Below are 57,459 nucleotides of genomic sequence, written 5' to 3'. Positions count from 1 at the left end.
CTGCATGAATGCGGAATGGGCGTCATCGCCGATGGCCCGTTGCTCGATTGCCTGCGCCGCGCGGTGACGTTCGGGCTGTTTCTGGTGCGCCTCGACGTGCGCCAGGACTCGTCTCGCCACACGGCGGCCATGACCGAAATCACCGATTACCTCGGCCTGGGCCGTTATGAGGACTGGAGCGAAGAGGAGCGCATCGCCTTCCTGATGCGTGAACTGAACAATCGTCGGCCATTGCTGCCGGCGTACTTCAAGCCGTCTGCCGACACCGCCGAAGTGCTGGCGACGTGCCGGGAAATCGCTGCGGCACCGGGGGCTTCCCTCGGTTCGTATGTGATTTCCATGGCCGGTGCCGCTTCCGATGTGCTGGCCGTGCAATTGCTGCTCAAAGAGTCCGGCGTATTGCGGCCGATGCGCGTGGTGCCGCTGTTCGAAACCCTCGCCGACCTCGACAACGCGGGCCCGGTGATCGAAAAACTCTTGCTGCTGCCGGGCTATCGCTCGCGCCTGCAAGGGCCGCAGGAAGTGATGATCGGGTATTCCGACTCGGCCAAGGACGCTGGCACCACCGCAGCGGCCTGGGCGCAGTATCGGGCGCAGGAGCGGCTGGTGGATATTTGCCGCGAGCAACAAGTGGAACTGCTGTTGTTCCACGGTCGCGGTGGCACCGTCGGCCGTGGTGGTGGTCCGGCGCACGCGGCGATTCTGTCGCAGCCGCCGGGCTCGGTGGCGGGGCGTTTCCGCACCACCGAGCAGGGGGAAATGATTCGTTTCAAATTCGGCCTACCGGACATCGCCGAGCAAAACCTCAATCTGTACCTGGCGGCGGTGCTGGAGGCGACCTTGTTGCCACCGCCACCCCCTGAGCCTGCCTGGCGTCATTTGATGGACGAATTGGCCGCCGACGGCGTCAAGGCTTACCGCGCCGTGGTGCGGGAGAATCCGCAGTTTGTCGAGTATTTCCGCCAGTCCACCCCGGAGCAGGAGTTGGGGCGTTTGCCTTTGGGCAGCCGCCCGGCCAAGCGCCGCGCGGGTGGCATCGAAAGCCTGCGCGCCATTCCATGGATCTTCGGCTGGACCCAGACGCGCCTGATGTTGCCGGCCTGGCTCGGCTGGGAAGCGGCATTGAGCAAGGCGTTGGAGCGCGGCGAGGGTGAGTTGCTGGGGCAGATGCGCGAGCAGTGGCCGTTCTTCCGTACCCGCATCGATATGCTGGAAATGGTGCTGGCCAAGGCCGACGCCGATATCGCCCAGTCTTACGATGAACGCCTGGTCGAGCCGGATCTGCTCCCTTTGGGTGCGCATTTACGCGACCTATTGTCGCAGGCCTGTGCGGTGGTCCTGGGGTTGACCGGTCAGTCGCAGCTACTGGCACATAGCCCAGCCACCCTTGAATTCATCCGTCTGCGAAACACTTACCTCGACCCGCTGCATCTATTGCAGGCCGAACTGTTGGCACGTTCGCGGCAACAGGATGTGGCCCAAGGCAGCCCGGTAGAACAGGCGTTACTGGTGTCTGTGGCGGGGATTGCCGCCGGTTTGCGAAATACCGGCTAAGGTTTTCGTCGGGGGGGGCAGGCACCCGGCGCGAGCGTCGAGTGCCTGCTGGCGAGCGGTCGAAAAGGTCTGTCACGCGACAGTTCATGATGGGGTTGCGACTTGGATCACCCCTTCGCAGGGTCTCATCAGGCGCGGGTTTCTCCGACTTTCGGCGGCTTGTGTGGGCCGGGCCTGCTGTGTATCTTGATCAGCCTTTGGCCGTTTGGGCGGTCACGACCCTATTTTTGAGATTGGCCCCACGAGGCGAATCCTTTGTTATTTAAATAAAAAATTGAGGAGCACATCGATGCGCGTCATTCTGCTGGGAGCTCCCGGGGCCGGTAAAGGTACTCAGGCTAAGTTCATCACCGAGAAATTCGGCATTCCGCAAATCTCTACCGGCGACATGCTGCGTGCTGCGGTAAAAGCCGGCACCGAGCTGGGCGTTAAAGCCAAAAGCATTATGGATGCCGGTGGTCTGGTCTCCGACGACCTGATCATCGCTCTGGTCAAGGACCGTATCGCGCAGCCTGACTGTGCCAACGGTTTCCTGTTCGACGGTTTCCCGCGCACCATTCCGCAAGCTGAAGCGCTGGTAGAAGCTGGCGTGGAACTGGACAACGTGGTCGAAATCGCCGTCGATGACGAAGAAATCGTTCAGCGTATCGCCGGTCGTCGCGTTCACGAGGCCAGCGGCCGCGTGTACCACACCGTCTACAACCCGCCAAAAATCGCCGGCAAAGACGACATCACCGGTGAAGAGCTGGTGCAGCGCAAGGACGACACCGAAGAAACCGTGCGTCATCGCCTGTCGGTCTACCACTCCCAGACCAAACCGCTGGTGGAGTTCTACCAGGGTCTGGCCTCGGCGCAGGGCAAGCCGAAATACAGCCATATTCCGGGTGTTGGCTCGGTTGAAGTGATCACTGGCAAGGTACTTGAAGCACTGAGCTGAAAAGTCTGATCGGCTTCATCTTCTACGGCCCGCTTGCGGGCCGTAGTTGTTTATACTGGCGCACTTTTTCTGACCTCTCTTACGGAAACATCGATGAGCACCTTGCTGGCCCTGGACACCGCGACTGAAGCTTGCTCCGTTGCCTTGCTGCATGACGGCAAAGTTACGAGTCATTACGAGGTGATCCCGCGCCTGCATGCGCAGAAGCTGCTGCCGATGATCCAGCAACTGCTGGCCGACGCCGGGACCACGCTGCAAGCGGTCGATGCCATTGCGTTCGGCCGTGGGCCGGGTGCGTTCACCGGTGTGCGAATCGCCATCGGCGTGGTGCAAGGTCTGGCGTTTGCGCTGGATCGCCCGGTGTTGCCGGTTTCCAATCTCGCCGTACTCGCCCAGCGGGCCTATCGCGAACACGGCGTCAGCCAGGTCGCGGCGGCCATCGATGCGCGCATGGATGAGGTGTATTGGGGTTGCTACCGCGAAACGGCGGGGGAGATGCGGTTGGTGGGCAACGAAGCGGTATTGCCACCGGAAGCCGCTGCATTGCCGGCCGATGCCAGCGGCGAGTGGTTCGGCGCTGGCACCGGTTGGGGGTATGCCGAACGCATTGCGGTCAACCTGAGCGGGCAGGACGCAGGTATGCTGCCCCACGCCGAAGACCTGCTGACCCTGGCACGCTTTGCCTGGGAACGCGGTGAAGCGATCGTGGCCGATGAGGCGCAGCCGGTGTATCTGCGCGATAAAGTCGCGACCCCCAAAGCGCGTTAAATTTCCCGGACTGAGCGGGTCCAATCGCGCAAGCCCGCTCCCACAGGGTTAGCGGAGCTTCTGTGAGGGCAGGCTTGCCCGCGATGGCAGTCTGACAGCCAGCGCAAATCGTCATTTTCTCTCCTGCGCTTTTAAACCTTTTGTCTTTTATGTGTTCTAGTTATCACTCGGCGGTTTGCGAAGTGGGCTGTGCGCCACTAAACTGCCATCACTGATACCGGACATGTACTCATGCGTATAGACGGCGTTTCCTCCCAGTCCTACCCCATCAAGCGCAAGCCCCGCAAAGGCCCTGTGGTGGAGGATGACTCCGTCGATATCGACGGCGAGCTGGAATTCCCAACCGAAGAGCAATTGGCCGCCCGCGCCGCCAAAGCCTCCGCGCAACGCCTGAGCAATCTTCCCGCTCGTCAACAAGACATGATCTATCACCGCGCCATGCGCAAAAGCGTGGCGATGGCACTGGCCAGTTACCTGAGCACCGCCACTTTTGTCGATTGGGATGCGGATGTACTGGGTCTCGACCTGTACATCTGATGTTGCTGCCTTACTACCTCGGCTGCCCGTCCTGGAGTGAAAACGCCTGGCGCGATTACTTGTATCCCCAAGACGCCAGGCCTGCCGAGTTTCTCAACCTTTATTCTCAAGTGTTCAACGCCGTAGAAGGCAATACGACCTTCTACGCGAGCCCCTCTGCCGCCACCGTGCAGCGTTGGGTCGAAACCATGCCTGAACACTTTCGCTTCACCGCCAAGTTCCCCGGCGACATCAGCCACAGCGGCGACCTGCGCGAGCAACTGACCGCTGCCGAAACCTTCCTGCAATTGCTCAGCCCTCTGGGTGAACGGGTTTCTCCCCTCTGGCTGCAATTGTCCAAAAGCTTCACCCCTCAACGCTTGTCCGAGCTGGCCGGTTTTATCGATGCGGTGGACCGGCCCTTGGCGGTCGAAGTGCGGCACGATGAGTTCTTCGCCAAGGGCGACGCCGAGCGGATGCTCAATCGTTTACTGCTGGACCGCGGTGTCGAGCGTATCTGCCTCGATCCGCGAGCGCTGTTCAGCTGCACCTCGACCGATCCTTCAGTGCTCCACGCCCAATCGAAAAAGCCCAGGGTGCCGCCTCGTCCTGCTGCGTTTACTCAATTCCCACAGGTGCGCTTCATCGGCCATCCTGTGCTTGAAGCCAACGATCCGTTCCTGGTGCCGTGGGTCGAGAAAATCGCTGTCTGGATCGAAGAGGGCCGCACGCCCTATATCTTCCTGCACACCGCCGATAACCTGCTGGCAGCGAAACTGGCACAACGTTTCCACGCACAACTGATGCTGCGTTTGCCTGGCTTGCCGCCGCTGCCTGAGCTATACAGAGAACCCGCCGCCGAGCAACTTGGCTTGCTCTGAAGCGGGCTTTTCCCCCTTTTCAGGAGCCTGCCAATGGATGCGCAAACCCTTCGAGCCCAGGCGTTCAAAGCACTGCACGAACGCGAGGGTACTTTTGTCATTCCCAACCCTTGGGACGCCGGCTCGGCGAAGATGCTCGCCAGCCTTGGCTTCGAGGCGCTGGCGACCACCAGTGCCGGTTACGCCTTTTCCCGGGGCCGTCCCGATGGCGGGCTGACGCTCGACGAGACCCTGGCGAACGTTGAAGCGATTGTCGCGGCCACTGATCTGCCGGTAGCGGTGGATCTCGAAAACGGTTTTGCCGACGCCCCAACGGACTGCGCCCAAAGTATTGTGCGGGCCGCCAAGGCTGGTGCCGTCGGTGGTTCGATCGAAGATGCAACGGGGCGTGAGGACGGTCCGATCTACTGCTTTGAGCATGCCGTGGCGCGTATCGAAGCGGCCGTCGCGGCGGCTCGCAGTTTGCCTTTTCCCTTCGTGCTGACGGCGCGCGCCGAGAACTTTCTGCACGGCAATCCTGACCTCGACGACACCATTCGCCGCTTGCAGGCATTCGCCGAGGCGGGGGCCGACGTACTTTATGCACCGGGCCTGCGCAGCGCTGAAGAAGTATTGGCAGTCGTGCGTGCCGTGGCGCCGAAACCAGTCAATGTGTTGATGTCCGGCGGGCTCAAACTGACGGTGGAGCAGTTGAGGGAAATCGGCGTCAAACGCGTCAGCGTCGGTTCGGCCCTGGCGCTGGCGGCGTATGGCGAGTTTTTCCGCGCTGCCGAGGAAATCCAGCAACACGGGACCTTCGGCTTCACCTCCCGGTCGATGCCGTTCCAGAAGGCCAATCAATTGTTCAAAGGCTGACGATGCGGTTTCGGTGGGGGTTGTTGCTGGTGCTGTTGATCATCGGCGCTGCCGGGTTGAGCGTCTGGCGCGGCTGGGTGTCCATTCCCCCGCAATGGAACCCGTGGGCGCCGCTGGACGTGAAGACCGAGCCGAACCTGCTGACCCGCTACAAACTGATGCGTCTGCGCGATGATCCGCAGTTATGCGACCAGGCCCTGAGCAGCTCCGGGTTACGTGTAAGCCATCAGGCCGACAGCCCGGACGCGGCTTGCCCGTTGACCAACACCTTGCGCGTGCAAGGTGGCGAGGCGGCGCTGAGCAGCAGTTTCCTCGCCAGTTGCAGCCTGGCGGTGGCGTTCGCCTTGTTCGAGCGCCACGCCCTGCAACCAGCGGCTCAGGCAGCTTACGGGCAGGCGGTGAAACGGGTCGACCATCTTGGCAGCTTCGCCTGTCGCAACGTCTACAACCGCGAAAACGGCAGACGCAGCCAGCATGCCACGGCCGATGCACTGGATATCAGCGGATTCCGGCTGGCGGACGGCCGATTCATCAGCGTGCTCAGGGATTGGCCGAAGGATAACCGGGACGCGCGATTTCTCCGTCAGGTCCGCGACGGCGCCTGCGATATGTTCAGTGTGGTGTTGAGCCCGGACTACAACGCCGCCCATCGCAATCACTTTCATGTGGATGTCGGGCCGTGGTGGCGGTGTCGCTGAGGGTTAGGCGGCGATGCGCAGGTTCTGCAGAACGATCGGGCGTGCCCAGCCGTTATCGAAATCGAATTGCTTCTGTTGCTCCACCAGCTCTTCGGGCGAGAACGGCGGGAATGGCTTGTCCAGCAGGTCGAGTTCGAACTCGGCGATCGGCAAGTGCAGCGGACGCGGTTGCGCTGCGGTGCCAGGCTCTGGCAGCGGTTGACCGGCGGTGAGCACGATCGGGCGAACCCAGCCGCTTTCGAAGTCCTGTTGTTTCTGTTGCGCGACGATTTCTTCCGGCGGGAACGGCGGGAACGGTTTGTCGGCCAAGTCCATTTCGAACTCGGCAATCGGCAGGAACAGGGGTTCTGGCGGACGGACTGGTGTTTCGATCACATCACATTCGCGCTGGGAAATGATGTGCGCCAGCAGCTCGCTGCCGACGGTCGGTTCGACCGGGCTGTCGAGATCGACCGGCGGAAAGTTGAGAGACTCCGGCACGACATCGCCCGACTGATCGGCCAGGGCCTGGGCAAAAAAATCCTGCCACAGGTGACTGACGCCGCTCAGTGCTTGGGAATTTCGCAGGCCAAAATCGCCGTGGGGCGAGAGGTAACCTATCGATGTGCGTTGAATGTCTGACATTTCTCTCGGTCGACGCTCAGCTCTGGCAAAATGCTCGATAGTTTGGTTATCGGCCGTTTTTGCCGATCATTAATTTTTTGAGCGTGTTTTCCCATGATTGAGCAACCTGCGGCCTGCCGCATCCATGTCGAGGCCTTGGGCACGACCTTTCAGCCACAGGCCGAGCAATGGGCCGAGCGCCTGGGGTTGCCGTTACAGGTGGATGACGGCGAGTTTGCCTTGCAGGTGGGCGAGCAGGGGTTGCAGCTGCAACAACTGGGGCCGGACGCACCGGGACCGGTGCGAGTGGATTTTGTCGAGGGCGGTGCGGCCCATCGTCGGTTGTACGGCGGCGGCAGCGGTCAGATGATCGCCAAGGCGGTCGGCATCGCCCAGGGCGTGCGCCCGCGCGTGCTGGACGCCACGGCGGGGCTCGGCAAGGACGCGTTCGTGCTGGCCAGCCTGGGCTGCGAGATGAGCCTGATCGAGCGCCAGCCGCTGATCGGTGCCTTGCTGGAAGATGGCCTGGCGCGTGGCGCGGAAGATTTCGACGTGGCGCCGATCGTGGCGCGGATGCGTTTGCTCAAGGGCAACTCGATCGAGGTAATGCGCAACTGGGAGGGCGAGCCGCCGCAGGTGATTTACCTCGACCCGATGTTTCCCCATCGCGAGAAGACCGCGTTGGTGAAGAAGGAAATGCGCCTGTTCCGGCCGCTGGTAGGCGATGACCCGGATGCGCCGGCCCTGCTCGAAGCGGCATTGGCCCTGGCCAGTCACCGGGTGGTGGTCAAGCGCCCACGCAAGGCACCATGCATCGAGGGGCCGAAGCCGAGTCATGCGCTGGACGGCAAGTCCAGCCGGTATGACATTTATCCGAAAAAAGCGCTCAAGCCCTGATTCGATACTGATCGTTCCCACGCTCTGCGTGGGAATGCCTCAATGGACGCTCTGCGTCCGCTTTGAAAGGGACGCGGAGCGTCCCGGGCTGCATTCCCACGCAGAGCGTGGGAACGATCATTTCTCAGGCTGACTCCGGCCGATAAGCCCGCATAAACAATCCCACCACTTCCCGCACATGAGCTTCAGCCGCATCCCCGGTTACCGGCTCGCCGCAGCCATACAGCAACCGGAAATTCCCTGCGCCCTTGAGCAGGCAAAAGAAGTGCTCGGCGGCATTGCGTGGTTTATCGATGCTCAACACGCCACTCTGATCGATCTTGCTCAGCAAGCGCTCCATGCCGTGCAACACGCGTTCCGGCCCGGCCTCGAAGAAAATCTGTGCGAGTTTCGGGTCCTGGCTGCCCAGCGTCATCATCAGCCGGTGCAGGTTCACCGATTCGTCGCTGTTGATCAGTTGATGAAAGCCGTGTGCGATGTTCAGCAGCACGGTTTCCACGGCGATGCCGTCCGGCAATTCAAAAACCAGCGGAGGCAATTGCTCCTCGCATTTTGCCACGACAGCGGAGGAGAACAGCGTCTCCTTGTCGTTGAAATGGCTGTAGACCGTCAGCTTCGACACGCCGGCCTCAGTCGCTACGGCATCCATGCTGGTGTTGGCGTATCCCTTACTCAGAAACAGGATTTTCGCCGCGTCGAGGATTGCCCGGCGTTTGGCCAGATCCTTGGGGCGGCCCGGACCGCTGGGTGGGGAAAGATTGTCTGACATTCTTCGCTTTTAATACTGGACTGGTGAGTTTGCTATTAATAACATACTGGTCAGTATAATTATTCCAAGCCCCATTAGCGAAAGGTCCTTCACCATGTTCCGCTATGCCTTGCCCCTCGCATTGCCGGTCAGTCTGGCTTTTTTATTGTCTGCGTGTGGCCATGAAGAGGCGCCTCAAGTCACCGTCCGTCCAGCCATGGTCGTACAGCCAGAGCCCTCAGCTCAGGCCATGGAAAGTTATCCCGGTGAAGTCCGTGCGCGCTATGAGCCAGATCTGGCCTTCCGCATTGGCGGCAAAGTCAGCCGACGACTGGTCGAAGAAGGGCAGCGGGTCAAGGCTGACCAGCCTCTGGCGGAGCTTGATCCTCAGGACGTGCGCCTGCAACTGGAAGCCACCCGTGCCCAGGTCGCGGCTGCCGAAGCCAATCTGAACCTGGTGCGCGCCGAGCGTGATCGCTACAAGACCTTGATGGAGCGGCAGATGGTCAGCCGTTCGCAGTACGACAACGCGGAAAACCTCTACCGCTCCGGCGAAGCACGCCTCAAGCAAATCAAAGCCGAATTCAACGTCTCGACCAATCAGGCCAGTTACGCGGTGCTGCGTGCGCCGCAGGATGGCGTGGTGGCCAAACGTGCGGTTGAAGTCGGGCAAGTGGTCGCGGCCGGGCAAACCGTGTTTACCCTCGCCACCGATGGCGAGCGCGAAGTGTTGATCAGCCTGCCGGAGCAGAGCTTCGGTCGCTTCAAGGTCGGCCAACCGGTCTCGGTGGAACTCTGGACCCAACCCGATCAACGTTTCCCCGGACGCATCCGTGAACTGTCACCTGCGGCCGATCCGAAATCCCGCACCTTCGCCGCCCGCATTGCATTTGCCGCCGGCAAGGTTCCCGCCGAACTCGGCCAGAGCGCCCGGGTGTTCATCCAGACCGCCGATGTGGTGTCGTTGTCGGTGCCGCTGTCGGCGGTCACCGCGGAAAACGGCGCCACTTATGTGTGGGTGGTCGGCGCCAACAACACCTTGAAGAAAGCCCCGGTGCGGGTCGGTGCATTCGGCGAGAAAACCGTGCCGGTACTTGAAGGCCTGAACGCCAGCGACTGGGTGGTGGCGGCCGGTGTTCATGTGCTTCACGACGGGCAGCAAGTACGCCCGGTGGATCGCTCCAACCGTGTGGTCAATCTGGCGCACAAGGAGTAATCCCCGATGGGTTTCAATCTTTCCGAATGGGCGCTGCGTAACCGCCAGATCGTACTTTTTCTGATGCTCTTGCTGGCCGTCGTCGGCGCGTTGTCCTACACCAAGCTCGGCCAAAGCGAAGACCCGCCGTTTACTTTCAAAGCCATGGTGATTCGCACCAACTGGCCGGGGGCCACGGCCGAGGAAGTGTCGCGCCAGGTTACCGAGCGTATTGAAAAGAAACTGATGGAAACCGGCGAGTACGAACGGATCGCTTCGTTCTCCCGGCCGGGCGAGTCCCAGGTGACGTTCATGGCTCGGGACTCCATGCATTCGGTCGAAATCCCGGAGCTCTGGTATCAGGTCCGCAAGAAGATCAGCGACATTCGCCACACCCTGCCACCGGGCATCCAGGGGCCCTTCTTCAACGATGAGTTCGGCACCACCTTCGGCAACATCTACGCCCTGACCGGCGAAGGTTTTGATTACGCGGTGCTCAAGGACTACGCCGACCGCATCCAGATTCAGCTGCAACGGGTCAAGGATGTGGGCAAGGTCGACCTGATCGGCCTGCAAGACGAGAAGATCTGGATCGAACTGTCCAACGTCAAACTGGCCACTCTCGGGTTGCCGTTGGCGGCGGTGCAGCAGGCGCTTGAAGAACAGAACGCGATGTCTACCGCAGGCTTCTTCGAAACCACCAGCGAGCGTTTGCAGCTACGGGTCTCGGGGAATTTTCAGACGGTCGACGAGATCAAGAACTTCCCGATCCGTGTCGCTGATCGCACGTTCCGCATCGGTGATGTGGCGAACGTTCGTCGTGGCTTCAACGATCCGCCGGCGCCGCGCATGCGCTTCATGGCTGAAGATGCCATCGGCCTGGCCGTGGCCATGAAGGGCGGTGGCGACATTCTGATTCTGGGCAAAGCGCTGGAAGTCGAATTCGCCCGGATCCAGAAAAACCTCCCGGCCGGCATGCAGTTGCGCAAGGTGTCCGATCAACCCGCCGCGGTGAAAACCGGTGTCGGCGAGTTTGTTCAGGTGCTGGTGGAGGCGCTGGCGATTGTGTTGCTGGTGAGCTTCTTCTCTCTCGGTGTGCGCACCGGCATGGTCGTAGCCCTGGCGATTCCGCTGGTGTTGGCGATGACCTTCGCCTGCATGTATTACTTAGGCATCGGCCTGCACAAGATTTCCCTCGGCGCGCTGGTACTGGCGCTGGGGTTGCTGGTGGACGACGCGATCATCGCCGTGGAAATGATGGCGATCAAAATGGAGCAGGGCTTCGACCGGGTCAAGGCCGCCAGCTATGCCTGGACCAGTACCGCGTTCCCGATGCTCACCGGTACGTTGATCACCGCTGCCGGTTTCCTGCCAATTGCCACCGCGCAATCGGGCACCGGCGAATACACCCGCTCGATTTTCCAGGTGGTGACCATTGCGCTGGTGGCGTCGTGGGTTGCCGCCGTAGTCTTTGTGCCTTATCTGGGGGAAAAACTCCTGCCGGACCTGGCGAAAATTCACGCCGCCAAACACGGCACCGGCGACGGCCAACCCGACCCTTATGGCACACCGTTCTATCAGCGTGTCAGACGGCTGGTGGAGTGGTGCGTGCGTCGGCGCAAAACGGTGATCGTCCTGACCATCGTGATGTTCGTCGCGTCAGTGGTGCTGTTCCGTTTCGTGCCTCAGCAGTTCTTCCCGGCTTCGGGGCGGCTGGAGTTGATGGTCGATCTGAAACTGGCCGAAGGCGCGTCTTTGAGCAACACCGCCGAGGAGGTCAAACGCCTCGAAGGCCTGCTCAAGGATCACGCCGGGATCGACAACTACGTGGCTTACGTCGGCACAGGTTCGCCGCGGTTCTACCTGCCGCTGGATCAGCAACTTCCGGCAGCGAGCTTCGCCCAGTTTGTCGTCCTGGCCAAAACCATCGAAGACCGCGAAACCCTGCGCACCTGGCTGATTGAAACCCTCAACGAACAATTCCCGGCCCTGCGCTCGCGGGTTACACGGCTGGAGAACGGCCCACCGGTTGGCTATCCGGTGCAGTTCCGGGTCACCGGTGAGCACATCGAGGAAGTCCGCGCATTGGCCCGTAAAGTCGCGGCCAAGGTTCGCGAGAACCCACACGTGGCCAACGTGCATCTGGACTGGGAAGAGCCGAGCAAAGTCGTTTACCTGAACGTCGATCAGGACCGCGCGCGAGCACTGGGCGTGAGCACGGCGAACCTCTCGACTTTCCTGCGAGGCTCGCTGACCGGTGCCAGTGTCAGCCAGTACCGCGAAGACAACGAATTGATCGAGATCCTGCTGCGCGGCACGGTGCATGAGCGCACCGAACTGGCGTTGCTACCAAGCCTGGCCGTGCCCACCGATAACAATCGCAGTGTGGCGCTGTCGCAGATTGCAACGCTGGAATATGGCTTCGAAGAAGGGGTCATCTGGCACCGTAACCGCCTGCCCAACGTGACGGTTCGCGCCGACATCTACGGCAAGGAACAACCGGCGACGCTGGTGCAGCAAATCATGCCGACCCTCGATCCGATTCGTGCCGAGCTGCCAGACGGCTATCTGCTGGACGTCGGCGGTACGGTAGAAGACTCGGCCCGCGGGCAGAACTCGGTGAAGGCCGGTGTGCCGTTGTTCATCGTGGTGGTGCTGACGTTGCTGATGCTGCAACTGCGCAGTTTCTCACGCACCGTCATGGTGTTTCTGACGGCGCCGTTGGGGTTGATCGGTGTCACACTGTTTCTGATGGTGTTCCGCCAGCCGTTCGGTTTTGTGGCGATGCTCGGGACCATCGCCTTGTCCGGGATGATCATGCGTAACTCGGTGATTCTGGTGGATCAGATCGAGCAGGATATCGCTGCCGGGCTTAAGCCTTGGCAGGCGATTATCGAGGCGACGGTGCGGCGGTTCCGACCGATTGTGCTGACGGCGCTGGCGGCGGTGCTGGCGATGATTCCATTGTCGCGCAGTGTGTTTTTCGGGCCGATGGCGGTGGCGATCATGGGCGGGCTGATTGTGGCGACGGCGTTGACATTGCTGTTTTTGCCGGCGTTGTATGCGGCTTGGTTCAGGGTCAAGAAAGAGGTTGTGTGATCCTTTGATCTTGGCGGCCTTCGGGCCGACCATGCTCTTGTTTGGTGGGGGGCATATCCGTTGCTGCGGTGATGGCGGCTAATGGTTTCGCCCTTACGGCGAGTCCCTTTTGGCAAACGCCCCAAAAGGAACCAAAAGGTCTCGCCCCAAGCGTCCGGCCCCTCGCTAAGGCTCGGCGTTCCTTCGCTCCGGTATTCATCTGGGGGCATTGCCCTACGGTCTGCTTCGCTACGACCTACATGCGATGGGTTCGACTGCGTCGAACGGCGCTGCGCGCCAATCCCCAGATGAACACCTCCACTCAGCCTCCCGAAGGGGCGGGCAGATCAAAAGCCAGATCAAAAGCGGCAGGCGAGCTAACGCTCGGCCTGTTGAGTGGTGAGGGGCGGGTGTAAGCCGCTCCACTGTGGGAACGGGCTTGCCCGCGATGGCGGCCTGACAGCCGACCAATTTCTCTCACATGTACGCTGACCCATTGTGGGAGCGAGCCTGCTCGCGATGGCGATCTGATAGACAGCGACGTTTATTGATCAGTAAAAACATCAGAACCTTCCCACAAGTTTTTCAGGTTGTCTGTCGGAAGCGCGACCTCTAGCCTTGGACTGTCGCTGCAAAAAGCAGCGACCGGGTTTCGCAGCCCGGTTAAACTTCAGACGCACAGCGTCCACCATCCGAAAAGCGGGCGCTTTTTATGCCTGTGTTATGGCGGCTGTGCGCGGGATACCTTCGGGTATGCCGGGTTCCTGAAGTCCCGGTCTGCGAACCTGCGTACAGCTGCCACCTTAAATTCGTTTCGCAGCGATCAGTGGCAGCTCCATTACTTCAGGAGCTACACAATGATTAAAGACAGTCCAAATCCCCCCAAAGCAGAACCAGAAATAGAAACAGAAACTGATCCCGTTTCTCCCTACGCTTTCCTCAATTCCAGGAAACTCCACGACGCGGCGATCCGCGCGCTCGATCATTATCTCGCCCCTGTGGCCGAAAAAAAGGCCAAAGCCGATCGTCGTCCCAGTACGATTTTCGTCATCGGTCCAAACGTCGATTCCGAAACTCTCTTGGCTCATGCCTGTGAAACTCTTGCCACGGCCAATGTCATGGCCAGTGAGTTAGCCTTCGACCTGACCGGCCCCACGTGCAACTTGGTGCTGGGGATTCAACAGATGATTTCACTGGCGGAGTTGTCGGTAAATCGCGTGCTGGATAATCTGGATCCGCAACAGTAGCGCAAAAGAAAAAGCCCGCTGAACCTTTAAAGGTCAGCGGGCTTTTCGTCATGAATTGCCCTTGGAAAATTACAACGTACCAAATACCTTCTTCGCCAAACTGGTCGCCGCCGCCGCAGGGTTCTGGCGAATGGTTTCTTCCTGCTTGCCAATCATCTCGAACAAACCGTTCAACGCCTGCTCTGTCACGTAGCTTTCGATGTTGGCATTTTTCGCATCCAGCGCGCCCAGGGTCGCGGCTTGCCCGGCGAATGCGTTGTACTGCTGGGCCAAACCCACTTGGTCCGTGGCTTGTTTGACGATCGGCAGGAACTTGGTGCGGATCTGCTCGCGGCTGGTTTTGCTCAGGTACTGAGTCGCCGAGTCCTTGCCGCCGCTGAGGATCCCCTTGGCATCTTCCACGGTCATCTTCTTCACCGCATCCACCAGAATCGGCTGAGCCTGCGTCACGGCCGTTTCAGCCGCTTTGTTCATGCTGGTTTCCAGTTGATCGACCTGATCACCCATGCCGAACTGTTTCATTTTCTTGGCGACTTTACCCAGCTTGCCCGGCAGTTCGATCTTCACGTCCGGGTTGTTGCTGAAGCCGCCGGGTGTGCCGAGTTGTTTAACGGCCAGTTGCGCGCCTTGGGTCAGGGCGTCCTTGAGACCGCCGGTGGCGTCTTGTTGCGACAGGTCACTGAGAGACACTGCCATGGCGTTGGCGCAGATCATCAAGCCTGCGCACAGGCCGGCGAAGCGAAGGGTAGGGCGGAGCATGGCGGCTTCCTTGTTCATAAAAGAGAGTTAGCGGGCTGCGTCGACGCGGATTTTCAGTGGCTGCGGATCTTTGCCGTCCAGTTGCACCGCGTGATTTTCAGTGGTGATGAACATCAGCTCGCCATTGACTTCGATGCGGGCGCTGACCGAGTAGCGATGGCCGGGTTTGACCTGCGCCGGATCGTAGCTCAAATGGAACGGCAACGGCACCTGGCCTTTGACCGGGCCTTTCTGCTCGGCGAGCACTACCGCCGGTGCGTCGGCCAAGGACACATCTTGTAAGCTGACGCTCAAGGTCGCGCTCGGTGGCAGAGCGATGCGTTGCAGGTAGAACACTTCGCCGTCGAGGCTGGCGTTGGCGGTCGGGTGTGTCGACTGGCAGGCACCGAGCAGGGTGGTCAGCAGGACGAGAGAGAGTTTTTTCATCGAAGATCTCCGTATCGAAGGCGCCAGAAGAAGCCTGGCGCCTGTAGGAATTTAGACGGTCTGCGCTGGAGCCGCGACTTGGTCCGCCGCGTCTTCACTGCGATGCAGCGCCACCTGACGGATCGACAAGCGAATCTCCGCCGGCAATACCCGTTTGGCGGCGCCTTCGGCCAGTTCGCCGAGTAGCTCGTGATAGCTCAACTTGCCAGCTTCGTCGCGGCGCAGCACGTCGAGGTCCAGCATCGTCTGGATGAAGTGACGGAACAGGCTCTTGTCGAAGAATTCCGGGGCGTTCAGGCCGTGGAGGATCGACAGGCGCTGGGCCATGACCGTGCACAGGTCTTCGAGCTCTTCGGCGCTGATGCTGTTCTGGCCGCTGTTGAGCAGCAAGGAAACGGTCATATAGAAGCGCTGCAAGGTCTGGGCGATGCTTTTTGACAGCAGCGTCAGCAGTACGAAATGTCGCGAACTCGGTACCGGACGCAGGTACACGTCTTTCTCGAAACGCAGCAGGCCTTGCTCGACGAAGGCTTCGAGCCATTGATCGACCACGCCATCGAGTTCATCCAGCGTCCAGCGAATGAACAGCTCTGATTGCAAGTACGGATACAGCGCGCGGGTGTAGCGCAGGATCTGCTCGCGGCTCATGCGCGAGGTGCTCTGGAAGAAGCTCGCCAGCAACGACGGCAACGCGAAGATGTGCAGCACGTTGTTGCGGTAGTAGGTCATCAGGACGGCGTTTTGTTCGTCCAGGTACAGAATTTTGCCCAGCGCATCGCTTTGTTCGGACAGCAGGTTCATGTCCTTCACGTGCTCGATCAGCGCCCGACCGTCGCCCTCCGGGAGGGTGGTGTGCGGCGAGTAGGGGACTTTGCGCAACAGCGCCAGGTACAAATCGAGCACCCGCGCCATGGCGCGATCGTCCAGGGCGAGACGGCTGGTGGACAGCAACGCCAGGGCTACCAGATTCACCGGATTGATCGCCGCCGCTTCATTCAAATGCTGTGCGACTTTCTCGCCGAGACGGTTGGTGGTTTCGTTGAGCCAGGTCGGTTTGAATTGCGGACCGAGTTCCTGTTGGCGCCAGTCTGGCTGCTCGCTGTCGAGGAATTCCGCCAGTTTGATCGGCTCACCGAAGTTGACCGCGACCTGACCGAAGCGCTGCTTGAGTGCGCCGATGACTTTGAAAATGTCGAAGATCGATTCTTTCTTCTTGCTCGCACCACGCAATTCGCCAAGGTAGGTGCGGCCTTCCAGCACGCGCTCGTAGCCGATGTACACCGGAATGAACACGATCGGCATCCGCGACGACCGCAGAAAGCTGCGCAGCGTGATCGCGAGCATCCCGGTTTTCGGTTGCAGCATGCGTCCGGTGCGCGAACGGCCGCCCTCGACGAAGTACTCGACCGGAAAGCCCTTGGTGAACAGGGTGTGCAGGTATTCGTTGAACACTGAGGTGTAGAGCGGGTTGCCCTTGAAGGTGCGGCGCATGAAGAACGCGCCGCCACGCCGTAGCAGGCTGCCGATCACCGGCATGTTGAGGTTGATCCCGGCGGCGATGTGCGGCGGGGTCAGGCCGTTGCGGAACAGCAGATACGAGAGCAGCAAATAGTCGATGTGGCTGCGGTGGCACGGCACGTAGATCACTTCGTGACCTTGGGCGACTTTCTGCACACCTTCGATGTGGTTGACCTTGATCCCGTCGTAGATCTTGTTCCAGAACCAGCTCAGTACCACTTCCAGAAAGCGGATCGCGGTGTAGGTGTAGTCCGAGGCGATCTCATTGCCGTAGCGCAGGGCTTGGGCCTTGGCTTTTTCCGGAGAAATGTTCTCGCGCTCTGCTTCGTCGAGGATTGCCTGTTTGACCAAGGGCTGATTGAGCAGGCCTTTGACCAGATTACGGCGGTGGGAAATGTCCGGGCCGATCACCGCGGCTTTCAGATTGCGAAAGTGCACCCGCAGAATCCGCTGGGCCATGCGCACAGTGCGCTCGTGGCCTTTATTGTGATCGATCAGTTCACGCAAATGAATCGGCGCCGAGAACTGCACCCGGGTCTTGCGCCCGAGCACGATGATGCTCAGCAGCCGACGTAAACGCCCGGTGACCGCCCAACTGTCGGCGAACAGCAGTTTCCACGGGCTCGATTCGCTGTCGGGCGACTGGCCCCAGAACACGCTGACCGGAATGATCTGCGCGTCTTCGGCGGCGTTCTGGCTCAGGGCGCTGACCAGACGGGTCAGGGTCGGTGGCGCACCGCGTTTGTCCTGACGGCCGAGCCAGTCGGGCTCCGGTGTCAGGTAAAAGAACGCCGCGGGTTCCACCAACGCACCCACCGATACCGGCAACACCGGGCGCGGCAGGCCGGCCTTGCTGCATTCGGTATCGACCACGGCGAGGTCGGTCAGTGAAGGATTTTGCAGGACGTAGAACACCGGCCGGCTGCGGTCGAGGTCAAGGGTGAACGACGACTGGTTAATCGTCTCCGAGCGAACCCAGAGGTACAGCAGTCGGCGCAGGGTGCCAAACACAAGACGGCGGAACGGGGAACGGGTCATACGGCTTCTGCGTGAATGAATAAAAAAACGAGCATTTGCTCGGGAGGCCGATAGTGTGCCGGATTCATCGAAAATCGGCAAAAAAGCGGCTAAGTAAACTTGAGTTGAGAGTTTTCGCGGCTGTCATATACTCGGCCGTTCAAAATAAAAACAAGGGGGTAACTAGATATGGCTACGCGCGAAACCGGCAATGTGAAGTGGTTCAACGACGCCAAGGGCTATGGCTTCATTCAGCGCGAGGACGGGGTCGACGTGTTCGTGCACTACCGCGCGATCCGCGGCGAAGGGCATCGCTCGCTGACTGAAGGTCAGCAGGTTGAGTACGCGGTGGTGACCGGGGAGAAGGGCTTGCAGGCTGAGGATGTTGTAGGCCTCTGAAGATCGTTCCCACGCTCTGCGTGGGAATGCCTCAACGGACGCTCTGCGTTCGGCTTTTGAAGGGACGCGGAGCGTCCCGGGCTGCATTCCCACGCAGAGCGTGGGAATGATCAGGGTCAGGCAGTTTTCCAGGTAATCTCTTCTTCACCATCGGCGCTGATGCGAATCCAGCGATCGGCCGTCTCTTCACCTTCTTCCTCGACCCAGCTGCCCGGCGCGCAACGCACTTCGACGTTCAGCGCGGCAAAGGCTGCGCGGGCGCAGGCGATGTCGTCTTCCCATGGGGTCTGGTCGCTTTCCAGGTACAGGCTGTTCCATTTGCCGACAGCTTTTGGCAGCCAGGTAACCGGCACGTTGCCGGCCTTGCACTTGTAGGTCTGGCCTTTCTGGACCCAATCGGTGCACGGGCCTAAAGCCGCGCCGAGCCAGGCCGCGATGGCCTTGTAGTCGACGTCGGCGTCTTTGAGGTAAATCTCGATATCGGGTTGGCGCATGGATGTCCTCACTGCGGGTCTGAAAAATCCATTCGCGGATTTAGCCGGCCTCGAGCCGTTGCTCAAGACCAAAAATTAAGAGTTATTGAAGTACGAAATAATCGTAGCGCATCGAAACAGTGACCTCGAACGGTTCGACTTGTTCGATGACCGCCGCCCGGCGTTCGGCACTGGCGCGCCAGCCGTGGGGTGTCATGGCCAACAGGTTCGCGCGATCCTGACCACTGACCAACGTCAGTTTGAACTCCAGGGTTTCGCTGTGCTGCAGCGCCATGCCTTCTGGCACCAATGCCAAGTGCTTGTCATCGGTGTACTCGCGCACTTCGTCGTACAGCCGCTCGCGCAATTCCATCAGATGGCCGCTGGTCGGCCCGACTTTCATCAAGCCGCCGCCGGGGCTGAGCAGGCGTTTGGCTTCCTCCCAGTCCAGCGGGCTGAAAACACTGGCGAGAAACTGGCAACTGCCGGAGGCCAATGGCACTCGGGCCATGCTGGCAATCAACCAGGTCAGCGCAGGGTTGCGTTTGCAGGCGCGTTTGACCGCTTCCCGGGAAATGTCCAGCGCATAGCCGTCGGCGTTGGGCAAGGCTTCGGCGATTTGCGCGGTGTAGTAACCCTCGCCACAACCGATGTCCAGCCAGCGCTGGGGCGCGTACTGCGCCGCCAGTTCCGCCAGACGCTTGGCCACCGGCGCGTAATGGCCGGCGTTCAAAAAGTCGCGACGGGCTTCGACCATCGCCAGGTTATCCCCAGGGTCGCGGCTGTTCTTGTGCTGCACCGGCAACAGGTTCAGGTAACCCTGCCGCGCACGGTCGAAACGATGCCCGGCGGGGCAAGCCACGCCGTTGTCCACCGCGTTCAGCGGTTCGCTGCAGATCGGACACGCAAGCATCAGGCGAGCAACTTGATCAGGGTCTGGTAGTAGATTTCGGTCAGCACATCGAGGTCGGCCGCCAGTACGCGCTCGTTGACCTGGTGGATCGTCGCGTTGACCGGGCCCAGTTCGACAACCTGAGTGCCCATGGTCGCGATGAAGCGCCCGTCGGAAGTACCGCCGCTGGTGGACGCCTTGGTCTCGCGACCGGTAACGTCCTTGATGCTCGCCGATACCGCGTCCAGCAGGGCGCCCGGTTCGGTGAGGAACGGCAGGCCGGACAGCGCCCAGTCGATATGCCAGTCCAGAGCATGTTTGTCGAGAATATCGGCGACGCGTTTTTGCAGGCCTTCGACGGTGGATTCGGTGGAGAAGCGGAAGTTGAACACCGCCACCAGATCACCCGGAATCACATTGGTCGCGCCGGTGCCGGAATTGACGTTGGAAATCTGGAAACTGGTTGGCGGGAAGAAATCGTTGCCGTGGTCCCAGTGCTCGGCGGCCAGTTCGGCCAGCGCCGGGGCAGCGAGATGGATCGGGTTCTTTGCCAGGTGCGGATAGGCCACATGACCCTGCACACCGCGCACGGTCAGTTTGGCGCCGAGGGAGCCGCGACGGCCATTCTTGACCACGTCACCCACCAGGGTCGTACTCGACGGTTCGCCGACGATGCACCAGTCCAGACGTTCCTTACGGGCGGCGAGGCGTTCAACCACAGCCTTGGTGCCGTGATGCGCCGGGCCTTCCTCATCGCTGGTGATCAGGAAAGCGACCTTGCCCTTGTGGTCCGGGTAGTCGGCGACGAAGCGCTCAGCGGCTACGGTCATGGCCGCGAGGCTGCCTTTCATGTCTGCTGCGCCACGACCGCAAAGCATGCCGTGCTCGTCGATCACCGCGTTGAACGGATCGATCTGCCAGGCGGTTACCGGACCGGTCGGGACCACGTCGGTGTGGCCGGCGAAGCACAGCACCGGGCCTTCGTGTTTACCGTGAGTCGCCCAGAAGTTATCCACATCTTCGATGCGCATCGGTTCCAGTTTGAAACCGGCATCGCCCAGGCGCTGCATCATCTGCTTCTGGCAATCGGCGTCGACCGGCGTCACGGACGGACGGCGGATCAGGTCGATGGCGAGTTGAAGGGTCGGCGAAAGGTCGGCGTGGGCCGTCATGTAAGACTCCGGAAGATCTTGTGTAGGGGCGAGGCAAGGCGCGCAAAATGGCGGTTATCTTAAAGCAAAACGGCGGCCATTGGCCGCCGTTTAGTGCATCTGTACTGATTTAGACAGCCGGTGCGGTCGTGGCTTCGGCTACCGGTTTGGGCAGCGAAGACAGGAACGCCATGATCAGCGCCGCCAGGTACGGCAGCGACTGCACCAGCAACATGGTCACCCAGAAGCGCATGTCGTTGCTCGGCAGGCCCTGCACCAGGAAGATCCCCAGCGCCGCGCCCCACAACAGCAGCATGATGAACACCTCTTCGCGGGCTTCCGAAATCGCCACCCAGAAGCCGTGGTTATCAGCATTTTTCGGGGTGCGGAAGAACGGAATGCTGCTGGTGAAGAAACCGTACAGCACCGCTTTGGCGATGGTGTGCGACAACGCCAGCCCTGCCAATGCTGCGCAGAACGCATCCTTGAGGTTGACCCCGACCGCGCGACGGTAGAGGAAGATGATCTTGCCGACCTTGAACACGAACAGCGCTAACGGCGGGATTGCGAAAATCAGCAGCGGTGGATCGACCCGTTGCGGCACGATGATCATCGCCGCCGACCACAACAATGCGCCGACGGTGAAGAAGATGTTCATGCCATCCGCCACCCACGGCAACCAGCCCGCGAGGAAGTGGTAACGCTGGCCACGGGTCAGTTCGGTGTCCTTGCCGCGCAGCAGGCTGGCGGTGTGACGCTTGATGATCTGAATCGCCCCGTAAGCCCAGCGGAAACGCTGTTTCTTGAAGTCGATAAAGGTATCGGGCATCAGGCCTTTGCCGTAGCTGGTGTGGTAATACGCCGCCGACAGACCTTTTTCGAACACGCGCAGACCCAACTCGGCGTCTTCACAGATGCACCAGTCGGCCCAGCCCAGTTCCTCGAGCACCGAGCGCCGGGTCATGGTCATGGTGCCGTGCTGGATGATCGCGTCACGGTCGTTGCGGGTGACCATGCCGATGTGGAAGAAGCCTTTGTATTCCGCGTAGCAGAGCTTCTTGAAGGTGCTTTCGTTCTGGTCGCGGTAATCCTGTGGCGACTGCACCACGGCGATTTTCGGGTCGGCGAAGTGCGGCACCATGTGCTTGAGCCAGTTCGGGTCGACACAGTAGTCCGAGTCGATCACCGCAATCACTTCGGCATCCTTGGCGGTGTGCGGAATCAGGTAATTCAGCGCGCCACCCTTGAAACCGGCCAACGGTGCCACGTGGAAGAACTTGAAGCGCGGGCCGAGGGTTTCGCAATAATCGCGCACCGGTTCCCAGACCGCCGGGTCCTTGGTGTTGTTGTCGATGATCAGGACTTCGAAGTCCGGATAGTCGAGGTTGGCCAAGGCGTTGAGGGTCTGTTTGACCATCTCCGGCGGCTCGTTGTAGCAAGGTACGTGAATAGACACTTTCGGTCGGTAGTGCGAATCGCCCACCACTGGCAGGAATTCACGCCGGCGTTTGTGGGTCCAGACCGCTTCGGCCAGTTCATGGGCCTCGGTCAGCAGAACGATAAACACCCCGAGTGCACCGAGGGCGAGCAGGAAGCCCACCGTCAGGCTGAACCAGGTGCTGTATTGCTGGCTGTAGTCGTAACCGATCCACACCAGCACCGAACCGCACAGGAACGCGATAAAGGTCAGGAAGGTGCGGCCACGTTGGCGCAGGGCCGAGCCGTCGATCATCAGCAGGGTCAGCGACAGCAGGGCCAGCACGACCGAGCCGATAGCCAACACGCGCCATTGCGGGATCGCGACGACCGGGCCTTCGAAGTTGAATTTCTGCTGACGCGCGGCGTTGAACACGCCCCAATACGCGCCCACCGAACCTTCGTCACTGGCTTTCCACGGTTGGTCAAACGCTTCGATCACGAAGTAGTTGAAGCCCTGGCGGTTGAGCTTGTTGACCAACGTGCGCAGGTAAATCGCCTGGTCCGCCGGCGACGCATCGGCGCCACCGCGCATGCGGCCGTTGCTCGGCCAGCCGACTTCGGAGAGCAGCAGCGGTTTTTTCGGGAACATCTTTTTCAGGTCACGGGCGCGGTCGAGGACGAACTGACCGGCCTTGTCCACCGGAACGAACTCCCAGTAGGGCAGAACGTGAGCGGCGATCAGGTCGACGTGCTTGGCCAGGCTCGGGTTTTCTTCCCAGACGTGCCACTGTTCAGAGGTGGTGACCGGAACCTTTACGGCCGCGCGGACGCGATCCAGGATCAGGCTCAGCTCTGCCGCGGTAATTTCCTTACGGAAGATCGCCTCGTTACCGACAATCACGCGAACCACGCTGCGCGAGGAATTGGCGATTTCGATGGCGCGGGTGATCTCGCGCTCGTTGCGCTCTTCGTCCGGGCTGATCCAGATCCCCAGGGTCACCCGCAGGCCGAATTCTTCCGCCAGTTTGGGAATGTTCTCCAGCGTGCCGTCGACCGAGTAGGTCCGGATGTTGTCCGTCAGCTTGCTCATGATCTCCAGGTCGCGACGCATTTCATCGTCGGTCGGGTACTGGGCTTTTTGCGGGTACTGGCCTTGCTGAAACGGCGAGTACGAAAAGCCGGAGATCTGTTCAGGCCAGTTGGGGGCGGTGACCGGGCGATTGACCAACGCCCAGAAACCGGTGAACAAGGCGGCGATTGCAAGAACCACGACCAGGTTGAGTCCAAATTTACGCGATGACATAGCTATTTCAGGTTCCAGGGGCTACTGAACGAAGTAACGGTCGGCGGCCGGCTGCCATGAGGCGGGGGCGCGCATCCTACACCGGGCGTTCACTGACCGTACAGCGGACAGGGAAATGCCGGACATTGGGCAATCCAGGTCGACTTAAGTTCTTTGACCGGGGCGCTATAGCCCAATTCCAATAATTTGTAGTCATTTGAAGTCGTCAAGACAGCCGTCCATAGCCCAAAGGTGCTCTTGACCGCCGACAGCCCTATAATGCGCGCCGGTTTTTGGGGTAATGGTCATGAGTACAGAAGATCCGCGGTTTGCTGGCATCGCCCGCTTGTATGGCATCGAAGGCCTTGAGCGCTTGCGCGCGGCCCATGTGGCGATCGTCGGCGTCGGTGGCGTCGGCTCCTGGGCGGCGGAAGCCGTTGCCCGGTGTGGCGTGGGCGAGATTTCGCTGTTCGACCTGGACGACGTCTGTGTCAGCAACGTCAACCGTCAACTGCATGCGCTGGACAGTACCGTCGGCAAGCCCAAGGTCGAGGTGATGGCCGAGCGCCTGCGCGGGATCAACCCGGACTGCACGGTGCACACAGTGGCGGACTTCGTCACCCGTGAAACCATGGCCGAGTACATCACGCCGGACATCGACTGCGTGATCGACTGCATCGACAGCGTCAACGCCAAAGCGGCGCTGATCGCCTGGTGCAAGCGACGCAAGATCCAGATCATCACCACTGGCGGCGCGGGGGGGCAGATCGACCCGACACTGATCCAGGTCTGCGACCTGAACCGCACGTTCAACGATCCGCTGGCGTCGAAAGTGCGCTCCACCTTGCGCCGCGACTACGGCTTCTCCCGTACCGTGACCCGTCACTACAGCGTGCCGTGCGTGTTTTCCACCGAGCAACTGCGCTACCCGAAACCGGATGGCAGTATTTGCTTGCAGAAGAGTTTCGTCGGTGACGGCGTGAAGCTCGACTGCGCCGGGGGCTTTGGCGCGGTGATGATGGTGACGGCGACGTTCGGCATGGTCGCGGCGACCAAGGCTGTGGATAAGATTGTGGCGGGGGTTCGGCGCCCGGCGGATCGAATCAAGCCTGACTGACACTGATCGTTCCCACGCTCTGCGTGGGAATGCAGCCCGGGACGCTCCGCGTCCCTTTCGAGAACTGGAACGCGGAGCGTCCCTTGAGGCATTCCCACGCAGAGCGTGGGAACGATCATTCAGGCGGCGAGTTCTCGCATTCGCTGGAGCACGGCATTGAGGCCATTACTGCGCGACGACGACAACTGCCGCGACAGGCCTAGCTGATTAAACCAATCCGGTAAATCCACCTGCTGCAGTTCAGCTGCCGACAACCCATTGACCCGTGCCAGCAGCAGCGCCACCAACCCGCGAATCAACCGCGCATCGCTGCTGGCGCTGAACTGCCAATGACCGTCCTGCAGCGCACCGACCAGCCACACCTGGCTTTCACAGCCATGCACGCGGTTAGCTTCGACTTTATCCGCATCGCTCAATGCAGGCAGGCGGTCGCCCCATTGCATCAGCAACCGTGCCCGCTGTTCCCAGCTCGCAGTCTTCTGAAAAGTGTCCAGCGCCGTGACGGCATCGGCGGGCAAGGTCATCGCAACAACTCCAGGGCCTGATCCAGCGCTTCAAAAAAGCGCTCAAGGTCTTCCGAATCGTTGTACAAGGCCAACGACACCCGAATCGCCCCGGCCAGTTCAAAGCTCTTGAGCAACGGCATGGCGCAATGATGACCGGCGCGAACGGCGATTCCCTGTTCGGTCAGCAAATGCGCCAGATCAGCGTTATGCACGCCCTCGACGACAAAACTGGCCAGTGCCAGTTGCGGCTTGCCCAGCAGGCGAATGCCGTTGCGCGCTTCAAGGCCTTTGAGCAAATAGTCATGCAGCGCGGCTTCGTGGGCGGACACGGCGTCCTGATCCAGCCCGGCCAGATAATCCAGGGTCGCCCCCAGGCCAATCACGCTGGAAATCGGCGGCGTACCCGCCTCGAACCCCAGCGGCGCGGGACGAAAGCGTGCGTCGTGGTAGTTGGCATCCAGCACCATTTCGCCGCCGAACTGCCATGGGCGCAGTTGCTCGAGCGCTTTATGACGACCGAACAGCGCCCCCAGGCCATCCGGGCCGTAGAGTTTGTGGCTGGAAAACACATAGAAGTCGCAACCCAGCGCCTGCACGTCATGCCGGCCATGGACCACGCCTTGAGCGCCGTCGACCACGGTCAGCGCGTTGTGCGCCTTGGCCATCGCCAGCAACGCGGGCAGCGGCTGCCAGGCACCGAGCACGTTGGACAGCTGACTGACCGCCAGCAGGCGTGTACTCGGGCCGATCAGGTGAGCGGCGGCTTCAAGGTCAATCAAACCGTCGGCATCCAGCGGCAGGATCACCAGCTTCAAGCCGCGACGGTGGGCCAGTTGCTGCCACGGCAACAGGTTGGCGTGATGCTCCAGGGCGCTGATGACAATTTCATCGCCCGGATTGAATACGTGTTCCAGGCCATAGGCCAGGAGGTTCAGCGCGGATGTTGCGCCGTGGGTAAAGATGATTTGCCCGCAATCGCCGGTATTGAGCCATTGCGCAACTTTGCTGCGGCTGTTCTCGAACGCCTGGGTGGCATGGGCGCCGGGCAAGTGTTGCGCCCGATGCACGTTGGCCGCGCCGTTGGCGTAGTAATGCGCCAGGGCATCCAGCAGGGCTTGAGGTTTTTGCGTGGTGGCGGCGTTGTCCAGATAAGTCTGGTCTTGCCGTTGCAGAGCGGCGATGGCCGGGAAATCGGCGCGCCAGGGAGAGGGAATCATCATGTTGTTCGGCCCTGGTGACATGGGCGGGGGGAACGCCTGACCTGTAGGGGCGAGGCTGCCCGCGAAGGCGTCATTACTGGCGCTAATAGCTTCGCGGGCAAGCCTCGCTCCTACAAGATCAGGTGATCGTTTGACGCTCTGATTAGTTGTGAGCGTGCAGCGCTTCGTTCAGTTCGATGGCCGATTTGTGGGTTTTGCACTCCACGGCACCGGTCTCCGAATTGCGGCGGAACAGCAGGTCAGGCTGACCGGCCAGTTCACGGGCTTTAACGACTTTGACCAGTTTGTTGTGCTCGTCCAACAGCGCCACCTTGGTGCCGGCGGTCACGTACAGGCCCGACTCGACAGTGTTGCGGTCGCCCAACGGGATACCGATACCGGCGTTGGCGCCGATCAGGCAGCCTTCACCGACCTTGATCACAATGTTGCCACCACCCGACAGGGTGCCCATGGTCGAGCAACCGCCGCCCAGGTCCGAACCCTTGCCGACAAACACGCCTGCCGACACACGGCCTTCGATCATGCCCGGGCCTTCGGTGCCGGCGTTGAAGTTGACGAAACCTTCGTGCATGACGGTGGTGCCTTCGCCCACGTAAGCGCCCAGACGAATACGGGCCGCATCAGCGATACGCACGCCGGCCGGTACCACGTAGTCGGTCATTTTCGGGAACTTGTCCACCGAGAACACTTCGAGCAGCTCGCCGCGCAGACGGGCTTCCAGTTGATGTTCGGCCAGTTCGGCCAGGTCGATCGCGCCCTGGCTGGTCCAGGCCACGTTCGGCAGCAACGGGAAGATCCCGGCAAGGTTCAGGCCGTGCGGCTTGACCAGACGATGGGACAGCAGGTGCAGCTTGAGGTAAGCCTCAGGCGTGGAGCTCAGCTGCGCGTCTTCGGCCAGAATGGTCGCGACCAGCGGCTTGTGGCTCTCGGCCAGACGGGTGAGCAGCGCAGCCTGGGCAGCGTCGACGCCTTTCAGCGCTTCGGCCAGTTGCGACGCCTGAGCGGTGCTGAAGGCGATGGCCTGATTGCCTTCGGTGTAGCCCAGAACCGGCGCAATGGCAGCGACCAGTTCGGCCGACGGGTTGAGCAGTGGCTGCGCGTAAAACACTTCCAGCCATGTGCCTTGACGGTTTTGAGTGCCGACACCAAAGGCCAGGCTGAACAGGGTAGTGGACATGTTGATACCTCTAACAAAATGGAACGGGCTGCCTTACTTGAGTGCGGCCGCGTAGATATCTGGCTTGAAGCCAATCAGGGTTCGGTCACCGAGATCGAGCACTGGGCGCTTGATCATCGAGGGTTGCGCGAGCATCAGTTCGATGGCTTTCGGCTGGTCGAGATCGGCTTTGCGTTCGTCGTCGAGCTTGCGAAAGGTCGTACCTGCACGGTTCAACACCACTTGCCAGCCGTGCTCGTCGCACCATTGGCTCAGGTGTTCACGGTCGATTCCGACTGCTTTGTAATCATGAAAGTCATAACTGACAGCGTGTTCATCGAGCCAGGTGCGCGCTTTTTTCATGGTGTCGCAGGCTTTGATGCCGAAAAGGTGCAACGTTTTGCTTGAAACGGTCAAGGAATTGCCCCCTTTGCAGGTGCTGAAAATAAAAGGTGACGGATTATGCCATGACCGGACGGTTTCGCGTCGGCTGTGGTCGGGTTTGTCTTTTTGACTTGGCCATCAGATGTTCCGTGCGGCATGGGTGCGACGGTCAGTCAGCAGTCTAGAGGGCTAATATGGCACTTCAATGCTGTCGATTGCATGGGAGCCGCTCTTTTATTTTTGCAAGTCCGGATGAATCAATAGCGCATAGGTGCCCAGCATTTTGCCCACAGCTTTGAGTAATTGACGAGCGAGCGCTTGCGTCGAGACCTGACGGTTGAAGCAGCATTGGCTGGGTTTTCATTGACGGCGACGTCCTACGACTCCTGATAGTCCGGCCATTGGATGAACGTGCAGTTTTCAAGGTTATTCATTTTTAACTTCTTCCGTGAAGTGTCATTTTGAGGAGGGCGTTGAGCGCTTAACGATGCGTCACAAAAAACAGCATAGGAAGGAATCTGTTCGTGGATAAAATGTAAGGCTCTATAATGTGTAACTTTATATTAACTGTCAGAGGCAGCTTGTCTACACCTGGCAGTATTTATGTTTATCGTCCGCTGTAAATGTCTGTCATCAGCTTTACGTCGTTTGCAGATAAGCGGTTGTTGCGCGCTATCGCTACACCGTCGAGAGTAAGTTCAGCCTGGATAGGGTAGTGCATGATTGAGGTGCGGTCATAAGGCAATGTTCTAGTGTTTGATTTTTCAAATTTTTTTAACATGTTGAAATGGATCTCCTCTCTTGACCATTTTTGTGTTCGACTCATGAATTCGTAAACGACAGTTTCGTTCCAGTTAATATTGGCATCTGGATGTTGATGCTCGTGTACAAGCCCAAGAGCGTGGCCAAACTCATGCAGCACGGTACCGAAGAAATCTTGATCTAGTCCTTGCCATTGCAAATTCATGGTCGGGCCATCTTTCGGTACAGTCAGTGCGTCAGTGCCAATACAGGACCAATTCCCTGAATGGAACTCGTCAGATATCGGGATATCACCCTCCGAACCTTTGACGAAAAGGATGCTAACGTCAAAGACGGCAGGTATCCATTGGTGGATTGCTCCTTTTGTGGCATCGATGAACCAAGGGTTTGTGCTCAGAAAAGCCACTTTTAGTGTCCGACCTTTTTTCCAGAATTTGGTGTGGTCGCCTACAGCGCGTTTTTGTCGACCTCCCGGTATTGCCTGGGGTGCGTTCGCTCGGTCTTCATTAATTGCCGCATCATAAGAAGCCTGAGTGTCATCGGGCTCAATGCACTTGCATAAGTTCATGCTCGTCATCCTTGTGAGAGTGTGTTGTTTGAAGTCTCTATTATTGGAGATTCATGGGTTTGTTTGGCTATGTGATTTTGTTTTGATCTGGTGTTCAGATGGGTTTTTATAGTGTGTATTGCTTGGTGTCGTCAATTGGTAGGCGAAAGAGATATGTAAGTTTGTTTTTTAGAAGAGGGTGTTGTTGTGTGTGTGCTGGGGTGTGGAAGTATTTTTAAATAAGTGGCTTGGTTAATAGTGTTCCGCACTACATTGCATAGTGCGGAGCTTTTATGAGTTATTTGTTACGTGTAATAAACGCGCGAATTCGCTCTGCGGCTTCAATGCATTCTGCCAGCGGTGCAACCAGCGCCATACGTACTCGGCCTGCGCCGGGGTTTGAACCGTTCACTTCGCGAGACAGGTAAGACCCTGGTACGACCGTCACATGCTCTTCGACAAACAGGTCACGGCAGAACGCTTCATCATCACCGGCAACGCTAGGCCACAAGTAGAAGCCGCCATCCGGGCGTTGCACGTCCATCACCGGGCTAAGGATTTCCAGCACCGCATCGTATTTCTCGCGATACAGCGCGCGGTTGGCGCGCACATGCACTTCATCATTCCATGCAGCAATGCTGGCCAGCTGGGTCTGAACCGGCATCGCGCAGCCGTGGTAGGTGCGATAGAGCAGGAAGCCCTTGAGGATGTCGGCATCACCAGCGACAAAACCTGAACGCAGGCCCGGCAGGTTGGAACGCTTGGACAGGCTGTGGAACACCACGCAACGTTTGAAGTCCTTGCGACCCAGTTCGACGCAGGCGCTGAGCAGGCCCGGTGGCGGGGTTTGTTCGTCGAAGTACAGCTCGCTGTAGCACTCGTCCGCGGCGATCACGAAGTCGTATTCGTCGGCCAGAGCAATCAGCTTCTTCAGGGTTTCGACCGGAATCAGCGCGCCGGTCGGGTTGCCCGGCGAGCACAGGAACAGGATTTGGCAGCGTTTCCAGATGTCTGGCGAAACAGCGTCAAAGTCTGGATTGAAGCCGTTTTCATCCAGGCACGGCAGGTAATGCGGCTTGGCCCCGGCCAGGAACGTGGCGCCTTCGTAGATCTGATAGAAAGGGTTCGGGCTGACCACCAAGGCATCGTCGCCACGGTTGACCACGGTTTGGGTGAAGGCGAACAGCGCTTCACGGGTGCCGTTGACCGGCAGTACGTTGCGCGCCGGGTCGAGCCAGCCGTTCGGGACGTTGAAGCGACGTTCGCACCAGGCGGCAATGGCTTCACGCAGCGCCGGGATGCCGAGGGTGGTGGGGTATACGGCCATCTGATCCAGATTGCTCGCCAGTGCTTCGGCGACGAAACTCGGCGAACGGTGTTTCGGCTCGCCGATGGATAGCGCAATGGCGCGTTTGTCCGGGTTTGGCGTGACGCTGCCGAGCAGGGCGCGGAGCTTTTCGAACGGGTAGGGCTGCAACTGGTTCAGAGCGTTGTTCATGGGGGCCTCTATAAATGTGGGAGCGGGCTTGCTCGCGAAAGCGGTGTGTTAGTCACCATCAATGTTGTTTGACAGGACGCTTTCGCGAGCAAGCCCGCTCCCACAGGGAAATTTGTTAATTCAGATGCTGATGCGCGAAAGTTTGATATCGGGTTCCTGGCTGACGCTCAGCTGTTCGACGATTGCATCCTGCAAACGGCTGCACAGCAACGGGTCGGATAGCGGCTGATTGTTGGCGTCGGTGATGAAGAACACGTCTTCCACGCGCTCGCCCAAGGTGGCGATCTTGGCGTTCTGCAGCGACAGATCGAACTCGAGGAAGATCGTGCCGATCCGCGCCAGCAGGCCGGGACGATCGGGCGCACTGAGCTCCAACACGGTCACCGGACGCTGGGCGTCGTTGTGGATCGTCACCTGTGGCGCAAACGCGAAATGCTTGAGCTGGCGCGGCACCCGACGCTGGATGATGGTCGGGTAGTTGTCCGGATTGCGCAGGGCTTCGGTCAGGCCTTCGCGGATCTGCTTGACCCGTGCCGGGTTGTCGCCGATCGAGTCGCCATCGGTGTCGAGCACGATATAGGTGTCGAGGGTGAACTGGCTGCTGGAAGTGATGACCCGGGCGTCGTGAATGTTCAGGTTGAGCTGGTCCATCGCGGCCACGGTCACGGCGAAGAAGTCGTGCTGGTCTGGAGCATAAATGAAGATCTGCGTACCGCCCTCGAACTCGCGCTGGGTGGTTTCCTTGATCAGCACCAGCGGGCCACCGTCAGCCGGTTGCTGCAGAATCGCGTCGGTGTGCCAGGCCACGTCGCCAGCGGTGTGGCGCAGGAAATAGTCATCACCCAATTGCGCCCAGAGCTGCTCGACATCGTCCGGATCGTTGCCGCCGCGTACCAGGATGTCCAGTGCCGCGCTCTGAGTCTGGCGGATCTGCTCTTCGCGATCTACCGGGTTCTCCAGGCCACGACGCAAGGCGCGCTTGGTCTCGGTGTAGAGCTGGCGCAACAGGCTCGCGCGCCAGGAGTTCCATAGCGTTGGGTTGGTTGCGTTGATGTCCGCAACGGTCAGCACATACAGATAATCAAGACGGGTTTCATCGCCGACGGTCTGCGCGAAATCGTGGATCACGTGCGGGTCGGACAGATCCTTGCGCTGGGCGGTGGTCGACATCACCAGATGGTTCTGCACCAGCCACACGATCAGACGGCTGTCCCATACCGGTAACTGATGGCGCTGGCAAAAGGCTTCGGCATCCACGGCGCCGATTTCGGAGTGATCGCCATGCCGGCCCTTGCCGATGTCGTGATACAGACCGGCCAGGTAAATCAGTTCGGGTTTGGGCAGTTTGGCCATGAGCTTGCTGGCCAGCGGGAATTTTTCCGACACCTGGGTGTACTGCAGCTTACGCAGGTGTTTGATCAGGTTCAGGGTATGGGCATCGACCGTATAGATGTGAAACAGGTCGTGCTGCATCTGCCCGACAATGAAACCGAACTCCGGCAGATAGCGCCCAAGGATGCCGTAACGGTTCATCCGCCGCAGATTGCGGTGGATGCCGATCTTGCACTTGAACAGCTCGATGAACAGGCTGGTATTACGAATGTCGTTGCGAAAATCGTCGTCGATAAGATGACGATTTTCCCGCAGCAGGCGGATGGTATCGGCGCGTACGCCTTTGATCTCCGGTTGCTGGGCCATCAGCACAAAGATCTCGAGCATGGCGAATGGCGTACGGCGAAACACGTTGTCGCTACGCGCCTCGATGTAGCCGTCGTGCAGCTGGAACCGCGAGTTGATCGGTTGTGGTGGCGCTTCGTCTTCGGGGGCCAGGATCACTTCTTCGAAGTGCTGGATGATCAGGTCGCTGAGCTGGGCAATGCTCATGACCACCCGGTAATACTGCTGCATGAAGTTTTCGATGGCTTGCTTGGCGTCATTGCCTTCGAACCCCAACAGCCCGGCGATGGAACGCTGGTGATCGAACAGCAAGCGGTCTTCGGAGCGGCCGGCGAGCATGTGCAGGGCGTAACGTACTTTCCACAGAAACTCCTGGGACGAGGCCAGCAGGGCGTTTTCGCTCTCCACCAGGAATCCTTCGCCCGCCAGGGCCCGCAGGTTCAGGGTGCCGTACTGACGGCGGGCGACCCAGAGAATCGTCTGAATATCCCGCAAGCCGCCAGGCGAACCTTTGACGTTGGGTTCCAGGTTGTATTCAGTGTCGTTGTATTTGTGGTGACGGGCCTTTTGCTCGGCGCGTTTGGCCAGGAAGAACTCCTTGCTCGGCCACATGTGCGCGGTGCTGGTGACATCCAGCATGCGCTGGCGCAGCCGCTCGGGGCCGCAAATAGTGCGGCTTTCCATCAGATTGGTGACGACCGTCAGGTCGGCACGGGCCTCGACGGCGCATTCGTCCACCGAACGAACGCTCTGGCCGACTTCCAGGCCGATGTCCCACAGCAGCGTCAGAAAGCGCTCGATGGAATCCCGAAAAATTTCGTGATCGGCGCTGTCCAGCAAAATCAGCAGATCGATGTCGGAATAGGGGTGCAACTCGCCGCGACCATAGCCGCCGACCGCCACCAGGGCAATATCGGCGTCTTCGCTCCAGTTAAACTGTTCCCAGGCCTGTTGCAGGATGTTGTCGATAAACCAGGCGCGATCCTCGATCAGCCGGCGAATATCCCGGCCACTGCGAAACCGCTCGTCGAGCACCTCGCGGGCCTGACGGATCGCCTTCTTGAAAGCAGCAATAGGGCTTGCCTTCAGGGCCAGTTCAGCCTGGAACTGGCCGCGGTCGAAGAGTTCGGGATCCACCTGCGGCATCGATTGGCTTTCCTTTCTGTAAGGCTGGGAACGGAGCGGGCGGGATCAGGCCGAAACGCGTGCGATGGTGTCGTCGCTGCGCAAAGTGAAGATCTCGTAACCGGTTTCGGTCACCAGCAGAGTGTGTTCCCACTGTGCCGACAGCTTGCGATCCTTGGTGATGGCGGTCCAGCCGTCGCCCAATACCTTGGTGTCAGCCTTGCCCTGGTTGATCATCGGCTCGATGGTGAAGGTCATGCCGGCTTTCAGTTCCATGCCGGTGCCGGCGCGGCCGTAGTGCAGGATCTGCGGCTCTTCGTGGAACACCTTGCCGATGCCGTGGCCACAGAACTCGCGAACCACCGAGAAGCCGTTCTTTTCGGCGTGCTTCTGGATCACTTCACCGATATCGCCCAGGCGGCAGCCGGGTTTGACCAGTTCGATGGCCTTGTACATGCATTCCTGAGTCACCTGGGACAGGCGCTCGGCCCAGACCGGCACCGTGCCGACGTGGAACATGCGGCTGGTATCGCCGTGGTAGCCGTCCTTGATCACGGTGACGTCGATATTCAGTGTGTCACCATCCTTCAACGGTTTCTCGTTCGGGATGCCATGGCAGACCACATGGTTGATCGAGGTGCAGATCGACTTCGGGAAGCCTTTGTAGTTGAGCGGGGCTGGGATGGCTTTCTGCTCATTGACGATGTAGTCGTGGCAAATGCGGTCCAGTTCTTCGGTGGTGACACCCGGTTTGACATAATCGGCAATCATTTCCAGCACATCGGCGGCCAATTTGCCGGCGATCCGCATTTTTGCGATGTCCTCTGGGGTTTTGAGGGTGACGGTCATACAGGCTCTCTCTGCGCTCAATGGCGCTTTCTAAAACGAAATGGGCATTGCGCGAACAATTGTCGCGGCCCTGAAAAACACGATTCTATCAGACGATCAACGCAAATCTGAGCCTCTGTGCATCGCTTCTCTCTATAGGATGGCGCATTCTGGGGGGATTCCAAGGCGGGGGCCAAAAGCATTCCCCCGGTTTTCAGAATCCGGGTTCCGTTTTTTTCTGCCTTGTGATATAAAATGCGCCGCTTTCCGGGGATACCCTGAAAAGCTTAAATCCACACACGTGTCGACACGATGACCTGGGTGCCTTCAGCTGAAGCTGCTGGTTGGTCATTGGGATACGTGGAGGCCAAACCCGACTTATTAAGGAACTATCATGTCCCAAGTCAACATGCGCGATATGCTGAAGGCCGGTGTGCACTTCGGTCACCAGACCCGTTACTGGAACCCGAAAATGGGTAAATACATTTTCGGCGCGCGTAACAAGATTCACATTATCAACCTTGAAAAAACCCTGCCAATGTTCAACGAAGCTCTGACTTTCGTAGAGCGTCTGGCCCAGGGCAAAAACAAGATTCTGTTCGTCGGCACCAAGCGTTCCGCTGGCAAGATCGTTGCTGAAGAAGCAGCACGTTGCGGTTCGCCGTACGTCGATCACCGCTGGTTGGGCGGCATGCTGACCAACTTCAAAACCATCCGTGCTTCCATCAAGCGTCTGCGTGACCTTGAAGTACAAGCCGAAGACGGTACTTTCGCCAAGCTGACCAAGAAAGAAGCGCTGATGCGCACTCGCGATCTTGAGAAGCTGGATCGTTCCCTGGGTGGTATCAAGGACATGGGCGGTCTGCCAGACGCTCTGTTCGTTATCGACGTTGATCACGAGCGCATCGCGATCACCGAAGCCAACAAGCTGGGCATCCCGGTTATCGGCGTAGTCGATACCAACAGCAGCCCGGAAGGCGTTGACTACATCATCCCAGGCAACGATGACGCAATCCGCGCTATCCAGCTGTACATGGGTTCGATGGCTGACGCTGTAATCCGTGGTCGCAACCACGTTGCTGGCGGCACCGAGCAGTTCGTTGAAGAAGCTCCGGCAGCTGCAGCTGAGTAACTGACGCCCTGGCGTTGACTCAGTAAGCAAAAAGGGGGCTTGGCCCCCTTTTTGCCACCTCGAAAACCATTTGTGAGCAGCGCAGCTACAGCATTTGTAACGTGCAGCGGCTAACAAGGGTGGTTCGGGAAGAATTGAACGCCCGTTCGATCGGGTGGAATGGTTGAAAACCTATCCAAGAGGAATTTGAAAATGGCAGAGATTACTGCAGCGTTGGTCAAAGAACTGCGCGAGCGTACCGGCGAAGGCATGATGGATTGCAAAAAGGCCTTGACCAAGGCTGGCGGCGACATCGAAAAAGCCATTGATGACATGCGTGCTTCGGGCGCCATCAAGGCTGCCAAGAAAGCAGGCAACGTGGCTGCTGAAGGCGCGATCGCTCTTAAAGAAGACGGTAAATCCGCCGTTCTGCTGGAAGTGAACTCGCAGACCGACTTCCTGGCCCTGCAAGACGACTTCAAGGCATTTGTTGCTTCCAGCGTAGAAAAAGCGTTCGCTGACAAGCTGACTGATGTCGCTCCGCTGATCGAAGCTCAAGAAGCCGATCGTCTGGTTCTGGTCGGCAAGGTTGGCGAAAACGTCAATATCCGTCGCCTGACTCGCGTTGAAGGTGATGTTGTTGGTGGTTACCTGCACGGCAACAAGATCGGTGTCGCGGTTGTTCTCAAGGGCGGCAACGTTGAGCTGGCCAAAGACATCGCTATGCACGTAGCGGCCACCAACCCTGAATTCCTGCTGCCATCGGAAGTTTCCGCTGAAGCGGTCGAGCGTGAGAAAGGCGTGTTCCTGACCCTCAACGCTGACAAGATCGCTGGCAAGCCAGAAAACATCGTTGAAAACATGGTTAAAGGTCGTATCAGCAAGTTCCTGGCTGAAGCGAGCCTGGTTGAGCAGGCGTTCGTCAAGAACCCTGAAATCAAGGTCGGCGAACTGGCCAAGAAAGCCGGTGCAGAAATTGTTTCTTTCACCTACTTCAAAGTAGGCGAAGGCATCGAGAAGCCGGTCGACAACTTCGCTGAAGAAGTTGCTGCCCAGCTGGCTGCCGCCAAGCAATAAGACAGTTTTTTAACTGTCGCCCTGAAGAGGCTGCCCGCTTACGCGCGCAGCCTCTTTTCAGATGGGGCACCAATTTTATTGGTTTCCTTTTGGAACTGGCTTACAAAGCCATGTTCCGATGGCGCTGAAGCAGTGCCAAGCTAGAGTGAACGCCAGCTGTAAACAGCTCGCAAAGAATTTTTAAAATACGCCGCAGGAGAGATTCGCAATGGCTCAGCAGGGCAGTGGTTATCAGGCTCGCTATAAACGCATTCTACTCAAGCTTAGCGGCGAGGCCCTGATGGGCTCGGAAGAGTTCGGGATCGACCCCAAAGTTCTGGATCGCATGGCACTGGAAGTTGGCCAACTGGTCGGCATCGGTGTTCAGGTCGGTCTGGTGATCGGTGGCGGCAACCTGTTCCGTGGCGCGGCGCTGAGCGCGGCGGGCATGGATCGGGTGACTGGCGACCACATGGGCATGCTGGCCACTGTGATGAACGCCTTGGCGATGCGCGATGCGCTGGAACGTGCCAATATCTCGGCCATCGTGATGTCGGCCATTTCCATGGTGGGTGTGACCGATCACTACGATCGCCGCAAAGCCATGCGCCACCTGAACGCCAAGGAAGTCGTGATTTTTGCGGCCGGTACTGGTAATCCGTTCTTCACCACGGATTCGGCAGCCTGCTTGCGTGCAATTGAAATCGACGCTGATGTCGTGCTCAAGGCAACCAAGGTCGATGGCGTTTACACGGCTGATCCATTCAAAGACCCGCATGCCGAGAAGTTCGATCATCTGACTTATGATGAAGTACTGGATCGCAAGCTGGGCGTGATGGATCTGACGGCCATTTGCCTGTGCCGCGACCACAAGATGCCGTTGCGCGTATTTAACATGAACAAGCCCGGCGCCCTGCTGAATATCGTGCATGGCGGCGCTGAAGGGACCCTGATCGAGGAAGGCCAACAATGATCAACGAAATCAAGAAAGACGCTCAAGAGCGCATGAAAAAATCCGTCGAGTCGCTGGCGCACAACTTCGGTCGTATTCGTACGGGCCAGGCGCACCCAAGCATTCTGGAAGGTGTGATGGTTCCGTACTACGGCTCCGACACTCCGATCAAGCAGGTAGCGAACATCACCGTCAAAGACGCCCGTACCCTGCAAGTGGTGGCCTTTGAGCGCAACATGCTGGGTGCCGTCGACAAAGCCATCGGTAGCGCGGGTCTGAACCTCAACCCGACCAACCTGGGTGAGTTGCTGCTGATCTCCATGCCGGCCCTGACCGAAGAAACCCGCAAGGGCTTCACCAAACAGGCTCGCGATGTCGCTGAAGATGCCCGTGTTGCAGTGCGCAACATCCGTCGTGATGCGAACAGCCAACTCAAGGATCTGGTCAAGGAAAAGGAAATCAGCGAAGACGAAGAACGTCGCGCTACTGGCGAGATTGATGATCTGACCAAAAAGTACGTGGCTGAAATCGACGCGAATTTGGCGCAGAAAGAAAAAGACCTGATGGCCGTATAAGGGTCACGTTTTAATGGATAAGACAAAGCAGACTGCGCCGTCCGCGGTGCCGCGCCATGTCGCGATCATCATGGATGGTAATAATCGCTGGGCGAAAAAACGCTTTATGCCGGGTGTCGCCGGGCATAAAGCGGGTGTGGATGCAGTGCGTGCGGTCATCGAGGTGTGTGCCGAGGCCAAGGTTGAAGTACTGACCCTGTTCGCCTTCTCCAGCGAGAACTGGCAGCGCCCGGCCGATGAGGTCAGTGCCTTGATGGATTTGTTCTTCAAGGCGTTGCGTCGCGAGGCCAAGCGTCTCAACGACAACAACATCAGTTTGCGCATCATTGGCGATCGTTCACGTTTTCACCCGGAGCTTCAGGCCGCCATGCGCGAAGCCGAGGCGATGACTGTCGGTGCCAACCGCTTTGTCCTGCAGATCGCCGCCAATTACGGCGGTCAGTGGGATATCGCGCAAGCCGCGCAGCGTCTGGCTCGCGAAGTTCAGGCCGGGCATCTGCGTCCGGAGGATATTACCCCTGAGCTGTTGCAAACCTGTCTGGCGACCGGCGATCTGCCGTTGCCGGACTTGTGCATCCGTACCGGTGGCGAGCATCGCATCAGTAACTTCCTGCTGTGGCAACTGGCTTACGCCGAGTTGTACTTCTCCGACCTGTTCTGGCCGGACTTCAAACACGACGCCATGCGCAATGCGCTAGCCGATTTCGCTTCTCGCCAGCGTCGCTTCGGTAAAACGAGCGAGCAGGTCGAGGCTGGAGCCCGGGTTTAATGCTTAAACAACGAATCATCACGGCACTGATTCTGCTGCCGATTGCCCTGGGCGGGTTTTTCCTGCTCGAAGGTTCCGGTTTTGCGCTGTTCATCGGGCTGGTGGTGACGCTTGGGGCGTGGGAGTGGGCGCGGTTGGCAGGCTTCACTGCTCAGTCGATACGCCTTGCCTATGCAGCTGTGGTCGCGTTGATGCTGTTTTTCATGCACATCCTGCCGGGGCTCGCACCTTGGGTGTTGGGCGCTGCAGTGCTCTGGTGGGGCGTGGCCACGTACCTGGTATTGACCTATCCACAGTCCAGTCAGCATTGGGCCAGTGCTGCCTGCAAACTGGTGATCGGTTTGTTGATTCTGCTGCCGGCGTGGCAAGGCCTGGTTCTGATCAAGCAGGAGCCCTTGGGTAACTGGCTGATCATGGCGGTGATGGTGCTGGTCTGGGGGGCCGATATCGGTGCGTACTTTTCCGGTCGAGCCTTCGGCAAACGCAAGTTGGCGCCACAAGTCAGCCCTGGCAAAAGCTGGGAAGGCGTGTACGGCGGCTTGCTGGTGAGTCTGGTGATTACCGCAATCGTCGGTTTTGTGCGGGACTGGAGTTTCGCTCAGATGCTGATGGGACTGTTCGGTGCCGCAGTCGTTGTGTTCATTTCAGTGGTCGGCGATCTTACCGAGAGCATGTTCAAGCGCCAGTCGGGGATCAAGGACAGCAGTAATCTGCTGCCCGGTCACGGCGGCGTGCTGGACCGCATCGACAGCCTGACGGCGGCTATTCCAGTATTCGCTGTGCTGCTGTGGATGGCCACATGAGCCGCCCACAACAGATTACCGTGCTGGGCGCGACCGGTTCGATTGGTCTGAGTACCCTCGATGTCATTGCCCGTCATCCCGAGCGTTATCAGGTTTTCGCCTTGAGCGGTTTCACTCGGTTGAGTGAATTGCTGGCGCTGTGCGTGCGTCATGCGCCGCGCTTCGCCGTCGTGCCGGAGTCCGGCGCTGCCCGACGCTTGCAGGACGATTTGCACGCGGCCGGTCTGTCGACCCGCGTTCTGGTGGGGGAGGAGGGCTTGTGTCAGGTCGCATCCGATCCGGAAGTCGATGCGGTGATGGCGGCCATTGTCGGTGCGGCGGGCTTGCGTCCGACCCTGGCAGCGGTCGAGGCTGGCAAGAAGATTCTTCTGGCCAATAAAGAAGCACTGGTAATGTCCGGTGCGCTGTTCATGCAGGCCGTGCGTAAAAGCGGTTCAGTGCTGCTGCCGATCGACAGCGAGCACAACGCGATTTTCCAGTGCATGCCACAGGATTTCGACCGTGGGCTTGGCGCGGTTGGTGTACGTCGGATTTTACTGACCGCTTCTGGCGGTCCGTTCCGGCAGACGCCCATGGCCGAACTGGCGCATGTTTCCCCAGAGCAAGCGTGTGCACACCCGAATTGGTCCATGGGGCGCAAGATTTCGGTGGATTCGGCCAGCATGATGAACAAAGGACTCGAGTTGATCGAGGCCTGCTGGCTGTTCGACGCCACACCGTCCCAGATCGAAGTGGTAATTCACCCGCAGAGCGTGATTCATTCGCTGGTCGACTACATCGATGGTTCGGTATTGGCGCAGTTGGGCAATCCGGACATGCGCACGCCGATCGCCAATGCCTTGGCCTGGCCGGAGCGAATCGACTCGGGTGTTGCGCCGCTGGACCTGTTTGCCATCGCTCGTCTGGATTTCCAGGCGCCCGATGAGGAGCGTTTCCCGTGCCTGCGCCTTGCGCGTCAAGCCGCCGAGGCTGGCAATAGCGCGCCGGCCATGCTCAATGCCGCGAATGAGGTGGCGGTGGCGGCCTTTCTCGACGGACGGGTTCGCTACCTGGAAATCGCGAGTATCATCGAGGAAGTGTTGAACCTCGAGCCTGTGGTTGCGGTAGATGATCTCGAGGCAGTGTTTACGGCCGATGCGAAAGCACGGGTACTGGCCGGGCAATGGCTGAGTCGTCACGGGCGATAAGTGCTGCAATACGTTGCCCCATGCAGCACTGATAGGATTGCGGAGAAAGTACATGAGCGCGCTCTATATGATTGTCGGCACCTTGGTAGCGCTGGGTGTGCTGGTCACCTTCCACGAGTTCGGCCATTTTTGGGTCGCGCGTCGCTGTGGGGTCAAAGTGCTGCGTTTCTCCGTGGGCTTCGGCATGCCGTTGCTGCGCTGGTACGACAGCAAAGGCACTGAGTTCGTGATCGCCGCTATCCCGTTGGGTGGCTACGTGAAGATGCTCGACGAGCGCGAAGGCGAGGTCCCGGCTGATCAGGTCGATCAGTCCTTCAATCGTAAATCTGTCCGTCAGCGCATCGCCATCGTCGCGGCTGGCCCGATCGCCAACTTTCTATTGGCAATGGTGTTTTTCTGGGCATTGGCAATGCTGGGCAGCGAGCAGGTGCGGCCGGTTATCGGCGCGGTCGAGTCTGGCAGTATTGCCTCAAAGGCAGGTTTGAGCCCGGGCCAGGAAATCATGGCCATCGATGGCGAGCCAACCTCCGGCTGGGCCGCGGTGAATCTGCAACTGATCCGTCGTCTGGGTGAGAGCGGTGCCATTCAATTGCTGGTCCGCGAACAGGGCTCCACGGTGGACACACCCCGTGAGCTGGTGCTGGACAAGTGGCTCAAGGGGGCTGAGGAGCCAGATCCGATTCGCTCGCTGGGTATTCGTCCTTGGCGTCCGGCGTTGCCTCCCGTCCTGGCCGAATTTGATCCGAAAGGTCCAGCGAAGGCGGCGGGCCTGAAAGCAGGTGACCGCTTGTTGGCGCTTGATGGCAAGGCGCTGGACGATTGGCAGCAAGTGGTCGACATCGTCCGTATGCATCCGGATACCAAAATCATGCTGCGCGTCGAGCGCGAGGGTGCTCAAATCGACGTCCCTGTGACGTTGGCCGCTCGCGGCGAGAGCAAATCGCCCAATGGTTATCTGGGCGCTGGGGTGAAAGCGGTCGATTGGCCGCCAGAGATGATTCGCGAAGTCAGTTACGGTCCGGTGGCTGCGATTGGCGAGGGTGCCCGACGCACTTGGACCATGAGCGTACTGACCCTCGATTCGCTCAAGAAAATGTTGTTCGGTGAGCTCTCGGTAAAAAACTTGAGTGGACCGATAACCATTGCTAAAGTGGCGGGCGCTTCTGCCCAGTCGGGCGTCGCTGATTTCCTGAATTTCCTTGCTTATCTGAGTATTAGCCTGGGGGTTCTGAATTTGTTGCCCATTCCTGTACTGGATGGGGGACATTTGTTGTTTTATCTGATCGAGTGGGCGCGTGGTCGTCCCTTGTCGGATCGGGTGCAAGGTTGGGGGATACAGATCGGTATCAGTTTGGTGGTCGGGGTGATGTTACTTGCTCTGGTCAATGATCTGGGTCGACTGTAACGCTTCGCTGAATTGCGAATCTGCCGCATTTTGCGGCAGTTTTTATTGCCAGTTGGAATAAGAAAGGACTTCATGAAACGTCTGCTGCTAACTGCGGTTCTCACCGTATTGATGATCGCCGAAGTTCACGCCGAGTCCTTCACTATCTCTGATATTCGCGTCAATGGCCTCCAGCGGGTCTCCGCGGGTAGCGTCTTTGGTGCCTTGCCGTTGAACGTCGGCGAACAGGCGGATGATCGTCGCCTGGTGGAATCCACTCGTGCGTTGTTCAAAACCGGCTTCTTTCAGGATATCCAGCTGGGTCGCGATGGCAACGTCCTCGTCATCACTGTAGTCGAGCGGCCATCGGTCGCCAGTATCGAGATCGAAGGCAACAAGGCGATCTCTACTGAAGACCTGATGAAGGGCCTCAAACAATCCGGTCTGGCTGAAGGCGAGATTTTTCAGCGCGCCACCCTTGAAGGTGTGCGTAACGAACTGCAGCGCCAATACGTCGCTCAGGGCCGTTACTCGGCTACCGTCGATACCGAAGTCGTGCCGCAGCCACGTAACCGCGTGGGCCTGAAGGTCAACATCAACGAAGGCACCGTTGCAGCTATCCAGCACATCAACGTGGTGGGTAACACCGTATTCCCTGATGAAGACCTGATCGACCTGTTCGAACTCAAGACCAGCAACTGGTTGTCGTTCTTCAAGAACGATGACAAGTACGCTCGTGAAAAACTCTCCGGTGACCTGGAGCGTCTGCGCTCCTACTATCTGGATCGCGGCTATATCAATATGGATATCGCGTCGACCCAGGTGTCCATCACCCCGGACAAGAAACACGTCTATATCACCGTCAACGTCAACGAAGGCGAGAAGTACACCGTTCGTGACGTCAAGCTCAGCGGCGACCTGAAAGTCCCTGAAGACCAGATCAAGTCCCTGTTGCTGGTTCAGAAAGGCCAGGTGTTCTCGCGCAAGCTGATGACCACCACGTCCGAACTGATCACCCGTCGTCTGGGTAACGAGGGTTACACCTTCGCCAACGTCAACGGCGTGCCTCAGCCTCACGATGAAGACCACACGGTCGACATCACGTTCGCTGTCGATCCGGGCAAGCGTGCTTACGTGAACCGCATCAACTTCCGCGGCAACACCAAGTCCGAAGACGAAGTACTGCGCCGTGAAATGCGTCAGATGGAAGGCGGTTGGGCTTCGACCTACCTGATCGACCAATCCAAGACACGTCTGGAGCGACTGGGCTTCTTCAAGGAAGTCAACGTCGAAACGCCAGCCGTACCCGGTGTCGATGACCAGGTTGACGTGAACTACAGCGTTGAAGAGCAGGCGTCCGGTTCGATTACCGCCAGCGTCGGTTTCGCCCAGAGCGCCGGTTTGATCCTCGGTGGTTCGATCACCCAGAACAACTTCCTGGGTACCGGTAACAAGGTCAGCATCGGTTTGACCCGAAGTGAATACCAGAGCCGCTATAACTTCGGTTATGTCGACCCCTACTGGACTGCTGACGGTGTGAGCCTGGGTTACAACGCCTTCTATCGCACCACCGACTACGATGAGCTTGACGCCGACCTCACCAGCTACGCCGTAGATAGCCTGGGTGCGGGTGTGAACGTTGGCTACCCGATCAGCGAGACTTCGCGTTTGACCTTCGGTCTGTCTGCACAGCAGGACGACATCAAGACCGGTCAGTACACCGTTGACGAGATTTTCGACTTCGTAAACCGTGAAGGCGATAGCTACCTGAACTTCAAGGCATCGGCCGGTTGGTCCGAGTCCACCCTGAACAAGGGTGTTCTGGCAACCCGCGGTCATTCCCAGAGCCTGACTCTGGAAACTACGACGCCTGGCAGTGATCTGTCGTTCTTCAAGCTCGATTACCGTGGCCAGTTGTTCCAGCCAATTACTGAAAGCTACACTTTGCGCCTTCATACAGAACTGGGTTATGGCGACGGCTACGGTTCGACCGATGGCTTGCCGTTCTATGAAAACTATTACGCGGGTGGTTTCAACTCGGTACGTGGCTTCAAGGACAGTACTCTAGGTCCGCGCAGTACACCTAGCCGTGGCCAGGCTGTCACGGGTAACGCCGGTACGCTCGCCGACCCGGACCAGGATCCGCTGCCATTCGGTGGTAACGTCCTGATCCAGGGCGGTGTCGAGGTGCTGTTCCCGCTGCCGTTCGTCAAGGATCAGCGTTCCCTGCGTACTTCGGTATTCTGGGACGTGGGTAACGTATTCGACTCCAAGTGCGAAAAGACGACGAACGCCAATGTCGGTTCGACCGCTCAAACCGAGTGCAACGACATCAGCCTGAGCAACATGGCAAGCTCCGTCGGTGTCGGCGTGACCTGGATCACCGCACTGGGTCCTTTGAGCTTCGCGTTGGCCATGCCGATCAAGAAACCGGATGAAGCTGAGACTCAAGTGTTCCAATTCTCCCTCGGCCAGACGTTCTAAGCGTCTGACCCAAGATAACGACAATGGATTTTGTAGGAGTGCATCGTGCGTAAGTTGACTCAATTGGTTCTCCTGGCGACCGTACTGGTCGCAGGTCCGGCTTTTGCCGACATGAAAATCGCCGTTCTGAACTATCAGATGGCACTGCTCGAATCCGACGCGGCGAAAAAATATGCCGTGGACGCCGAGAAGAAGTTCGGCCCGCAACTGACCAAGCTCAAGAGCCTGGAAAGCAGCGCCAAGGGTATCCAGGACCGTCTGATGGCCGGCGGCGACAAAATGCAGCAAGGCGAGCGTGAACGTCTGGAGCTCGAATTCAAGCAAAAGGCCCGTGATTTCCAGTTCCAGTCCAAGGAACTGAACGAAGCCAAAGCAGTTGCCGACCGTGAAATGCTGAAACAGCTCAAGCCTAAACTGGACAGCGCTGTGGAAGAAGTCATCAAGAAAGGTGCTTTTGACCTGGTCTTCGAGCGTGGCGCAGTGATTGATGTCAAGCCTCAGTACGACATCACTCGCCAGGTTATCGAGCGCATGAATCAGCTGAAGTAACCCATGACAGCGACTATAAAGCTCGGCCAATTGGCCGAGTTCCTCGGCGCCACCTTACGTGGCGACCCGAAGAAAGAAATTACTGGGCTAGCCACTTTGCAAGAGGCTGGCCCAGCTCAGTTGAGCTTTCTGGCAAATCCTCAATACCGTAAATACCTGGCTGACAGTCAGGCCGCAGCTGTATTGCTGAAGGCCGCTGACGCTGAAGGTTTTGCCGGTGAGGCATTGGTGGTGCCTGATCCGTATCTGGCCTACGCGCGTGTTTCTCATCTGTTCGATCCCAAGCCCAAGGCGCCTGCCGGTATTCATCCGACAGCGGTGGTGGCAGCGGATGCAGTGGTCGACCCGGCGGCGAGTATCGGTGCTTTTGCGGTGATTGAAAGTGCAGCGCGTATTGGCGCAGGCGTGACTGTTGGGGCTCATTGCTTCATCGGTGCGCGCTGCGAAATCGGCGAGGGCGGCTGGTTGGCCCCGCGTGTCACGCTGTATCACGACGTGCGCATCGGCAAGCGGGTGGTGATTCAGTCTGGTGCCGTGCTTGGTGGTGAAGGCTTCGGTTTTGCCAACGAGAAAGGTGTCTGGCAGAAAATCGCCCAAATCGGCGGTGTCTCGATCGGCGATGACGTGGAAATAGGCGTAAATACCGCTATCGATCGCGGTGCGCTGGCCGATACCGTCATTGGTAATGGTGTGAAGCTCGACAATCAGATTCAGATCGCTCACAACGTCCAGGTCGGTGACCACACCGCCATGGCCGCCTGCGTGGGGATCTCCGGCAGCACCAAAATCGGCAAGCATTGCATGCTCGCCGGTGGCGTAGGGCTGGTGGGGCATATCGACATTTGCGACAACGTTTTCCTGACCGGGATGACCATGGTAACCCACTCGATTACCGAGCCGGGTTCCTATTCTTCCGGTACGGCGATGCAACCAGCAGCCGAATGGCGCAAAAGCGCGGCACGTATCCGTCAGCTCGATGATATCGCGCGACGTCTGCGACAGCTGGAAAAGCGTGTAGGGGACGTGACCCCTGACGGTAATGCTTCATCAGATGGCTGATACCATTTCCATATCAAGTGTGCACAGCCGCTAGACTGCCTCCTTGATTTGCTAGAGGAGTGCGCGTCAGTCGCGCGCTCCCAATCTTTACATAGGCTTCCCCCCGAAATGATGGACATCAACGAGATTCGCGAATACCTGCCTCACCGTTACCCGTTCCTGCTGGTGGACCGGGTCGTGGATCTGGATGTGGAAGGCAAGCGCATTCGCGCCTACAAGAATGTCAGCATCAACGAACCGTTCTTCAATGGTCACTTCCCTGCGCATCCAATCATGCCGGGCGTGTTGATCATCGAAGCGATGGCTCAGGCTGCCGGGATCCTTGGTTTCAAAATGCTCGACGTGAAGCCTGCCGACGGCACGCTGTATTACTTCGTCGGCTCTGACAAGCTGCGCTTCCGCCAGCCCGTGCTGCCAGGCGATCAGCTGATCCTGGAAGCCAAGTTCCTGAGCTGCAAGCGTCAGATCTGGAAGTTCGAGTGCCAGGCTTCGGTCGATGGCAAGCCAGTCTGCTCCGCTGAAATCATCTGCGCGGAACGCAAACTATGAGTTTGATTGACCCTCGCGCAATCATCGATCCGACGGCCGTTCTGGCCGACGACGTCGAGGTCGGCCCTTGGTCGATCATCGGCGCAGGTGTGGAAATCGGCGAGGGGACAGTGATCGGGCCGCATGTGATTCTCAAGGGCCCGACCCGAATCGGTAAGCACAACCGCATCTACCAGTTTTCTTCGGTAGGCGAGGACACGCCCGATCTGAAATACAAAGGCGAAGAAACCCGTCTGGTCATCGGTGACCATAACGTCATTCGCGAAGGCGTGACGATTCATCGCGGGACCATTCAGGATCGTTCGGAAACGACCCTGGGCGATCACAACCTGATCATGGCCTATGCCCACATCGGTCACGACAGCGTTATCGGCAACCACTGCATCCTGGTCAACAACACCGCGTTGGCGGGCCATGTGCACGTCGCGGACTGGGCGATCCTGTCCGGTTTTACCCTGGTTCACCAGTATTGCCACATTGGCGCCCACAGCTTTTCCGGCATGGGCACTGCCATTGGCAAGGACGTTCCAGCGTATGTCACGGTATTCGGCAACCCGGCCGAAGCCCGCAGCATGAATTTCGAAGGCCTGCGCCGTCGCGGTTTCAGTGAAGATGCAATCCACGCGTTGCGTCGTGCCTACAAGGTGGTTTACCGCCAGGGCCTGACGGTCGAACAGGCGCTTGCCGAGCTGGCCGAACCCTCGCTGCAATTCCCGGAAGTCGCGGTGTTCCGTGATTCCATCCAGTCTTCGACCCGCGGCATCACCCGTTAACCATGGCCAATCTGCGTATTGCGCTGGTGGCGGGAGAGGCTTCCGGTGACATTCTGGGTGCGGGCCTCATGCGCGCGCTCAAGGTTCAGCATCCGGCAGTCGAGTTCATCGGTGTCGGCGGTCCGCTGATGCAGGCCGAAGGCCTGACGTCGTATTTTCCGATGGAACGCCTTTCTGTCATGGGCCTGGTCGAAGTGCTGGGCCGTTTATGCGAGCTGTTGGCACGTCGCAAGAAGCTGGTCGCGGACTTGATCGCCGAGAAGCCGGACGTGTTCATCGGTATCGATGCCCCGGACTTCAACCTCAATATCGAACTCAAACTGCGTCAGGCCGGGATCAAGACCGTGCATTACGTCAGCCCGTCGGTCTGGGCCTGGCGACAGAAGCGGGTGCTGAAGATTCGCGAAGGTTGCGACCTGATGCTGACGCTCTTCCCGTTCGAAGCTAAATTTTATGAAGAGAAGGGTGTGCCGGTGCGGTTTGTCGGGCATTCCCTGGCCGATGCGATTCCGCTTGAGGCTGATCGCGCCGCAGCGCGGGCCGAACTTGGCTTGCCGGGTGGGCCGCTGGTCGCCCTGATGCCGGGCAGCCGTGGCGGTGAGGTCGGGCGCCTTGGTGCGCTGTTCCTCGACACCGCCCAGCGCTTGCGCGCCATGCGCCCGGGCGTACGGTTCGTCATGCCATGCGCGAGCCCGCAGCGCCGGGTCCAGCTTGAAGAGCTGCTGGCCGGTCGCGATCTGCCGCTGACCTTGCTCGACGGCAAATCCCATCTGGCCCTGGCTGCTTGCGACGCGGTGTTGATCGCTTCGGGCACGGCAACGCTGGAAGCATTGTTGTACAAGCGGCCGATGGTGGTCGCTTATCGCTTGGCACCGCTGACGTTCTGGATTCTCAAACGGATGGTGAAGAGTCCCTACGTCTCCTTGCCGAATCTGCTGGCCCAGCGACTGCTGGTGCCGGAGTTGTTGCAGGACGATGCGACGGTAGAGGCCTTGGCCCAGACCCTGTCGCCACTGATCGATGGTGGCCAGGAACAGACCCGAGGCTTTGACGAAATCCACCGAACCCTGCGCTTGGACGCCTCCAATCAGGCAGCGGACGCGGTACTGAACCTGATTGGCAGAGCATAATGAGCAAAGCAAGCAAGCAGCTGGGCCTGGATTTTATGCTAGTCGATGAACTTGAAGATCTGGTGGCGGGTGTCGATGAAGTCGGTCGCGGCCCGCTTTGCGGTGCAGTGGTGACGGCGGCAGTGATCCTTGATCCGAGTCGCCCCATCCTGGGCCTCAACGACTCGAAGAAGCTCACCGAAGCTCGCCGTGATGCGCTTTACGACGAAATCTGCGAAAAGGCACTGAGTTGGTATGTCGCTCGGGCTGAAGTAGAAGAAATCGACGAACTGAACATTCTTCACGCCACTATGCTGGCCATGCAGCGTGCTGTCGAAGGGCTGCACATTCAGCCGAAACTGGCGATGATCGACGGCAACCGTTGCCCGAAGCTCTCGATGCGTGCGGAAGCGGTGATCCAGGGCGACGGCAAGGTGCCAGCCATTGCCGCGGCATCGATTCTGGCCAAGGTCAGCCGAGATCGAGAAATGGCCGCATTCGAACTGATTTATCCGGGTTACGGGATCGGAGGCCATAAAGGCTACCCGACACCCGTTCATCTGGAAGCACTGGCCCGCTTGGGGCCGACCCCAATTCATCGCCGCTCGTTCGCCCCGGTACGCTTGGCGTATGAAGCGCGGGAAAACCTGATCGAGAGTTAGTCGCAGGCTGATGTTTTACTCAAGGCCCGGTACAATCCGGGCCTTGTTGTCTTTACGTTTCTAGTTTCTAGACAGGATCACTATGCCGGCTTCATTCGTTCATCTACGCCTGCACACTGAATATTCCCTGGTCGACGGTCTGGTGCGGATCAAACCGCTGGTCAAGACCCTGGTCGGCATGAACATGCCTGCCGTGGCGGTCACCGACCAGAACAACATGTGCTCCCTGGTCAAATTCTATAAAGCTGCCATGGGGGCGGGGATCAAGCCGATCTGCGGCGCCGACCTGTGGCTGTCGAACAAGGATCCGGACAACGCCTTGAGCCGGATCAGCCTGCTGGCGATGAACGCCGTGGGCTATCGCAACCTCACCGAACTGATTTCCCGTGGCTTCATCGACGGCCAGCGCAATGGCTCGGTGATCATCGAGCGCGAGTGGGTGGCTGAAGCCAGCGAAGGCTTGATCATGCTGTCGGCGGCGAAAGAGGGCGAGATTGGTCTGGCCATGCTCAGCGGCAACCCGGACGAAGCCGAAAACCTGGCACGTGAATGGATGGCGGTGTTCCCGGACCGTTTCTATCTGGAAGTCCAGCGTACCAACCGCCCCAATGACGAAGAACAACTGCACGGCGCCGTGGCGCTGGCGGCGAAAATCGGTGCGCCGCTGGTGGCGACCAACGACGTGCGTTTCATCAGGCAGGAAGACTTCGAAGCCCACGAAACCCGCGTTTGCATCGGTGAAGGCCGCGCCCTCGACGATCCCCGGCGTTCGAAAAATTACAGCGACCAGCAATACCTCAAAAGCGCTGAGGAAATGGCCGAGCTGTTCAGCGACTTGCCCGAGGCGCTGGAAAACACGGTCGAGATCGCCAAGCGCTGCAACATCGAGGTGAAACTGGGCAAGCACTTCCTGCCCAACTTCCCGATTCCCGATGGCATGACCATCGATGAGTATTTCCGCAAGGTTTCCTTCGACGGTCTGGAAGAGCGCCTCAGCGTTCTGCTGCCCAAGGACACCACCGAAGACTACGAAGCCAAGCGTCAGGTCTACGTCGACCGGTTGAATTTCGAGCTGGATATCATCATCCAGATGGGCTTCCCCGGTTACTTCCTGATCGTGATGGACTTTATCCAGTGGGCCAAGAACAACGGCGTGCCGGTAGGTCCGGGGCGTGGGTCGGGTGCGGGGTCGTTGGTGGCCTACGTGCAGAAGATCACCGACCTCGACCCGCTGGAATATGACCTGCTGTTCGAACGTTTCCTTAACCCGGAACGGGTATCCATGCCCGACTTCGACGTCGACTTCTGCATGGACGGCCGTGACCGGGTCATCGATTACGTGGCCGAGAAATACGGCCGTAACGCGGTTAGCCAGATCATCACCTTCGGTTCCATGGCGGCGAAAGCGGTGGTCCGCGACGTGGCGCGGGTGCAGGGCAAGTCCTACGGATTGGCGGATCGTCTGTCGAAGATGATTCCGTTCGAAGTCGGCATGACCCTGGAAAAAGCCTACGAGCAGGAAGAAATCCTGCGCGACTTCATCAAGGTCGATGAAGAGGCTGCGGAAATCTGGGAGATGGCGCGCAAGCTTGAAGGCGTTGTGCGTAACGTCGGCAAGCACGCCGGTGGTGTGGTGATCGCGCCGACCAAGCTGACTGACTTCTCGCCGATTTATTGCGACGAAGCGGGCGATGGCCTGGTAACCCAGTTCGACAAGGATGACGTCGAGGCCGCCGGTCTGGTGAAGTTCGACTTCCTGGGTCTGCGGACCCTGACGGTCATCGACTGGGCGCTGAAAACCATCAACCGCGATCGCGCCAAGGTCAACGAGCCGCCGCTGGATATCGCCTTTATCCCGCTGGACGACAAACCGACTTACACGCTGCTGCAAAAAGCTGAAACCACTGCGGTGTTCCAGCTCGAGTCGCGCGGCATGAAGGAGCTGATCAAAAAGCTCAAGCCTGACTGCCTGGAAGACTTGATCGCACTGGTGGCCCTGTTCCGTCCGGGCCCGTTGCAATCAGGCATGGTTGACGACTTTATCAACCGTAAGCACGGTCGCGCGGAGCTCGCGTACCCGCACTCGGATTACCAGTACGAAGGCCTCAAGCCAGTTCTGGCGCCGACTTACGGCATCATCCTGTATCAGGAACAGGTGATGCAGATTGCCCAGGTCATGGCCGGTTATACCCTTGGCGGTGCAGACATGCTGCGTCGAGCCATGGGTAAGAAAAAGCCCGAAGAAATGGCCAAGCAACGTGGCGGTTTCATTGAGGGGTGCGCCACCAACAATATCGACGCCGACCTGGCCGGTAACATCTTCGACCTGGTAGAAAAGTTCGCCGGTTACGGCTTCAACAAATCCCACTCCGCAGCCTATGGCCTGGTGTCGTACCAGACCGCGTGGCTGAAAGCCCACTACCCGGCGCCGTTCATGGCTGCGGTACTGTCGGCGGATATGCACAACACCGACAAGGTCGTGACCTTGATCGAAGAAATTCGCACCATGAAGCTGCGTCTCGACGCGCCGGATGTGAATACTTCGGAGTTCAAGTTCACGGTGAATGACGAAGGCCGCATTATTTATGGCCTCGGCGCGATCAAGGGTGTGGGCGAAGGGCCGGTGGAAGCGATCACCGAGGCGCGTCAGGACGGACCGTTCAAGGATCTGTTCGATTTCTGCGCCCGTGTCGATCTCAAACGGATCAACAAGCGCACCCTGGACGGTTTAATCCGTAGCGGCGCCCTGGATCGTCTTGGTCCGTACTTCCATGATGAGTCGAAAGCCTATCAGGCCAACATCGACCGCAACCGGGCGGTGTTGCTGAACGCCATGGAAGGGGCGATCAAGGCTGCCGAACAAACCGCTCGCACCCACGACAGCGGTCATGCCGACCTGTTTGGCGGGCTGTTCGTCGAGGAAGATGCCGATGTCTACGCCAATCACCGCAAAGCTAAAGAACTGACCCTCAAGGAGCGCCTGAAAGGGGAGAAAGACACCCTGGGCCTGTACCTCACCGGTCACCCGATTGACGAGTACGAAGGCGAGATTCGTCGCTTCGCCCGTCAGCGCATCATCGACCTGAAGCCGGCTCGCGATACCCAGACGGTCGCGGGCATGATCATCGCCCTGCGAGTGATGAAGAACAAAAAGGGCGACAAGATGGGTTTCATCACCCTCGACGACCGTTCCGGTCGGATCGAAGCCTCGCTGTTCGCCGACGCGTTCCATTCTGCGCAGTCGCTGTTGCAGACCGACGCGATGGTGGTGGTCGAAGGCGAAGTCAGCAATGACGACTTCTCTGGCGGCCTGCGGCTGCGGGTCAAGCGGGTGATGAGCATGGAAGATGCGCGCACCAACCTGGCCGAAAGCCTGCGGCTGAAGTTGCACACCAAGGATTTGAAAGGCGATCAGCTACGCTGGCTGGGGGATCTGTTCAAGCGCCACCGCGGTGCGTGCCCGATCACCATGGAGTACACCAGTCCCGATGCGAAGGCCTTGTTGCAGTTCGGCGAGACCTGGCGGATCGATCCGGCGGATGCCTTGATTCAAGCCCTGCGTGACCAGTTCGGGCGAGACAACGTCTTCCTCCAATACCGTTGACGGTCAGGTGTGTTTGAAGCACCTGATCCCGACCCGAATTTTTAATCTCGACCTGAACGCGCCTGTCCCTTAAGGTAGGGCGCGAATAGACAACCGGCCGGCCCAAGTTCTCTTGGAGGTCGACCCAAGACGGACGCCTATGAACCCGAATTTTCTAGATTTCGAACAGCCGATCGCCGACCTGCAAGCCAAGATCGAAGAGTTGCGCTTGGTCGGTAATGACAATTCGCTGAATATCGGCGATGAGATCTCCCGCCTGCAGGACAAAAGCAGCACGCTGACCGAAGACATCTTCGGCAAGCTGACCAGCTGGCAGATCGCACGTCTGGCGCGTCACCCGAAACGTCCGTATACCCTGGACTACATCGAACACATCTTCACCGAGTTCGACGAACTGCACGGCGACCGTCACTTCTCCGACGACGCTGCCATTGTCGGCGGTGTTGCCCGTCTGGACGATCAACCGGTGATGATCATCGGTCACCAGAAAGGCCGCGAAGTGCGCGAGAAGGTTCGCCGCAACTTCGGCATGCCGCGTCCGGAAGGCTACCGCAAGGCATGCCGACTGATGGAAATGGCCGAGCGTTTCAAAATGCCGATCCTGACCTTCATCGACACCCCGGGTGCTTACCCGGGCATCGACGCCGAAGAGCGCAACCAGAGCGAAGCGATTGCCTGGAACCTGCGCGTCATGGCTCGCCTGAAAACCCCAATCATCGCCACCGTGATCGGTGAGGGTGGTTCCGGTGGTGCATTGGCGATCGGCGTCTGCGATCAACTGAACATGCTGCAGTACTCGACCTACGCGGTGATTTCGCCGGAAGGTTGCGCCTCGATTCTGTGGAAAACTTCCGAGAAAGCTCCGGATGCTGCTGAAGCCATGGGCATCACTGCCGAGCGTCTGAAGGGCCTGGGCATTGTCGATAAAGTGATCGGCGAGCCATTGGGCGGCGCCCATCGTGATCCGGCCGCTGCCGCTGCCTCGATCCGCGCAGAACTGAGCTCGCAACTGGCGATGTTGAAGAAGTTCGATAACGAGGCGCTGTTGGCCCGTCGTTACGAGCGACTGATGAGCTACGGTCTCTGATCTGACGTTGCTTGGGCAAACGACGCAAAACCAATGTGGGAGCGAGCCTGCTCGCGATAGCGGTATAACAGACAACAAATTTGTTGAATGTTAAGCAGCCTTCGCGAGCAGGCTCGCTCCCACATTGGGTCTATGTGAAGGGCCGACGTCTATGAATCCTTCGAAGATTGATTTGCCTACCAGGCTTCTGCGCAGCCTCACACCGTGGCGCAACGCTACAACCTGGCGCATCGCCTTCTCCGGTGGTCTCGACTCCACCGTCCTGCTGCACCTTCTCGCACACCTTGCGAAAAACCAACCCCTGCCGACGCTGAGCGCTATTCATGTCCACCATGGCATCCAAGCTGCGGCTGATGCGTGGCCGGAACATTGTCAGTCGGTCTGTGATGCGTTGGGCGTGCCGCTAGAGGTTGTGCGTGTTCAGGTTGAACCCGGCGCCAGCCTTGAGCGCGCGGCGCGGGATGCGCGTTATGGCGCCTTCATCGCGGCAACCCACACCGGTGAAGTACTACTCACGGGCCAACACCGTGACGATCAGGCGGAAACCCTGTTGTTTCGGCTGATGCGTGGGGCAGGGGTGAGAGGGTTGTCGGGGATGCCGAGCGAGCGTCCTTTGGGCCAGGGGCATCTGCTGCGACCGTTGCTCGACGTCACTCGCGCCGAGCTTGAGGCTTACGCGACTGAATATCAGTTGGGTTGGATCGAGGATCCATCGAACCAGGACCGCCAGTTCTCGCGCAACTATCTGCGACATCAGGTGTTCCCGGTGTTGACCGCGCGCTGGCCGCAAGCGGTGGCGACCATGGCTCGCAGCGCTGCACATCTGAGCGAAGCGCAGGGACTGCTCGACGAATTGGCGCAAATCGATCTGGCCCATGCCACCACGGTCAGCGATTTCGATTGGCTGGGTTTGCCGTCGCTGGAGCTGGCCCCCCTGGAAAAACTGTCTGATGCGCGCCAGCGCAACGCGTTAAGTCACTGGCTCAAACCGTTGACGACTTTGCCGGACAGTGACCATTGGTCGGGTTGGGGGAATTTGCGCGATGCGACCGGCGATGCGCGTCCGGTCTGGCGGCTGGCGGGGGGTGAATTGCATCGCGCGGGCGGGCGTCTCTGGTGGTTGTCTGGCGGCTGGCTGCGCACTTCGCCATCGCCGGTGTCTTGGGCTGATCCCTCGCTATCGCTGGCGTTGCCGGACAACGGCGTACTCACATTCACCGGTCAGATCCCCGTTGGCCCGCTGCAGATCCGCTATCGTGAGGGGGGCGAGGTCATGAACCTGCCCGATCGCGGCCACCGTGACCTGAAGCGGTTGCTCAACGAAAGCGGTGTGCCAGGCTTCGCCCGTGGCAGATTGCCGCTGGTCTACAGAGGCCAGCAATTGCTGGCGGTGGCGAATCTGCGGGGGCTAAATGGCGGTGAGCAAAGTGGCTGGTATTTGCATTGGCAGCCTGCGATTGAAGATCAAGGTTTGAGCTGAAAGGGGCTTTCCGGTAGACTACGCTCCCTTCTTGATACAACTTCTGTGGATTCGCCTGAATCGCAGGAGTTGCCGATTACCAAGCAGTCTTTGCTGGGCGATTCCAAAAAATGTGTAGCGAGCAACCTACCGGTGTTTCATCTACCGGTCTGTCCCAACGCGGCGGTTTTTTTGAAAGGTGCACTGTGATTAATGCAGGTGATCGGGGGCTTCGGCCTTCCTTCGCTTTCCCCGGCGGCTCGGACCGCTTTAACGCAGACTTCTAGGGTTTTTCATGACGCGCTACATATTCGTCACGGGCGGTGTTGTTTCTTCATTGGGGAAAGGCATTGCCTCGGCTTCATTGGCGGCCATCCTGGAGGCGCGGGGACTTAAGGTCACCATGCTGAAGCTGGACCCGTACATCAACGTTGACCCGGGCACCATGAGCCCGTTCCAGCACGGTGAAGTGTTCGTCACCCACGACGGCGCCGAGACCGACCTGGACCTGGGCCACTACGAGCGGTTCATCCGCACGACCATGACCCAGAACAACAACTTCACCACCGGCCGTGTCTACGAACACGTCCTGCGCAAAGAGCGTCGTGGTGATTACCTGGGCGCTACCATTCAGGTGATCCCGCACATCACCGACGAAATCAAGCGCCGGATCATCAAGGGCGCCGGCGATGCCGACGTGGCCATGGTCGAGATCGGTGGCACCGTGGGTGACATCGAATCGCAACCGTTCCTCGAAGCGATCCGTCAACTGCGTTTCGAAGTCGGCGCCAAGCGCGCGATGCTGATGCACCTGACGCTGGTGCCGTACATCGCCACTGCCGGCGAAACCAAAACCAAACCGACTCAGCACTCGGTCAAGGAACTGCGTTCCATTGGCCTGCAGCCAGACGTGCTGGTGTGCCGTTCCGATCATCCGATCGACATCTCTTCGCGTCGCAAGATCGCGCAGTTCACCAACGTTGAAGAACGTGCGGTGATCGCGCTGGAAGACGCCGACACCATCTACAAGATCCCGGGCATTCTGCACTCCCAGGGCCTGGATGATTTCGTCGTCGAGCGTTTCGGCCTGCAATGCGACAGCGCCGATCTGTCCGAGTGGGAAGCGGTGGTGGATGCCAAGCTCAACCCTGAGCACGAAGTCACCATCGCCATGGTCGGCAAGTACATGGAACTGCTGGACGCCTACAAGTCGCTGATTGAAGCGATGAGTCACGCCGGCATCAGCAACCGCACCAAGGTCAACCTGCGCTACATCGATTCCGAAGACATCGAAAACCAGGGCACCGCGCTGCTGGAAGGCGTCGACGCGATTCTGGTACCGGGCGGCTTCGGTCTGCGTGGCGTTGAAGGCAAGATCACTGCCGTTCAATACGCTCGCGAAAACAAGGTTCCCTACCTGGGTATCTGCCTGGGCATGCAAGTGGCCGTTATCGAGTTCGCTCGTAACGTCATGGGCTGGAAAGACGCCAACTCCACCGAGTTCGATCGCACCAGCGGTCACCCGGTCGTGGGTCTGATCACCGAGTGGGAAGATGCCACCGGCGCAGTCGAAACCCGTACCGAAACCTCCGATCTGGGCGGCACCATGCGCCTGGGCGCTCAGGATTGCCTGCTTGAGCCGGGTTCCTTGGTGCACGATTGCTATGCCAAGGACGTGATCGTCGAGCGTCACCGTCATCGCTACGAAGTGAACAACAATCTGCTGCCGCAAATCATCGAGGCCGGTCTGAAAATCTCCGGTCGTTCCGGTGATGGCGCGCTGGTTGAAGTGGTCGAAGCACCGGATCATCCATGGTTCGTCGCTTGTCAGTTCCACCCTGAGTTCACCTCGACGCCACGCGACGGTCACCCGTTGTTCAGTGGTTTCGTTAAAGCCGCTTTGGCTCAACACCAGAAGAAGGCGTAAACCTGATGGCACAGAAGATCATCCGCGTAGGCGATATCGAGATTGCCAACGACAAGCCAATGGTGCTGTTCGGTGGCATGAACGTGCTGGAAAGCCGTGACATGGCGATGCAGGTCTGCGAAGAGTACGTAAAGGTCACCGAAAAACTCGGTATTCCTTACGTGTTCAAGGCCAGTTTCGACAAAGCAAACCGTTCTTCTGTGACCTCTTACCGTGGCCCCGGCCTG

50 protein-coding genes (2 of these 50 only partly in view) are annotated in these 57,459 nt (G+C 59.1%); 33 read left to right on the top strand and 17 right to left on the bottom strand.

The genetic code is table 11. The annotated features are described in order from the left end of the window. From ppc to MMG91_RS20850, 7 genes are all read left to right on the top strand, one after another. On the top strand, positions 1-1,554 hold the 3' portion of the coding sequence (gene ppc / locus MMG91_RS20880) for a phosphoenolpyruvate carboxylase (protein WP_310660559.1). It extends 1,077 nt beyond the left edge of the window; the window shows 1,554 of its 2,631 coding nt (coding positions 1,078-2,631); the start codon falls outside the window, past its left edge; it ends in the stop codon at positions 1,552-1,554. A 289-nt stretch (positions 1,555-1,843) separates the two neighbouring features. Continuing rightward, complete coding sequence (gene adk, locus MMG91_RS20875) at positions 1,844-2,491, top strand: adenylate kinase (protein ID WP_310660558.1); 648 nt, start codon at positions 1,844-1,846, stop codon at positions 2,489-2,491. Positions 2,492-2,584: 93 nt separating this feature from the next. Beyond that, positions 2,585-3,259 carry a tRNA (adenosine(37)-N6)-threonylcarbamoyltransferase complex dimerization subunit type 1 TsaB gene (gene tsaB, locus MMG91_RS20870; RefSeq protein WP_095054185.1) on the top strand — a complete coding sequence of 225 codons (675 nt, stop codon included), beginning with the start codon at positions 2,585-2,587 and terminating at the stop codon, positions 3,257-3,259. Positions 3,260-3,490: 231 nt separating this feature from the next. After that, positions 3,491-3,796: a hypothetical protein gene (locus tag MMG91_RS20865; RefSeq protein ID WP_310660557.1), complete on the top strand. Its 306-nt coding sequence runs from the start codon at positions 3,491-3,493 to the stop codon at positions 3,794-3,796. Next, on the top strand, positions 3,796-4,656 hold the full coding sequence (locus MMG91_RS20860) for a DUF72 domain-containing protein (protein ID WP_310660556.1): 861 nt from the start codon (positions 3,796-3,798) through the stop codon (positions 4,654-4,656). Before MMG91_RS20865 ends, MMG91_RS20860 begins: the two co-directional genes overlap by 1 nt. Positions 4,657-4,689: 33 nt before the next feature. Then, on the top strand, positions 4,690-5,511 hold the full coding sequence (locus tag MMG91_RS20855) for an isocitrate lyase/phosphoenolpyruvate mutase family protein (RefSeq protein ID WP_310660555.1): 822 nt from the start codon (positions 4,690-4,692) through the stop codon (positions 5,509-5,511). Positions 5,512-5,513: 2 nt separating this feature from the next. Then, positions 5,514-6,209, top strand: coding sequence for an extensin family protein (locus MMG91_RS20850; RefSeq protein ID WP_310660554.1), 696 nt, complete (start codon positions 5,514-5,516; stop codon positions 6,207-6,209). A gap of 3 nt (positions 6,210-6,212) precedes the next feature. Here the strand turns inward: MMG91_RS20850 and MMG91_RS20845 are convergent, their stop codons facing one another. Beyond that, positions 6,213-6,833 (bottom strand): energy transducer TonB, encoded by a 621-nt coding sequence (locus MMG91_RS20845; RefSeq protein ID WP_310660553.1) that lies wholly within the window; start codon positions 6,831-6,833, stop codon positions 6,213-6,215. A gap of 93 nt (positions 6,834-6,926) precedes the next feature. Between MMG91_RS20845 and MMG91_RS20840 the strand changes: the two genes are divergently transcribed. Then, positions 6,927-7,709 carry a class I SAM-dependent methyltransferase gene (locus MMG91_RS20840; RefSeq protein ID WP_095631693.1) on the top strand — a complete coding sequence of 261 codons (783 nt, stop codon included), beginning with the start codon at positions 6,927-6,929 and terminating at the stop codon, positions 7,707-7,709. Between the two features lie 124 nt (positions 7,710-7,833). Here MMG91_RS20840 and MMG91_RS20835 read toward each other — a convergent pair whose 3' ends face one another. Next, a complete protein-coding gene (locus tag MMG91_RS20835; RefSeq protein ID WP_305504728.1) occupies positions 7,834-8,478 on the bottom strand; it encodes a TetR/AcrR family transcriptional regulator in 645 nt (214 codons plus the stop codon). A 94-nt stretch (positions 8,479-8,572) separates the two neighbouring features. On the opposite strand from MMG91_RS20835, the gene MMG91_RS20830 reads away from it, so the two are divergent. From MMG91_RS20830 to MMG91_RS20820, 3 genes are all read left to right on the top strand, one after another. Beyond that, positions 8,573-9,673, top strand: coding sequence for an efflux RND transporter periplasmic adaptor subunit (locus MMG91_RS20830; protein WP_310660552.1), 1,101 nt, complete (start codon positions 8,573-8,575; stop codon positions 9,671-9,673). Positions 9,674-9,679: 6 nt separating this feature from the next. Further along, complete coding sequence (locus tag MMG91_RS20825; protein WP_310660551.1) at positions 9,680-12,751, top strand: efflux RND transporter permease subunit; 3,072 nt, start codon at positions 9,680-9,682, stop codon at positions 12,749-12,751. A gap of 836 nt (positions 12,752-13,587) precedes the next feature. After that, on the top strand, positions 13,588-13,977 hold the full coding sequence (locus MMG91_RS20820; RefSeq protein ID WP_305448370.1) for a DUF6124 family protein: 390 nt from the start codon (positions 13,588-13,590) through the stop codon (positions 13,975-13,977). Positions 13,978-14,046: 69 nt separating this feature from the next. On the opposite strand, the gene MMG91_RS20815 is transcribed toward MMG91_RS20820, so the two are convergent. The 3 genes from MMG91_RS20815 to plsB are packed head-to-tail and all read right to left on the bottom strand — an operon-like array spanning position 14,047 to position 17,718. Next, positions 14,047-14,736: a DUF4197 domain-containing protein gene (locus MMG91_RS20815; protein WP_305448371.1), complete on the bottom strand. Its 690-nt coding sequence runs from the start codon at positions 14,734-14,736 to the stop codon at positions 14,047-14,049. 27 nt (positions 14,737-14,763) lie between these two features. Continuing rightward, positions 14,764-15,162 (bottom strand): YbaY family lipoprotein, encoded by a 399-nt coding sequence (locus MMG91_RS20810; protein ID WP_305448372.1) that lies wholly within the window; start codon positions 15,160-15,162, stop codon positions 14,764-14,766. Between the two features lie 51 nt (positions 15,163-15,213). After that, positions 15,214-17,718, bottom strand: coding sequence for a glycerol-3-phosphate 1-O-acyltransferase PlsB (gene plsB / locus MMG91_RS20805; RefSeq protein WP_310660550.1), 2,505 nt, complete (start codon positions 17,716-17,718; stop codon positions 15,214-15,216). 168 nt (positions 17,719-17,886) lie between these two features. Here plsB and MMG91_RS20800 point away from each other — a divergent pair, with 168 nt between their 5' ends. Next, complete coding sequence (locus MMG91_RS20800) at positions 17,887-18,096, top strand: cold-shock protein (protein WP_007964248.1); 210 nt, start codon at positions 17,887-17,889, stop codon at positions 18,094-18,096. A 116-nt stretch (positions 18,097-18,212) separates the two neighbouring features. On the opposite strand, the gene MMG91_RS20795 is transcribed toward MMG91_RS20800, so the two are convergent. The 4 genes from MMG91_RS20795 to MMG91_RS20780 form a co-directional block, all read right to left on the bottom strand. Then, entirely contained in the window at positions 18,213-18,590 is a 378-nt protein-coding gene (locus MMG91_RS20795) for a hypothetical protein (RefSeq protein ID WP_310660549.1), read from the bottom strand. A gap of 82 nt (positions 18,591-18,672) precedes the next feature. Beyond that, entirely contained in the window at positions 18,673-19,482 is an 810-nt protein-coding gene (locus MMG91_RS20790; RefSeq protein WP_310660548.1) for a putative RNA methyltransferase, read from the bottom strand. Continuing rightward, positions 19,482-20,633: a succinyl-diaminopimelate desuccinylase gene (gene dapE / locus MMG91_RS20785; protein WP_310660547.1), complete on the bottom strand. Its 1,152-nt coding sequence runs from the start codon at positions 20,631-20,633 to the stop codon at positions 19,482-19,484. The genes MMG91_RS20790 and dapE overlap by 1 nt, the downstream gene beginning before the upstream one ends. A 109-nt stretch (positions 20,634-20,742) precedes the next feature. Further along, positions 20,743-23,334: a glycosyltransferase gene (locus tag MMG91_RS20780; RefSeq protein WP_305448376.1), complete on the bottom strand. Its 2,592-nt coding sequence runs from the start codon at positions 23,332-23,334 to the stop codon at positions 20,743-20,745. Between the two features lie 286 nt (positions 23,335-23,620). Between MMG91_RS20780 and tcdA the strand changes: the two genes are divergently transcribed. After that, positions 23,621-24,430 carry a tRNA cyclic N6-threonylcarbamoyladenosine(37) synthase TcdA gene (gene tcdA, locus MMG91_RS20775; protein ID WP_310660546.1) on the top strand — a complete coding sequence of 270 codons (810 nt, stop codon included), beginning with the start codon at positions 23,621-23,623 and terminating at the stop codon, positions 24,428-24,430. A 119-nt stretch (positions 24,431-24,549) separates the two neighbouring features. On the opposite strand, the gene MMG91_RS20770 is transcribed toward tcdA, so the two are convergent. The 8 genes from MMG91_RS20770 to map form a co-directional block, all read right to left on the bottom strand. Next, positions 24,550-24,954, bottom strand: a complete 405-nt coding sequence (locus tag MMG91_RS20770; RefSeq protein ID WP_305448378.1) for a SufE family protein — start codon at positions 24,952-24,954, stop codon at positions 24,550-24,552. Further along, positions 24,951-26,156 carry a cysteine desulfurase gene (locus tag MMG91_RS20765; protein WP_310660545.1) on the bottom strand — a complete coding sequence of 402 codons (1,206 nt, stop codon included), beginning with the start codon at positions 26,154-26,156 and terminating at the stop codon, positions 24,951-24,953. The genes MMG91_RS20770 and MMG91_RS20765 overlap by 4 nt, the downstream gene beginning before the upstream one ends. 142 nt (positions 26,157-26,298) lie before the next feature. Continuing rightward, on the bottom strand, positions 26,299-27,333 hold the full coding sequence (gene dapD / locus MMG91_RS20760) for a 2,3,4,5-tetrahydropyridine-2,6-dicarboxylate N-succinyltransferase (RefSeq protein WP_305504750.1): 1,035 nt from the start codon (positions 27,331-27,333) through the stop codon (positions 26,299-26,301). Between the two features lie 33 nt (positions 27,334-27,366). Then, positions 27,367-27,729, bottom strand: coding sequence for an ArsC family reductase (locus MMG91_RS20755; protein WP_310660544.1), 363 nt, complete (start codon positions 27,727-27,729; stop codon positions 27,367-27,369). Positions 27,730-28,303: 574 nt separating this feature from the next. After that, positions 28,304-29,026 (bottom strand): M12 family metallopeptidase, encoded by a 723-nt coding sequence (locus MMG91_RS20750; RefSeq protein WP_310660543.1) that lies wholly within the window; start codon positions 29,024-29,026, stop codon positions 28,304-28,306. 277 nt (positions 29,027-29,303) lie between these two features. Continuing rightward, positions 29,304-30,503 carry a succinyldiaminopimelate transaminase gene (dapC, locus tag MMG91_RS20745; protein ID WP_310660542.1) on the bottom strand — a complete coding sequence of 400 codons (1,200 nt, stop codon included), beginning with the start codon at positions 30,501-30,503 and terminating at the stop codon, positions 29,304-29,306. Positions 30,504-30,623: 120 nt separating this feature from the next. Continuing rightward, complete coding sequence (locus MMG91_RS20740) at positions 30,624-33,326, bottom strand: [protein-PII] uridylyltransferase (RefSeq protein WP_305448383.1); 2,703 nt, start codon at positions 33,324-33,326, stop codon at positions 30,624-30,626. 45 nt (positions 33,327-33,371) lie between these two features. Beyond that, on the bottom strand, positions 33,372-34,154 hold the full coding sequence (gene map, locus MMG91_RS20735; protein WP_095631674.1) for a type I methionyl aminopeptidase: 783 nt from the start codon (positions 34,152-34,154) through the stop codon (positions 33,372-33,374). Between the two features lie 373 nt (positions 34,155-34,527). Here map and rpsB point away from each other — a divergent pair, with 373 nt between their 5' ends. The 20 genes from rpsB to kdsA all read left to right on the top strand — a co-directional run. Then, complete coding sequence (gene rpsB / locus MMG91_RS20730) at positions 34,528-35,265, top strand: 30S ribosomal protein S2 (RefSeq protein ID WP_007907989.1); 738 nt, start codon at positions 34,528-34,530, stop codon at positions 35,263-35,265. Positions 35,266-35,457: 192 nt separating this feature from the next. Beyond that, a complete protein-coding gene (tsf, locus tag MMG91_RS20725) occupies positions 35,458-36,321 on the top strand; it encodes a translation elongation factor Ts (protein WP_305448384.1) in 864 nt (287 codons plus the stop codon). Between the two features lie 208 nt (positions 36,322-36,529). After that, positions 36,530-37,273: a UMP kinase gene (pyrH, locus tag MMG91_RS20720; RefSeq protein ID WP_003172271.1), complete on the top strand. Its 744-nt coding sequence runs from the start codon at positions 36,530-36,532 to the stop codon at positions 37,271-37,273. Continuing rightward, positions 37,270-37,827, top strand: a complete 558-nt coding sequence (gene frr / locus MMG91_RS20715) for a ribosome recycling factor (RefSeq protein ID WP_007907979.1) — start codon at positions 37,270-37,272, stop codon at positions 37,825-37,827. Before pyrH ends, frr begins: the two co-directional genes overlap by 4 nt. A 13-nt stretch (positions 37,828-37,840) precedes the next feature. After that, positions 37,841-38,596 carry a polyprenyl diphosphate synthase gene (uppS, locus tag MMG91_RS20710; protein WP_008015050.1) on the top strand — a complete coding sequence of 252 codons (756 nt, stop codon included), beginning with the start codon at positions 37,841-37,843 and terminating at the stop codon, positions 38,594-38,596. Then, positions 38,596-39,399, top strand: a complete 804-nt coding sequence (locus MMG91_RS20705) for a phosphatidate cytidylyltransferase (RefSeq protein WP_310660541.1) — start codon at positions 38,596-38,598, stop codon at positions 39,397-39,399. The genes uppS and MMG91_RS20705 overlap by 1 nt, the downstream gene beginning before the upstream one ends. After that, positions 39,396-40,586, top strand: coding sequence for a 1-deoxy-D-xylulose-5-phosphate reductoisomerase (gene ispC / locus MMG91_RS20700; RefSeq protein WP_305448387.1), 1,191 nt, complete (start codon positions 39,396-39,398; stop codon positions 40,584-40,586). Before MMG91_RS20705 ends, ispC begins: the two co-directional genes overlap by 4 nt. 52 nt (positions 40,587-40,638) lie before the next feature. Continuing rightward, on the top strand, positions 40,639-41,991 hold the full coding sequence (gene rseP / locus MMG91_RS20695; protein ID WP_305504754.1) for a sigma E protease regulator RseP: 1,353 nt from the start codon (positions 40,639-40,641) through the stop codon (positions 41,989-41,991). Between the two features lie 72 nt (positions 41,992-42,063). Continuing rightward, positions 42,064-44,454 carry an outer membrane protein assembly factor BamA gene (bamA, locus tag MMG91_RS20690; RefSeq protein WP_305448389.1) on the top strand — a complete coding sequence of 797 codons (2,391 nt, stop codon included), beginning with the start codon at positions 42,064-42,066 and terminating at the stop codon, positions 44,452-44,454. A gap of 45 nt (positions 44,455-44,499) precedes the next feature. After that, positions 44,500-45,003, top strand: coding sequence for an OmpH family outer membrane protein (locus MMG91_RS20685; RefSeq protein ID WP_007907155.1), 504 nt, complete (start codon positions 44,500-44,502; stop codon positions 45,001-45,003). A gap of 3 nt (positions 45,004-45,006) precedes the next feature. After that, positions 45,007-46,062 carry a UDP-3-O-(3-hydroxymyristoyl)glucosamine N-acyltransferase gene (gene lpxD, locus MMG91_RS20680; protein ID WP_305448390.1) on the top strand — a complete coding sequence of 352 codons (1,056 nt, stop codon included), beginning with the start codon at positions 45,007-45,009 and terminating at the stop codon, positions 46,060-46,062. A gap of 108 nt (positions 46,063-46,170) precedes the next feature. Continuing rightward, positions 46,171-46,611, top strand: a complete 441-nt coding sequence (gene fabZ, locus MMG91_RS20675; RefSeq protein ID WP_007907157.1) for a 3-hydroxyacyl-ACP dehydratase FabZ — start codon at positions 46,171-46,173, stop codon at positions 46,609-46,611. After that, entirely contained in the window at positions 46,608-47,384 is a 777-nt protein-coding gene (gene lpxA / locus MMG91_RS20670; RefSeq protein ID WP_305448391.1) for an acyl-ACP--UDP-N-acetylglucosamine O-acyltransferase, read from the top strand. Before fabZ ends, lpxA begins: the two co-directional genes overlap by 4 nt. 2 nt (positions 47,385-47,386) lie before the next feature. Then, complete coding sequence (gene lpxB, locus MMG91_RS20665) at positions 47,387-48,514, top strand: lipid-A-disaccharide synthase (RefSeq protein WP_310660540.1); 1,128 nt, start codon at positions 47,387-47,389, stop codon at positions 48,512-48,514. Further along, positions 48,514-49,155 (top strand): ribonuclease HII, encoded by a 642-nt coding sequence (gene rnhB, locus MMG91_RS20660; protein WP_305423202.1) that lies wholly within the window; start codon positions 48,514-48,516, stop codon positions 49,153-49,155. The genes lpxB and rnhB overlap by 1 nt, the downstream gene beginning before the upstream one ends. An 82-nt stretch (positions 49,156-49,237) precedes the next feature. Continuing rightward, positions 49,238-52,759: a DNA polymerase III subunit alpha gene (dnaE, locus tag MMG91_RS20655; RefSeq protein ID WP_305448394.1), complete on the top strand. Its 3,522-nt coding sequence runs from the start codon at positions 49,238-49,240 to the stop codon at positions 52,757-52,759. Positions 52,760-52,898: 139 nt separating this feature from the next. Further along, a complete protein-coding gene (locus tag MMG91_RS20650) occupies positions 52,899-53,846 on the top strand; it encodes an acetyl-CoA carboxylase carboxyltransferase subunit alpha (RefSeq protein ID WP_052966371.1) in 948 nt (315 codons plus the stop codon). Between the two features lie 151 nt (positions 53,847-53,997). Continuing rightward, positions 53,998-55,326, top strand: a complete 1,329-nt coding sequence (gene tilS, locus MMG91_RS20645; RefSeq protein ID WP_310660539.1) for a tRNA lysidine(34) synthetase TilS — start codon at positions 53,998-54,000, stop codon at positions 55,324-55,326. A gap of 274 nt (positions 55,327-55,600) precedes the next feature. Beyond that, positions 55,601-57,232, top strand: coding sequence for a CTP synthase (locus MMG91_RS20640; protein WP_030127979.1), 1,632 nt, complete (start codon positions 55,601-55,603; stop codon positions 57,230-57,232). 5 nt (positions 57,233-57,237) lie between these two features. After that, positions 57,238-57,459: the beginning of a 3-deoxy-8-phosphooctulonate synthase gene (gene kdsA / locus MMG91_RS20635; RefSeq protein WP_015093773.1), read on the top strand. It continues 624 nt past the right edge of the window; the window shows 222 of its 846 coding nt (coding positions 1-222); the start codon lies at positions 57,238-57,240; its stop codon lies beyond the right edge, outside the window.

Source organism: Pseudomonas sp. JL3, from assembly GCF_031570575.1.
Taxonomy (GTDB): domain Bacteria; phylum Pseudomonadota; class Gammaproteobacteria; order Pseudomonadales; family Pseudomonadaceae; genus Aquipseudomonas; species Aquipseudomonas cucumis.
The sequence above is the reverse complement of the archived record's forward strand: the minus strand, read 5'-3'. Positions and strand labels throughout refer to the sequence as shown.

Bases quoted from the DNA above. Each gene is read 5' to 3' on its own strand.
- adk (WP_310660558.1), top strand. From the start codon at position 1,844: ATGCGCGTCATTCTGCTGGGAGCTCCCGGGGCCGGTAAAGGTACTCAG.
- tsaB (WP_095054185.1), top strand. From the start codon at position 2,585: ATGAGCACCTTGCTGGCCCTGGACACCGCGACTGAAGCTTGCTCCGTT.
- MMG91_RS20865 (WP_310660557.1), top strand. From the start codon at position 3,491: ATGCGTATAGACGGCGTTTCCTCCCAGTCCTACCCCATCAAGCGCAAG.
- MMG91_RS20860 (WP_310660556.1), top strand. From the start codon at position 3,796: ATGTTGCTGCCTTACTACCTCGGCTGCCCGTCCTGGAGTGAAAACGCC.
- MMG91_RS20855 (WP_310660555.1), top strand. From the start codon at position 4,690: ATGGATGCGCAAACCCTTCGAGCCCAGGCGTTCAAAGCACTGCACGAA.
- MMG91_RS20850 (WP_310660554.1), top strand. From the start codon at position 5,514: ATGCGGTTTCGGTGGGGGTTGTTGCTGGTGCTGTTGATCATCGGCGCT.
- MMG91_RS20845 (WP_310660553.1), bottom strand. From the start codon at position 6,833: ATGTCAGACATTCAACGCACATCGATAGGTTACCTCTCGCCCCACGGC.
- MMG91_RS20840 (WP_095631693.1), top strand. From the start codon at position 6,927: ATGATTGAGCAACCTGCGGCCTGCCGCATCCATGTCGAGGCCTTGGGC.
- MMG91_RS20835 (WP_305504728.1), bottom strand. From the start codon at position 8,478: ATGTCAGACAATCTTTCCCCACCCAGCGGTCCGGGCCGCCCCAAGGAT.
- MMG91_RS20830 (WP_310660552.1), top strand. From the start codon at position 8,573: ATGTTCCGCTATGCCTTGCCCCTCGCATTGCCGGTCAGTCTGGCTTTT.
- MMG91_RS20825 (WP_310660551.1), top strand. From the start codon at position 9,680: ATGGGTTTCAATCTTTCCGAATGGGCGCTGCGTAACCGCCAGATCGTA.
- MMG91_RS20820 (WP_305448370.1), top strand. From the start codon at position 13,588: ATGATTAAAGACAGTCCAAATCCCCCCAAAGCAGAACCAGAAATAGAA.
- MMG91_RS20815 (WP_305448371.1), bottom strand. From the start codon at position 14,736: ATGCTCCGCCCTACCCTTCGCTTCGCCGGCCTGTGCGCAGGCTTGATG.
- MMG91_RS20810 (WP_305448372.1), bottom strand. From the start codon at position 15,162: ATGAAAAAACTCTCTCTCGTCCTGCTGACCACCCTGCTCGGTGCCTGC.
- plsB (WP_310660550.1), bottom strand. From the start codon at position 17,718: ATGACCCGTTCCCCGTTCCGCCGTCTTGTGTTTGGCACCCTGCGCCGA.
- MMG91_RS20800 (WP_007964248.1), top strand. From the start codon at position 17,887: ATGGCTACGCGCGAAACCGGCAATGTGAAGTGGTTCAACGACGCCAAG.
- MMG91_RS20795 (WP_310660549.1), bottom strand. From the start codon at position 18,590: ATGCGCCAACCCGATATCGAGATTTACCTCAAAGACGCCGACGTCGAC.
- MMG91_RS20790 (WP_310660548.1), bottom strand. From the start codon at position 19,482: ATGCTTGCGTGTCCGATCTGCAGCGAACCGCTGAACGCGGTGGACAAC.
- dapE (WP_310660547.1), bottom strand. From the start codon at position 20,633: ATGACGGCCCACGCCGACCTTTCGCCGACCCTTCAACTCGCCATCGAC.
- MMG91_RS20780 (WP_305448376.1), bottom strand. From the start codon at position 23,334: ATGTCATCGCGTAAATTTGGACTCAACCTGGTCGTGGTTCTTGCAATC.
- tcdA (WP_310660546.1), top strand. From the start codon at position 23,621: ATGAGTACAGAAGATCCGCGGTTTGCTGGCATCGCCCGCTTGTATGGC.
- MMG91_RS20770 (WP_305448378.1), bottom strand. From the start codon at position 24,954: ATGACCTTGCCCGCCGATGCCGTCACGGCGCTGGACACTTTTCAGAAG.
- MMG91_RS20765 (WP_310660545.1), bottom strand. From the start codon at position 26,156: ATGATGATTCCCTCTCCCTGGCGCGCCGATTTCCCGGCCATCGCCGCT.
- dapD (WP_305504750.1), bottom strand. From the start codon at position 27,333: ATGTCCACTACCCTGTTCAGCCTGGCCTTTGGTGTCGGCACTCAAAAC.
- MMG91_RS20750 (WP_310660543.1), bottom strand. From the start codon at position 29,026: ATGAACTTATGCAAGTGCATTGAGCCCGATGACACTCAGGCTTCTTAT.
- dapC (WP_310660542.1), bottom strand. From the start codon at position 30,503: ATGAACAACGCTCTGAACCAGTTGCAGCCCTACCCGTTCGAAAAGCTC.
- MMG91_RS20740 (WP_305448383.1), bottom strand. From the start codon at position 33,326: ATGCCGCAGGTGGATCCCGAACTCTTCGACCGCGGCCAGTTCCAGGCT.
- map (WP_095631674.1), bottom strand. From the start codon at position 34,154: ATGACCGTCACCCTCAAAACCCCAGAGGACATCGCAAAAATGCGGATC.
- rpsB (WP_007907989.1), top strand. From the start codon at position 34,528: ATGTCCCAAGTCAACATGCGCGATATGCTGAAGGCCGGTGTGCACTTC.
- tsf (WP_305448384.1), top strand. From the start codon at position 35,458: ATGGCAGAGATTACTGCAGCGTTGGTCAAAGAACTGCGCGAGCGTACC.
- pyrH (WP_003172271.1), top strand. From the start codon at position 36,530: ATGGCTCAGCAGGGCAGTGGTTATCAGGCTCGCTATAAACGCATTCTA.
- frr (WP_007907979.1), top strand. From the start codon at position 37,270: ATGATCAACGAAATCAAGAAAGACGCTCAAGAGCGCATGAAAAAATCC.
- uppS (WP_008015050.1), top strand. From the start codon at position 37,841: ATGGATAAGACAAAGCAGACTGCGCCGTCCGCGGTGCCGCGCCATGTC.
- MMG91_RS20705 (WP_310660541.1), top strand. From the start codon at position 38,596: ATGCTTAAACAACGAATCATCACGGCACTGATTCTGCTGCCGATTGCC.
- ispC (WP_305448387.1), top strand. From the start codon at position 39,396: ATGAGCCGCCCACAACAGATTACCGTGCTGGGCGCGACCGGTTCGATT.
- rseP (WP_305504754.1), top strand. From the start codon at position 40,639: ATGAGCGCGCTCTATATGATTGTCGGCACCTTGGTAGCGCTGGGTGTG.
- bamA (WP_305448389.1), top strand. From the start codon at position 42,064: ATGAAACGTCTGCTGCTAACTGCGGTTCTCACCGTATTGATGATCGCC.
- lpxD (WP_305448390.1), top strand. From the start codon at position 45,007: ATGACAGCGACTATAAAGCTCGGCCAATTGGCCGAGTTCCTCGGCGCC.
- fabZ (WP_007907157.1), top strand. From the start codon at position 46,171: ATGATGGACATCAACGAGATTCGCGAATACCTGCCTCACCGTTACCCG.
- lpxA (WP_305448391.1), top strand. From the start codon at position 46,608: ATGAGTTTGATTGACCCTCGCGCAATCATCGATCCGACGGCCGTTCTG.
- lpxB (WP_310660540.1), top strand. From the start codon at position 47,387: ATGGCCAATCTGCGTATTGCGCTGGTGGCGGGAGAGGCTTCCGGTGAC.
- rnhB (WP_305423202.1), top strand. From the start codon at position 48,514: ATGAGCAAAGCAAGCAAGCAGCTGGGCCTGGATTTTATGCTAGTCGAT.
- dnaE (WP_305448394.1), top strand. From the start codon at position 49,238: ATGCCGGCTTCATTCGTTCATCTACGCCTGCACACTGAATATTCCCTG.
- MMG91_RS20650 (WP_052966371.1), top strand. From the start codon at position 52,899: ATGAACCCGAATTTTCTAGATTTCGAACAGCCGATCGCCGACCTGCAA.
- tilS (WP_310660539.1), top strand. From the start codon at position 53,998: ATGAATCCTTCGAAGATTGATTTGCCTACCAGGCTTCTGCGCAGCCTC.
- MMG91_RS20640 (WP_030127979.1), top strand. From the start codon at position 55,601: ATGACGCGCTACATATTCGTCACGGGCGGTGTTGTTTCTTCATTGGGG.